We start from the raw sequence: 48433 nt of genomic DNA, 5'->3' as shown, positions 1-48433 counted from the left end.
CCCGGTATGCTCATGCAACGGCACTCGCGCGCCGGGATCATAGCGAAGTACCGCAATGGCCGGGCTGCTCTCGAACAGTGAGCTGATCGCAATTCCCTCACGGAACGGGGCAAAGGAAAGTTGGGTCCAGCCACCTGATAGCAGATCTTTCAAAATAGTCGGTTCAAGCATTCAGCGCCTCTAGGATCTTATCTGTCGAGGCCGCCCAACCGATAATGCCGCCTTGGGCCGTGATCATCTCAATCGTTGCAGCCTTGAAAGACGGAAAGTAGCTTTCGGTTGCGTCAGTCGCCAACAGGCAGTCATAGCCTCGATCATTGGCTTCGCGCATTGTGGTTTGCACGCAGACCTCTGTCGTGACGCCTGCAAAAATAAGTTGCTGGAGGTCACGCTCTTGTAAGAGCTCTTCGAAATTCGTGCGGCAAAACGCACCTTTGCCGGGCTTGTCCAACACGGCTTCACCGGGCAATGGCTTCAATTCTGGGACAATGTCCGCACCCGCCTCGCCCGCGACTAAAAGCCGGCCCATCGGACCGGGATCGCCAATACGAAGGTCGAGCGTACCGCGGTTGCGCTTCGCATCAGGTAGATCCGATAGATCAGGCTTATGGCATTCTCGAGTATGGATCACCGGCAAACCCGCGTGGCGAAACCCAGTCAACAGTCGGGCAACCGTGGGAACAATCGCGCCAAGGCGCGAGACGTCGTTGCCGAGGCTGGCTCCGAACCCGCCGGGCTCCACGAAATCCCGCTGCATGTCGATTATTATCAAGCCGAGACTGTTACGCTCAAAAAGAAACGCAAAGGGATCCGCAGGTATCGCCCGCACTCAGACCAAACCTGCAATCAGCGTCTTACTATCAGCCACTGCGCCGAAAACGCCGCCCTGCATGGTGACCATCTTAATCGCCGCATCATGGTTGCCCATGTCGGTCGCCCCGCAGCAATCCTCAAGTACGATGCATTCGAACCCGCGATCATTGGCCTCGCGCATTGTCGTCGAAACACAAACATCTGTTGTGATCCCGCAGATTACGAGGTTTTCAATGCCACGCATGCGCAAAACCATTTCTAGGTCCGTGGCGTAGAAACTGCCCTTGCCCGGTTTGTCGATGATGGTTTCGCCATCTTCTGGGTAAAGTTCTTCAATGATGTCCCAACCCGGCTCGCCGCGCACAAGAATTTTACCACAAGGTCCGGGATCGCCAATGCCCGCACCAATTTGTTGCGACCGCCAGCGTTTGTTGGCAGGCAAATCGCTGAGATCAGGTCTGTGACCCTCACGCGTGTGCAAGATTTGATAGCCCTTCTCACGCATCGCGCTCAGCACAGCTTTGATCGGCTCAATGGGCGCGCGGGTCAGGGTCAAATCATAACCCATTGTATCGACGTAACCGCCTTCGCCGCAAAAGTCGGTCTGCATATCAATAATGATCAGCGCCGTGTTTTCCGGGCGCAGATCACCGTTGAAGGGCCATTTGTAAGGGTGACTGTTGATGGTTTTCATGCACAATAAATACTCAGCCGTGACCATCCTGACTTCTGCCCATTTTTCGCCAGAGCGGTGCAAAAAATTCACCGCTGTCCTCTACCCCCATCAGAACTTAAAGCGCCGTCATCAATTGCCGCATAAATCTTGCCGAGGCGACGGGCAGAGTCCGGCCCCGCAATTGCCCAAGAAAGAGGTTCCCTGGCTCCACATCCCGTTTCGCCAGGGGCCGCGTGATAAGGCCCGGCTCATTGGTCATGTCGAGCCCAATAGGGAATTGAAAGCTGATAATATCTTCCCATGCACCATAGTGGCGCATAAAATCGAAGCTCTCAGATTCGATCGACGGTTTTACCTCCACCCCGCTTAATCGCCGTGCCGCTGTTTCCAGTAGTATCCGAACAGCAAACTTTTCCGACGGGGCAGCATGGGGAAATCGCAACGCGTCGCGCAATCGGATCTCAGCATGATCTGCCAGCGGATGGCCCGCTTGCATCACCACATGAATCGGTTGTGTGATCGCGTGGAGTATTTCAAAATCCACCATCGTAAGCGGTTCGAATACCATGGCGATATCGCTTGCAAACTCGGACAGCTCTCGCTCTGCTGCAACACGGTCGCGTGCATTGACCGTGAACGTCACACCGGGATGATCTCGTCTGTAGCTGGCAATCTCGCTCGGCAAGAAAAACGGCAAAAGCGCTTGCGAGCAGGCAATGGATACATGTCCGCGCCGCACCCCTGACAGATCAGAAACTTGGGATTTCAGCCGCGCAAAGTCAGACCGTTGCGAACGGATATGATGGAGCAACAACTCGCCCGCCGGGTTCAACCGGACACCGCGCGGCAGACGTTCGAAAATTTCAAACCCAAATTCATCCTCAAACCGATTGATCCGGCGGTTCAGAGCGGAGGCGGTTATGTTCATATCTTCAGACGCCTTACGGATCGATCCGGCATGCATCACACCTTCGATAAATTCATAGTCCTTTAGGTGTCGCATAGACCCTCGCTTTAGCGGTGCATTTTTTGCACCGCTTTTATGAATTCTTAGCATTTGTTTTATCAACGCTGTCCATCGATCCTGACTTCACACAAACGGGGAATCGATATGACTAAGATTTTGATGGGGAATTGGGCATGAGCGCTGAAATTTCGCTCACCTTATCATCTTTGGTACAGGCCTATGGGTCCGGAATATCGCCTAAACAGATCGTGGAACAGGTCTATGCACGCATTGATGCCGTTGCCGATCCGGGCATTTTCCTGTGTCTGTTCCCCAAAGAGCAGCTTTTGGAAGAGGCAGAACACCTCGGAAATCATGACCCAAGCCGTCCACTTTGGGGTGTGCCCTTTGTGATCAAAGACAACATTGACGTGGCTGGGAAGCCGACAACCGCAGCCTGTCCGGACTTTGCCTATACACCCGATGAAACGGCCTTTGTCGTAAAACGCTTGCAAGAAGCGGGAGCGCTGCTGATCGGAAAAGCCAACCTCGATCAATTTGCAACCGGCCTTGTCGGCGTTCGCACCCCATACGGCGCGCCCAAGAACGCTATAGATGCTCAGATTGTGCCCGGCGGTTCGTCTGGCGGCTCTGGCGTGTCCGTGGCGCATGGAATTGCCAGCTTTTCGCTCGGCACGGATACGGCAGGCTCTGGCCGGGTGCCTGCAGCGCTCAACAACATCGTCGGGTTAAAGCCCACGCTGGGTGCGCTTTCGGCAACAGGGGTTGTGCCTGCCTGCCGCACCTTGGATACCATTTCGGTTTTTGCGTTGACCGTATCAGACGCCTACGCCGCCTATAGCGTGGCTGCTGTCTATGACCCTGCGGACGCTTATGCCCGAGACATTGCGACCCCTTCTATCGTCGCGCCACCTAAGGCGCTCAAAATTGGCATCCCAAGTCAGGACAGCATCCGGTTTGAGGGCGACACGGTACAAGCGGCCTCATTTGCCGATACAGTCGCGCGGCTGAAAGACAGCGGCGCTGAGATCGCTGAGATCGACTTCGTGCCTCTCTATGAAATTGCGCAAATGCTCTATTTTGGGACTTGGGTCGCTGAGCGTTATGTCGCCACAGAAAGCCTCATGGCAAGCAATCCGGACGCATTGTTCCCTGTAACCCGCAAGATCATCGGCTCAGCGGTAGGTAAGACCGCGGCGGACTCCTTCAAGGATTTCTATAAGCTGAAAGACCTGATCGCCAGCGTAAGACCTGCGATCGATGCCTGTGATCTGCTCTGCGTGCCAAGCATTCCAACATTCGCGACCATCGCAGATCTTGAGATAGACCCGATGGGGCCCAACAACATGCTAGGGACCTATACGAACTTTGTGAACCTGATGGATATGTGCGGCATCGCCGTGCCAACACCTGAACGCTCCGACGGGCGGCCCGGCAGCGTGACTATTCTGGCGCAGGCTGGTGCAGATGCAAAGGCCGCTGCCCTTGCTACCAAGATCGAAGCGTGGGGAAGTCGGGCGCTTGGCGCAACGGACTGGTCATTGGATGCAGTGCCTCTGCCAGACGACCCATCTGAGGACGCGATCCGCATCGCGGTCTGTGGCGCGCATATGTCGGGTCTACCGCTGAACCATACACTGACCGAACGCGGCGCTGCGTTCGTTCGCACTGATAGCTCCGCGCCGGATTATACCTTTTATGCCTTGCCGGGTGCTGGCGTCGCGCGTCCGGGGATGGTGCGCACGGAACCTGGCCAAGGGGCCGCCATTGCATTGGAAATATGGGACATGCCGCTGCCCGCCTTTGGCAGCTTCATGAAGACCATCCCGGCACCTTTGGGTATTGGCACCCTCACACTTTCGGACGGTAGCACGGCACAAGGTTTTCTGTGCGAAGCCATTGCCGCGACAGAGGCTGAAAATATCACCGATCTGGCGGACTGGAGAAAATATCTGGCCACTCAGACCTGACACAACGACGCGGAAAACCGCGCGCAATATGACATGGAGACTTCAATGACAAATACGACAAGACGACGTTTCTTACAAACTGCGGCGGTCACCGCGGGGGCTCTGCCGTTCCTAAGGGCTTTACCTGCAAACGCGCAAAGCAGCGATGTGCTGGTTGCCGTCAACGGACAAACGATCAACAGCCTTGATCTGCACCGCACCGGCACGAACCGCCCTAGCTATCAGGTGGCCATCAACTGCTATGACCGGCTTGTGTCCTTTGGCACAAAGCCCTCGATGGGCGGCGGGCTGGAATTCGACTACTCCAAGGTCGAGCCAGAATTGGCCGAAAGCTGGACAGTCTCGGAAGACGGTCTCGTTCTGACTTTCACCCTGCGCGATGCGACATTCCAAGACGGAAGCCCGGTGACGGCGGCAGATGTGAAGTGGTCCTTTGACCGCGCGGTGTCCTTGGGCGGTTTCCCTGCCGTACAAATGAAGGCCGGTGGTTTTACCGCGCCAGAGCAATTCGCAGCCATTGACGACAAGACGTTCCAGATCACGCTGACTACGCCTTCAAAGCTTGCCATCCCAGACCTCGCGGTGCCGATCCCGTTTGTCATCAACTCCAAAGTCGCCATTGCGAACGCCACGGAAGATGACCCATGGGCGACGGAATATCTGCACCTCAACACCATAGGGTCGGGCGCGTTTAAAGTCGCGCGTTGGGTGCCAGGCGAACAACTCATATACGAGCGCAATGATGACTGGGCCAGCGGTCCGGTGTCAGCCTACAAACGGGTGGTCATCCGTGAAGTGCCATCTGCCGCCACCCGCCGCGCGGTGATTGAGCGCGGCGACGCGCAGGTGTCATTCAACATCCCCAGCAAAGACGCGCTGGAGTTGTCGGACATGATGGAGGTGAACTCGACCCCGATCGCCAACTGCATCAACTGCGTCGGTCTCAATACTAAATTTGAGCCGTTTCAAGACAGTGACGTGCGCAAAGCCGTGGCCTACGCCATTCCTTACGAGGCGATTTTCCAAACCGCAGCCTATGGACGCGGCGCGCCGCTTTGGGGCGAAGAAACCGAACGCTCTGACATCGCTTGGCCGCGCAAAACCGGCTACATGGAGGATCTTGAAAAGGCGAAAGAACACCTTGCTAAGTCGGGCTTTGCGGATGGGTTCGAAGTGCCATTCTCCATCAGCCTTAACCAGCTCGATTGGATGGAGCCAACAGCACTTTTGATCCAGGAAAACCTCGGCAAGATCGGGATCACCGTTACCATCGACAAAATCCCCGGCGCAGATTGGCGCACGGCCTCACTGGTTGAGAAGCGGCTCGCCTTTCACCTTGAAGGCTTTGGCGGCTGGCTTGATACGCCCGATTACTACTTCTTCTGGGCCTATAAAGACGGGCATCTGTTCAACTCTTCCAACTACCGTAATGAAGAGATCGAGACGCTCGTCGACACCACCTTGCCGATGGAAGTTAGCGATCCGTCCTATGAGCCGAATGTGAAGCGGATGCTGGAAATTGCTCTGGACGAATTGCCCCGTATTCCGCTCTGGCAACCAGCGCTGAACGTGGCGATGAACGGTGCGACGGATTACGAATTTTGGTTCCACCGTCAGCTTGACGTGCGCCCGATTAAGCCCGCGTGATGTCGCCGCGTACCAGAATGATCGGTGCGCGACTTCTTCAGGCCATCCCGGTTGTTATCGGGGTGGTCGTCATTACTTTTGTGCTGACACGTGCTTTGCCCGGTGATCCTGCGGTGTACTTTGCAGGGGATGCCGCGGATGAGGCCTCGATCCAACAGGTGCGCGAAACGCTCGGGTTGGACAAACCGTTGCCACAGCAGTTCGTCCGCTACGTCGGCGATCTGGTAGTCGGCGATTGGGGCAATAGCCTGTCCACGGGTCAGCCCGTTCTGGCCGATATCTCACGCCGTTTGCCTGCCTCGCTTGAGCTGACGTTGATTGCCTTGATCTTGTCCTGTGCGATCGCGATCCCCTTGGGCGTTTTGGCTGCAACAAAACCGGGCTCTTGGCGCGACCACGTGTGCCGAGTGTTTGTGACAGCGGGCGTCTCCTTGCCCACGTTTTTCACGGGCATTTTGCTAATCTACATTTTTTACTACCTGCTCGATATCGCACCGTCACCGCTGGGGCGTTTAGACTTCATGTTCATAGAACCGGACCGGATCACAGGATTTTACCTGATCGACAGCGCCCTTGCAGGCGACTGGGACACCTTTGGCGCAGCGGCCAAACAACTGATTTTGCCCGCCTGCACCATGGCGATCTTCACACTCGCGCCAATCGCGCGCATGACCCGCGCCGCGATGCTGCAAGCTTTGTCCTCAGACTTCATCCGCACTGCACGCGCAGCGGGGCTTGGGCGGCGCAAAATTTTGATGGGCTACGCGTTACGCAATGCACTGCTGCCGGTGGTGACCACGCTTGGCATGGTGTTTTCATTTGCGCTCGGCGCAAATGTGTTGGTCGAAAAAGTCTTCGCGTGGCCCGGAATCGGATCTTACGCGGTCGACGCGCTGGTGGCATCTGACTACGCCGCTGTCCAAGGTTTCGTTTTGGCCATGGCGTTGCTCTTCGTTGCGTTGAACCTGATCATTGATCTGACCTACGCGATAATCGACCCTCGCATCGGATTTGACGGCGCATGAGTTTATCATCTCCTCAGTCTTTTGCCGGGCATGTCGGATATGTCCTGAGGCAAAACCCGGTAACACTGATCGCCTTCTCACTGCTGGCCGGTTTGATCTTTTGCGCAGTGCTCGGCCCCTTGCTTACGCCTTACGACCCGCTCGCCTCAAGCGACGCGATCCTTCAACCACCAAGTGGCGCGCATTGGTTTGGGACCGATCATTTGGGCCGCGATGTGTTCAGTCGGGTGATCGTAGCGACCAGATTAGACATGACAATTTCCATCGGAGCCGTGGCCCTGTCCTTTGTGGCAGGATCGATTTTAGGTTGCGTCGCGGGCTACTGGGGCGGCTGGTTCGATGCCATCATCAGCCGGGGGCTCGACATGATCATGGCCTTCCCGCTCTTCGTTCTAGCGATGGGGATCGTAGCCGCCTTGGGCAACACGGTGGAAAACGTGATCTATGCAACGGCCGTGATCAACACGCCGTTTTATGCGCGCGTGGTCCGAGCCGAGGTCAACATCCGCCGCTATGCGGGATTTGTGCAGGCCGCAAAACTGGCTGGAAACTCTGACCTCAGGGTCGTGGCCATGCACATCTTTCCAAACGCGCTGCCGCCGATGATGGTGCAGGTCTCTCTCAACATGGGCTGGGCAGTGCTAAACGCGGCGGGCCTCAGCTTTATTGGACTTGGGGTGCGCCCGCCGACGCCGGAATGGGGGATTATGGTCGCTGAGGGGGCAAATTACATCATCTCGGGCGAGTGGTGGTTGGCGCTTTTTCCCGGACTCTGGCTGATGCTTGCGGTATTCACATTCAACCTTCTGGGCGACGGGCTACGCGACATCGTTGATCCAAAACAGAGACGCTAGATGCTTCAGATCCGTGACCTCCGTGTAAAGTTTGAGACCCGTAATGGCCCTGTTGATGCGGTGCGGGGGATCAACCTTGATCTGGCGCGGGGCGAGACGTTGGGGATCGTTGGCGAAAGCGGCTCAGGCAAATCGGTGACCGCCTTCAGCGTATTGCGTATTCTGGATGAAGGCGGGCAGATCATCGCAGGTGATTTGGTCTATGGCGGGATCAATCTGACAGCGGCTGACGAAACCGCAATGAACGATATTCGTGGCCGCGAAATCTCGATGGTTTTCCAAAACCCACGCGCGGCCCTGAACCCGATCCGCAAGATCGGGCAGCAAATCGAAGATGTGCTGCGCCAACATAGCCTTGCCACACGCCAAGACGCGCGCAGCAAAGCGATCAAAGCTCTCGAAGAAGTGCAGATCAAAGACGCCGCCGCGCGCTATCACGCCTATCCATTCGAGCTGTCTGGCGGCATGTGCCAACGGATCGTGATCGCCCTAGCCTTGGCCTGCCAGCCACAACTTTTGATCGCGGATGAGCCGACAACCGGCCTTGATGTCACGACGCAAAAGACCGTGATGGATCTGATCCAAAACCTCGCAAAAGATCGCGGAATGAGCGTGCTTTTGATCACCCATGATCTCGGTCTTGCCGGCCAATATTGCAACCGGCTTTTGGTGATGAAAGACGGTGAGGTGGTTGAGACCGGCGCACCTGCGAAGCTGACAAAAGAGGCAACCCATGCCTACACCAAAAAGCTCGTCGCCGCGACACCAAACAAAGGCAAAGCCCTACATGATCTGATCCTTGGCGGCGCGGCTGTGCCGGTTCCAGATCAGGGCGAGGTCTTGTTGTCCGTGCGCAACGTCACCAAAACCTACGCTGGCAAGTCCGGCCCTGTCGAGGCTCTGCGCGGCATCAGTTTCGATGTCCGCAAAGGCGGCTGCCTCGGGCTTGTTGGCGAAAGTGGGTCTGGCAAATCGACCCTGTCATCAATCATCGCACGACTTCAAGACGCAACCTCTGGCGAGATCAAGTTTGAGGGGCGCAGTTTGAATGACACCCCCGCTGCACGCTTTGCCAGCGACCCGCGCAGGTCTGAAATACAGATGGTGTTCCAAGACGCCACCGACAGTTTGAACCCGCGGCATACCGCTGCCCAGTCGATCATGGAACCGATGCGTCATCTTACAAAAATCACCGCAAGCGATCGGAACGCTCGAGTGCACGAACTGGCCGCGCAAGTCGGTCTGCCAGCCGCACTTCTAAGCCGCTTGCCCCACCAGCTATCCGGCGGCCAAAAGGCCCGTGTCGGGATCGCGCGCGCCCTTGCCGTCAACCCAAATCTGTTGATCTTGGATGAACCGACAGCCGCGCTGGATGTCTCCATTCAAGCGCTGGTTTTGAATCTGCTGGCAGACCTGCGGCATCGGTTGAACCTGACGTATGTCTTTGTGAGCCACGACCTCGCTGTTGTTCAGATGTTATGTGACACAGCCCTTGTTATGCGCTCGGGTGAATGCGTGGAATACGGCCCGACAGACGCCGTTCTGTCGGGCCCGAAAAGCCCCTACACCCAAGAATTGATTGCCGCGATGCCGCAACCAAGACCCTAACGCTCAGGCCGTTTCCCAATGTACGACACGCTTACTCAAATAGACGAAAAAGCTGTCCAAGGCCGCGCCAAGTAGGCCAAGTTGGATCAAGCCGACAAACATGCGATCCACCTGAAAATACTGACGTGCCTCTTCTAAGCGGTACCCGATTCCCGCCGAAGACCCGGTCAGTTCCGCCGCAACAAGGCTGAGGAACGCAAGCGCTGCCCCAAAACGCAGACCCGCAAAGATATGTGGAGCCGCGGCAGGCACCACCACCTCAAAAAACTCGCGCCACCAAGGGGCCCCAAGCGAGCGGGACGCCCGAATATACGTTTCCGGCACGTGCTCCATCCCATGATGCGTTGCAAGCCAGACCGCCAGAAACACCGTGTAAGCGATGACGAAATACTTGGATTCTTCGCCAATGCCGAACCAAACAATTGCAATGGGGACCAGGGCAATCGCGGGGATTGGACGTAGAATATTAAAGAACGGGTAAACCGCAAGTCGTATAATCGCAACGCGCGCTGTCAGGATACCAGCCAGTACTCCAAGGGTCGCCCCCAACGAGAACCCAACAGCCGCCCGTGATACTGAGGTCTTGAGATCTTTCATCATCACGCCGTCGTTGAACAGTTTAACCGCGGCTTTGGCAACATCCCAAGGTCCGGGAAACAAGTTGCGATTTGTAAGCCCGAGGCTGTGCGCAAGCTGCCAAATGACGATCACAAAGAGAATCGATAAAAGTGGTTTCAAGTGGGAGAGCTGTTTCGCAAGCATGTCGATACTCCAAGCGCTGACTTCTTAATCATAACTAGCGACATCCAACAGTTGATCATCGTCTGTCAGTTAGTTGTCGTTTGTGCGGCTGGGCCGCTCGACGTGCTTATATTTCAGGCACAATCTTTGAATTTTGCCGACGTGTAAGGCATGAGAGACGCTGGATCAGCTGGCTTTGCAACCGATGCAAAAAACGCACCGCACCGAAAAATATTCAGCACTATGATGCAGCGCTGCGAAGTGGAACGGTTTGGTTAACGTTTTGTAAGGCTCGCAAATTAATGAACCAGATCGCCACCACGCAACATCAGACTGATTTGTCGGCACACCCCGGCAAAGGCTGGGTTCGCATCTCTGGACTGTCGGTGGTTTTTGGCGAAGGTGCGACGCAGACAATAGCGCTTACTGCTACGGATTTGGAACTTCAGGCAGGTACGTTCACGGCGCTAATCGGTCCCTCGGGCTGCGGCAAGTCTACGCTTTTGAATGCGGTCGCAGGCTTTACCGCCCCGACAGAAGGGTCCGTCCAAGTGGATGGCCGCAACGTAAATGGCGCGCATCCAAGTGTTGGCGTGATCTTTCAAAACTTTGCTTTGTTCCCGTGGTTTACGGCGCGGGGGAATGTTGAATTTGCGCTCAAGCGGTTTGGTTTGTCCAAAAATGAGCGGCGTGAACGCGCTATGGAAGCCCTTGGCGAGGTTGGACTTTCTGACCATGCGACCAAGTTTCCTGGTCAATTGTCCGGCGGAATGAAACAGCGTGTCGCAATTGCGCGCACTCTTGCGGCCGATCCAGACGTCTTGTTGATGGATGAACCCTTTGGTGCTCTGGACGCGCAAACGCGCCTGCGCATGCATGAGCTTTTGACCGGCATCTGGATGCGCCGGCGCAAGACAGTTCTGTTTGTCACCCACGACGTGGATGAAGCCCTGCGTCTTGCGGATGTTGTCTATGTGATGGCCTCCGCCCCCGGACGGATCATTGAAAAAGTGTCTGTTGATCTCGAGCGACCCCGACCGGTCGATCGGATGAGCGAAGGATTTTTAACGCTGCGCAGCACGCTGTTGGGGCTGCTGCGTCATGAAGACTGAAACCCAAAATAGGAGAGTACCGATGTTTATGAAATTCCTTGGCGCAGCGACTGCGTTAACCTTCTCGGCCACCAGCATGTTTGCCGGTGACATTACAATCGGCTTTGCCCCAAACTTGCAGACGCTGCCAATAGTTGTCGCCCAATCAGAAGGCTACTTCACCGAAGAAGACATCACACTTGAGGCGGTCAAATTCACCTCCGGGCGGCGCGCGCTGGAAGCCTTAATCGGTGGTCAGCTTGATGTGGCCTTCATGGCCGAATACCCAGTGTCCATCGCGGCCTTGCGCGACCAACCTTTCGGCACATTCACAACTCTATCGCGCTACATGGCCAACCGCATGATCTCCAAGGCCTCCATCGGGTTTGAAGACCCTAGCAGTCTTGAGGGCAAAAAGATCGGCACGACGATGGGCTCAAACACGCAGTTCTTCACCGAAGCCCTACTGACAAAATTTGGTGTGAACGCCGAAGTGATCAACGTCTCGCCGCCCGATATTGTGCCGGCTCTTGTCCGTGGCGATATCGATGCCGGGATCATGTTCCCCGATTTCTACCCAGCCGCCGAAAAGGCGCTTGGCGATGACTACCGCGAGTTCCGCAGTGATGCTTACATCGCATGGTTCGTCTTGTCAGCGACGCCGGAGATGCTGAACGACCGGCCCGACGAGCTAGCCGCCTTTGTCCGCGCCTTGGTGAAAGCCGAAGAGTTCATCGAAACCAATCCCGAAGGCGCGATGGCCGCCCTTGAGACCGCAACCGAAGGCTTGCTGTCCATGGACGTCATCAAAGCGAAGTTCGCCGAAGCGGAATATGAGATCGGTTTGGACAACGGACTTTTGGACATCCTTGAGACCCAAGCCAATTGGGTCGTTGAACAAGGCATGGTCGAAGCCACACCTTCACGTGATCTGATCAAAGGCTTTCTGGCCACAGGACCGGTTGAAGCAGTCGATGCGGCGCGGATCACTTTAGAGTAACTTGAAAAGGCGGGCGGCCCGGATCTGGGTCGCCCGAAATAACTTATGGATTTTGAGAACCTGCTTTCCGCCTCTGCGACGCTCGCGCCAGAGGTTTTGCTCACACCAGATGGCGTCAAACGGAACTGGGCTATTCGTTTTGACGGCAAAAAGATCACTGGCATTGGCCCGACTGCTGACTTTCCAGACGCAACGCCGTTGCCCGGTCGCGCCATTATTCCCGGCATGGTGGATGCCCACACGCATGTTGGCCAGATTTTTGGCAAAGCTTTAATCGGGGGCGAACCAGCACAAATTTGGAAGCGTATCTGGCACCCGATGGAGCGGGACATGGACGAGGAGCAATCGTATCTCTCTGCCAAATGGGCGTTTTGGGAGGCGATGCGTGGCGGCTTCACCAAGGTCGTGAATTACGGGCTGAACAGCATCGAAAAAAACGAAGGCGTGCATCGCGCAGCGCTTGAAACAGGGATCAGGCTCGTTTCTGCCTGTGGCCTCGATGAGTTTTCGGGTGATGTCGGCACCGGCCATGGCAATTATGAGTGGTCGCAAATCGAAGACGTGATTTTGGCTCATATCGATCACTGTGTCCCACATGATATGATTGCACCTTCGGTCTGTTGCAGCTCCTTTATGGGCAACACGCCAGAGACTTTGAGCAAGCTATCAGCGCTTTGTGCAGACAAGGGCATTCTGCTTCAGATCCATTCGAATGAGCACTTCCCCGAGGTGCATGAAAGCATTCTACGCCACAACATGCGCCCTACTGAATTACTTCACAAACACGATGTCCTCGGACCCCACGTGATCTTGCATCACACGACCATCGTCTCCGAGCCAGAGATCGAAATGATCGTCGAGACCGACACCGCGACTAGTTACAACCCATTGGCCAGCGTCTGGAAAGGGAATGCCGTCGCTCCTGCTTTGCGCATGGCACAAAGAGGTGTCCGTTTCGGGATCGGTTCGGATACGACCTCGGCAGACGGCTTCAAAAACTTGATGGCCGCAGAGGCCTGCCAGCGGATCGAGCACGCTTTGCCCGTAGCAGATTTCTCATGTGGCGCCGCCTGGACGTGGGTTGATGCTGCAACCACCCAAGGCGCACGCGCAACAGGTGGCACCGGCGATCACGGACCCCTACAAAAAGACATGGCGGCAGATTTCTTGATCCTCGACATGATGCACCCGGAATGCCTGCCCAGTCATGATTTTGAGTGGGAGTTGGTGCGCTATTACAACCGCGACCAAGTCGATGCGGTCGTCGTAAACGGCAAAGTAACCATGGCAAACGGCAAACCCGTTGGCTGGGATGTCGACGAGCTTCGCACAGTCGGGCTTGAGGCCGCTAAAACGATCACCAGTGCACCTGACATCAAGCGGTGCCATGGTTCCTCTGATCTTTACCGGCCCAAAGCGTAAGCCATGCCCCGCGCCCGCATTCACCGGATACCGACATCTAGCCCCGATGACACATCGGGTTTGCGCGCACTTATCAATGCAGGTGACTTGGACCCTAGTAAACTGATCGCGATCATCGGCAAAACTGAAGGGAACGGCTGCGTTAACGACTTCACGCGCGCCTTTGCCGTATCAGCCCTTACGCAGGCGCTTGGCGAAGATTCCACGGGCGTGAGCATGGTGATGTCTGGCGGGACAGAAGGCGGGCTGTCCCCGCATATCGTGACTTTCGAGGTATTAGCGGACACAGGCCCCGGCCCTGCAATGGCAATTGGAACGGGGCTGTCTCGCGACTTAGAGGCGCATGAACTTGGAACCTTTGCGCAGATCGACTGCGTGGCCGAAACAGTCACCGCAGCGGTGAAATCCGCTGACCTAACCGGTGCAGCAGATGTCCATTTTGTACAAGTCAAATGCCCGCTCCTGACCGCAGACCGCATTGCCGCTTCGCGCGCTCCGGTTGCCACACCGGATACGCTGAAATCCATGGGGCTTTCGCGCGGTGCCTCTGCGCTTGGTGTCGCTTTGGCACTCGGCGAAATCGATCTGGCGACCGCCAAGGCCGCAAAGATCGGATCGGACCCCGATATCTGGTCTGGCCGCGCCAGCACGTCAGCGGGCATTGAATTAATGGGACACGAGATTGTCGTCTTGGGGATGAGTGACAGCTGGACCGGCCCTTTGAGGGTGGATCACGCGGTGATGACCGATGCCATTGATATCGCGTCCGTCGCTCAAGCGCTCGCGCGTCTGGGCGTCGGAGAGACGACAAGGCTCCGCGTCGTGTTTGCCAAAGCCGAAGCTTCCAGCAGTGGCCTCATTCGCGGCCAACGTCACACGATGTTAGATGACAGCGACATCGCCTCGACCCGTCACGCCCGTGCCTTCGTTGGGGGTGTTTTGGCGGGCCTTACCGGAAGTAGCGATTTGTACGTATCCGGAGGGGCAGAACACCAAGGGCCTGACGGTGGCGGGCCTACCGCCTTGATCGCTGAGCAAATTTGAGAGGCATTGCCTTGGGTTACGTCAACAGGCCTTCCAACATTTAGTCCCTTTCAAGAACCAAACTCTATTAGCGTCGAATGGAGCTTTTGTTGGAAAAACGGGATGTTTTGAGCCAAATAACGAATGGCTAAAAACATGGAGATTGCCCGTCAAATTTTTCCTTCAACGATCAAGTCAAAGGCAACTTGATCCTTCGCCTTTGTAGTTCTGCTGCGCGATGTATGAAGGACCTATTTTCCAGCAGCGGCGCAACAGCGAGATATACGTAGCAGTAGCGATATTCGCGCTGTGTGCGCGCGCAGCAAGTTTTCGAGACTTCTGGTATGGGCTTAATGCTGACATTCGCTGCTAACGCTCGGTTAGGATTAAATTGCAGCGGAATGTGATGCCTTTAAGTTCGAATTGAACGCATCAATGTCATGCGCGATGATACGGATCAGAGCATACGCTTTGGGCATGAGTTTTATCATGTTATCTTGCCGTACTAACACATCGGGAAAACGCTCCAATAGCCCTGCAATAAACGTCTCAATCTGAGTTTGTTGATCGGGATATGTTTCGAAAAGATACGTCAGATTGAGCTGAAAATTACACATCAGGCTTTCGATCATATCCCCGACTAGGTAGTCCTGCTGTGCGAGTGCAAATCCCCTGTTACCCGCGAGTCCCGACCCATTGATACGCTCTTGATAGGCTGACGTCGCCACGGCGTTCTGAATATACCCCTGGTGAAAGCGCGAAATGGCCGAGGCACCCAAGCCGATCAGTGTCGAACTTGTATCATCTGTGTAGCCTTGGAAGTTTCGGCGCAGGGTGCCCCTCGCATTTGCAAAGGCAAGGCTATCGTTGGGCAAGGCAAAATGATCGATCCCTACAGCTTGGTAACCGGCGGCCAAACAGGCGGTCTTGACTTGTTTTGAAAACGCGAGGCGTTCAATGGTGTTCGGAAGGTCGTGCTCTTTTATCATCACCTGCCGTTTGGACATCCACGGCACATGCGCATAGCCATAGATTGCGAGCCGATCGGGCCTAAGGGCTAAAACGTGGTTGATAGTGTCATTGAATGTGTCTTCCGTTTGGTGCGGCAAGCCGTACAAGAGATCAAAGTTCAGGCTAGGAACACCAGCATCTCGCAGCCAATCCGCGACCTCTTTCGTTTGAGCAAATGACTGTTCCCGCCCAATTGCTTTTTGAACGACTGGCTCAAAATCCTGAACGCCAATGCTGGCGCGGTTCAAACCGAAATCTGCGAGGGTTTGCAGTAGTTTAGGTGCAGCGTCAGTGGGATCAATCTCGACTGAAAATTCAAAGTCATTGCTAGGATGAAATTCATCGAATACAGCCCCCAAAAGCTGTGCCATCAAATCGGGTGTTAGGATCGTGGGAGTGCCCCCACCAAGATGAAGACGCGCCATGCGGATCGTATCGGGTAGACCTTTGCGCACGGTTTCGATCTCATTGATCAGCGTGGAAATATAGGCCTCTACTGGATTGAGTGTCTTGGTCCCTTGGGTTCGACATGCGCAGAACCAACACAATCGTTTGCAAAACGGAATGTGGATATAGATCGACACATCGCTGCCTTCTGGCACGGTCGCTAACCAGTGGTGTTGGTTCTGGCCGCCTATCCCGTTTTGAAAGTGATTGGCAGGTGGGTAACTTGTGTAGCGCGGAACCTTTGCGTCAAAAAGTCCGTAGCGTTTGAGTAGGTCTAGATTTTCCATAGTGACATGCATTACTCTGAATTTGATAAACCACCTTGATCCAGATCAATTTTATGCAAATGCCTTCAACGACCGCAGCTGTGCGCTGCGTCGAGTGTCCGATCCGCCACCGCGCTGTTTGCGCTCGGTGTGATGATGATGAGCTGACTCTGTTGGAAAGCATGAAGTCTTACAAAACTTATGAAGCTGGCCAACCTATCTTGTGGCGAGGTGATGAATTGGTTTTTGTGGCCTCGCTGGTCGAAGGTGTCGCGTCTTTGTCCAAAACGCTTGAGGATGGTCGCACACAGATGGTGGGGTTGCTGCTGCCGTCAGACTTCATCGGCAGGCCCGGGCGCACACAGATCGAATTTGACGTGACCGCGACTACGGATGTGACGCTTTGCTGTTTTGCAAGAAAGCCATTTGAAAAGCTGGTCGATGAGACACCTCATGTTGCTCATCGTTTGATGGAGCTGGCCCTGGATGAGCTGGACGCGGCCCGCGATTGGATGCTGCTGCTCGGCCGAAAAACCGCACGCGAAAAGATTGCTACGTTTATCCAGATGTTTGTGCATCGCACTCATATCGAAGAGGCGGGCGATGGGCCGAGCTCCATCGAATTGCCGATGACACGCGATCAAATCGCGAATTATTTAGGTCTCACGCTAGAGACCGTTAGCCGACAATTTAGCGGACTCAAGAAAGATGGCGTGATCACGTTCAACGACCGGAAAACGCTGACAGTCGTCGACATGGCAGGCTTGCATGACGCGACAGGCGATGACGATGATGGCGGATTAATCGTCTAAAGTTTTTTGCGTGCCTTGATCCAGATCAAGGAAAGCGCCCTTCGTCGATTCCATACCACCTTTGCGAACAAGGGCACCTTTTGGCTGCTCGACCGATTGCGAGGGACAAAATGGATTACATCAAACTTATCATTCTTGGGCTTATCACGCTCGTTGCGGCGATAGGGACAAATTGGGCGCATGACTTAGCATATCAGGTTCATGCGATGATGATCATGGTCATCGCAGGTGCCCTGTTTGTTTGGGTTTTGCGAAATACGGATGAAGAAAAGCCGATCGTTGACACAGGACGCTATGCTGACTGGGTGATCCGAGCAGGCGTTATTGCCACAGCATTTTGGGGCATGGCCGGTTTTCTCGTTGGTACATTCATCGCGTTCCAGCTTGCCTTTCCTGCGCTCAATTTCGATTGGGGGCAGCCATTTACCAACTTTGGTCGCCTACGCCCGCTGCACACAAGCGCGGTCATTTTTGCGTTTGGCGGCAATGCGCTGATTGCGACATCCTTTTACGTCGTGCAACGCACCAGCGGTGTCCGACTTTGGGGCGGTAAAGCGCATTGGTTCGTGTTTTGGGGCTATCAATTGTTCATCGTATTGGCGGCAACTGGGTATCTGCTTGGTGCGACCCAGTCCAAAGAATACGCAGAGCCGGAATGGTATGTCGACATCTGGCTGACCATCGTTTGGCTGACATATCTTGCTGTATATCTTGGCACGATCTTTGTGCGCAAAGAACGTCATATCTATGTGGCAAACTGGTTCTTCCTCGCTTTTATTATTACTGTCGCAATGCTGCATGTGGTCAATAACCTATCCATTCCGGTGAGCTTCTGGGGTAGTAAATCCGTCCAGATCTTTAGTGGTGTGCAAGATGCCATGACCCAATGGTGGTACGGTCATAATGCTGTAGGCTTTTTCCTGACAGCGGGCTTCCTCGGTATGATGTATTACTTTGTGCCCAAGCAGGCCAATCGGCCGGTGTTCAGCTACAAGCTATCCATCATCCACTTCTGGGCGCTGATTTTCCTCTATATCTGGGCTGGACCGCACCACCTGCACTATACGGCTCTTCCTGATTGGGCTTCCACGCTTGGAATGGTGTTCTCGATCATCCTTTGGATGCCGAGCTGGGGTGGGATGATCAACGGATTGATGACCCTGCAAGGCGCTTGGGACAAGCTGCGTACAGACCCCATTTTGCGCATGTTCGTTCTGTCGCTCGGGTTTTACGGCATGTCCACATTCGAGGGACCGATGATGTCGATCCGCGCCGTGAATTCGTTGTCGCACTATACGGACTGGACCATCGGGCACGTGCATTCCGGTGCGCTCGGTTGGAATGGAATGATCACCTTTGCCTGTCTTTATTTCCTCACGCCAAAGCTGTGGGGGCGTAAAGAGATGTATTCGATGTCGGCGATCAATTGGCACTTCTGGCTCGCGACATTGGGTATCGTGCTCTATGCGGCATCCATGTGGGTCACAGGCATTATGGAAGGCCTGATGTGGCGCGAGGTCGATGACCAAGGGTTCCTTGTCAACAGTTTCGCCGACACGGTTTCTGCAAAATTCCCGATGTATGTGGTGCGCGGTTTGGGTGGGGTTCTGTTCCTCGCAGGAGGCCTGATCATGTGCTGGAACATGTGGATGACAATCCGAGGGGCTGCGCCAGCGCGCGCCATCCTTCCCAACGCGACCCCCGCTGAATAAGGAATTAAATCATGGGAATTCTGGATAAACACGCCATCCTAGAACGCAGCCCAACTTTATTGTTGGTCGGCTCACTATTGGTTGTCACAGTCGGGGGCATTGTTGAAATTGCACCGTTGTTCTGGTTGGAAAACACCATCGAAGAAGTCGAGGGCATGCGCCCTTATAGCCCGCTCGAACTCACAGGGCGCGACATCTATGTCCGCGAGGGGTGCTATGTCTGTCATAGCCAAATGATCCGCCCGATGCGCGATGAGGTCGAACGCTATGGGCATTATTCGTTGGCAGCGGAATCGATGTACGATCATCCGTTCCAGTGGGGCTCTAAACGAACGGGGCCAGATGTGGCCCGCGTTGGCGGGCGTTACTCTGATGAATGGCACGTGGCGCATTTGATGGACCCGCAATCGGTTGTTCCCGAAAGCATCATGCCGAAATACGCGTTCTTGGCCGAGACCACCATTGAGGGCGAACATATCGAGGACTTGATGCGCACGCATCGCATGGTTGGTGTTCCCTATACCGATGAACAAATCGCCAACGCGCGGGCAGATTTTCGCGTGCAGGTCGATCCTGATGAAGACTGGGACGCCCTGCTCGAACGCTATCCCGGTGCCGTTGTTTCCAACTTTGATGGACAGCCGGAGTTGACCGAAATGGATGCCCTGATCGGCTATCTCCAAATGCTTGGAACTTTGGTCGATTTTTCAACCTTCACACCAGATGCAAGCCGATAGGAGCCTTCAATGGACACGTATTCTTTTCTGCGCGAACTCGCAGACAGTTGGGTTCTTTTAGCGATGTTCGGGTTTTTTGCGGGTTCCGCGATCTGGGCGTTTTGGCCCGGTTTGAGCAGCGCACGCAAGGACGCGAGCATGATCCCGTTCCGCAACGACACACCCCAAAAGCCCTGCGTTGAACCATGCAGCGATTGTAAATGCGGTGAGCAATGGAAGGGCAAGTTCGATGTCTGATAAACAAGTCGATGATGAAACCGGCATTGAAACTACTGGCCATGAATGGGACGGTATTCGCGAGTTGAACAACCCCTTGCCGCGTTGGTGGTTGTGGACCTTCTACATGACGATTGTCTGGGGAATTGGATATACAATTGCCTATCCAGCTTGGCCGATGATTTCAGGTGCAACGCAAGGCGTGCTTGGCTTTTCCACGCGCGCAGAGGTGGCAAAAGACATCGCCCAACATGAAGCAAAAAACGAGGATCTTGTTGTTGCTTTGAATGCGGTTGATCTTACGGCTTTGCCTGCGACGGATGATTTACATCGTTATGCGGTCGCGCGCGGTAGCTCGGTGTTTCGGGCGCAATGCAGTCAATGTCATGGTAAGGGCGCTGCAGGGGCCGAAGGGTTTCCCAATCTGTTGGACAACGATTGGCTTTGGGGGGGCAATCAGGATGAAATCGCTTATTCAATCCGTCATGGCATCCGCAATGACACAGACGATGATGCACGGTTTTCGCAAATGCCTGCCTATGGAGAGATTCTTGAACCAGAAGACATAAAGGCAGTTGTCGAATATGTTGTCGGGCTCAGCTCTGATGCGTTTGACGCCCAACTTGCTGAAAAAGGGGCGGTTGTGTTTGCGGACAATTGCACGGCTTGTCATGGCGACAACGCCCGTGGCGATCGCGAACAAGGTGCGCCTAATCTAGCCGATGCAATTTGGCTTTATGGCGGGGATCGCGCAGCGCTGACCCATACTGTGACCAACGCACGTTTCGGGGTGATGCCAGCATGGGGTCAACGCCTGAGCGAAGAAGACGTTCGTGCTGTTACTGTCTACGTTCACAGCTTGGGAGGTGGCGAGTAAACAGGTTGCGCGGCACGTACTGTGCTGCGCCCACCCGAGGCGGCCCTGTTCGCAAAACAAAACTGCCTCGGGTTCGGTTTGACTTAGATCAAAGCGCGACGTGCACGAAGCATTTTACAAAGACCCCGCGAACAGGAGTACTTTGATGTCTAACACCCAATTATATGCCCCGCGCGAGCCGATTTTCCCGCGCCGTGTCTCTGGCACGTTCCGCCGCCTGAAGTGGTGGATCATGTTTGTGACGTTGGGCATTTATTACCTGACGCCGTGGATCAGATGGGACCGCGGCCCAAACTTACCGGACCAAGCGGTGTTGGTGGATATGGCGCACCGCCGTTTCTACTTTTTCTGGATCGAGATTTGGCCGCACGAATTTTATTTCGTGGCTGGGCTGTTGATCATGGCGGGGCTCGGTCTGTTCCTGTTTACCTCTGCATTGGGTCGCGTTTGGTGCGGCTACACGTGCCCGCAAACGGTTTGGACAGACCTTTTCATTTTGGTGGAACGCTGGATTGAAGGCGACCGTAACGCGCGGCTTCGCTTGCATCGCGGCGAATGGAGCCTTCGCAAATGGCGTTTGCGCCTGACCAAATGGGCGGTTTGGTTGCTGATTAGCGTCGCGACAGGCGGGGCATGGGTGTTCTATTTCACCGACGCGCCAGCGCTCGCGCGTGACTTAGTCCAGTTCACAGCACATCCCGTTGCCTATGGAACAATCTCTGTGTTGACCGCGACGACATTTGTCTTTGGTGGGTTCCTTCGGGAACAAGTGTGCAATTACATGTGCCCTTGGCCACGCATCCAAGCTGCGATGATGGATACCGACACGATCACTGTCGCCTACAGAGACTGGCGCGGTGAGCCACGAGGGAAGAAGCGAGACGCAAACGCAGGTGACTGCATTGATTGCATGGCGTGCGTAAATGTCTGCCCTGCTGGGATCGACATCCGCGACGGTCAGCAGATGGAATGCATCACCTGTGCGCTTTGTATCGATGCATGTGACGATGTCATGGCCAAGATCGGTAAACCACGCGGGTTGATCGATTATATGGCGCTGTCCGATGAACCTGCTGAACGCGCAGGGAAGCCCACAACCTCGGTTTGGCGGCATATTCTTCGCCCACGTACAATTCTATATACGACGATTTGGGCGGCAATGGGCATGGGGCTGGTCTACGCCTTGTTTATCCGGTCCGACATTGAACTGACGGTCGCTGCGGTGCGTAATCCGACCTACGTCGTTCAATCCGATGGTGCGATACGCAATATCTATGACGTGCGTTTGCGTAACAAACAGGGTGAGGATGCCGAGTTTCACCTGAATCTGACCAGCGAAGATATCCTGAGAATTGACCTGCAAGGGCAGAGCGGATTGCCCAAGGTCACCGTGCCTGCTGACACAACGATCCTTCAACGGATTTATGTCACGGCACGTCCACAAGACCCCGCCGCCAGTCGCGCAGTGACAGACCTGAGGTTCTGGGTCGAAAATTTGGCAACGGGCGAGCGCACAAGCCAAGCCACAACATTTAATGGAAGGGAAAGCCAATGACCGAAGTAAAGGGATGGCATGTTTTCAGTGCTTTTGCGCTGGCCTTTGGGGTGATCATCAGTGTGAATTTGACCCTCGCCTACAATGCAGTGCGCACGTTTCCGGGATTGGAAGTCAAGAATTCCTACGTGGCGAGCCAATCCTTTGATGTGGATCGCAATGCACAACTCGCTTTGGGTTGGAAGGTTGCCGCCCATCTTGAAGGCGATGAGCTCGTGCTCGCGATTGTGCAGGACGGTCAAGCCATCAATCCTGAAATCGAGGATGCAATTTTTGGGCGGGCTACAATGGTCAAAGCAGACCAAATTCCCGAGTTCACGTTTGACGGCACTGTCTATCGCGCTCCTGTTGTTGCAGATGCTGGAAACTGGAACTTGCGTCTGCGCATGCGCGCGGACGACGGTACTCTGTTTCAGCAGCGTGTGATCGTGCGAGCCGGGTTATGACCGTCGCGTGCGCCGCATGTGTGGCAGTTCCAATGGCGGACAACGTCGCTATTGGGCCTGCATTGCAATTCTCGTTGCCAACCGTTCATTGCGCTGCGTGTATCGGCAAGATTGAACGCGGTTTAGCGCAACTTAACGGCGTCACGAACGTGCGTGTGAACCTATCGCTCAAACGTGTTTCGATTTCGGGAACAGTTGATCCCGACGCTGCGCTGTCGGCGTTAAAAACACTGGGTTTCGAAGCCTACGCGCTGGACTTGCAAGCCTTGGAGACGGCCCAAGATTCTGCTGGTCGCGCATTGCTGGTCCGATTGGCCGTCGCGGGATTCGCGATGATGAATGTTATGCTTTTGTCGGTCGCTGTGTGGTCCGGCGCTGAAGCTGCAACGCGCGACTTGTTCCACCTGATCTCTGCCATGATTGCCTTGCCCACGGTTGCCTATGCAGGGCAGCCGTTTTTTAACAACGCCTTGTCTGCTTTGAAGGTTGGGCGGTTGAATATGGACGTTCCCATCTCGCTGGCGATCCTTCTGGCTGCTGGTATGTCTCTATTCGAAACTCTTAACAGCGGTGCGCATGCCTATTTTGACGCGGCTTTATCGCTTACCTTTTTCCTTTTGATCGGGCGCTATTTGGATCATCGTACGCGCACAGCAGCGCGTTCTGCGGCCAAAGAATTGAGCGCTTTAGAGGTCCACACTGCGCAAGTTCTGAAAGGGGACAGCGCGGTTTCCATGCCTACACTCGAAATACGCAAAGGGGACACTCTCCTTGTTCCTACGGGCGTGCGCGTTCCGATTGATGGCGTCTTAAACAGCGGCAAAGCTTTGCTAGATCGGTCTCTACTCACCGGTGAAAGTGATGCAGTCACTGTTCTGGGGGGCGCGGAATTGCAAGCTGGCGAGGTTAATCTGGGGCGGGCGATTACGATCACGACTATCGTTGACGGAACAGATACCAGTCTGCGCCAGATGGCGGCACTGGTTGAAACCGCTGAGAACGGGCGAAATCGCTACACCAGCCTTGCGGACCGAGCCGCGCAAATCTACGCGCCTGCGGTTCACGTGTTGGCGCTGGTGGCATTTGTTGGATGGGTAGGCGTGAATGGCGATATTCGTCACGCGCTCAACATCGCGATTGCTGTTTTAATCATTACCTGTCCCTGCGCATTGGGTTTGGCTGTCCCTGCCGTGAGCACAAGCGCGATCAGTCGCCTTTATTCCAAGGGGTTTTTGGTGAAACACGCGACCGCGCTAGAGCGTTTGGCTGAAGTCGATCATATCGTCTTCGATAAAACGGGCACGCTGACCCTGCCCGCGCATGTGGACGTGTCTGATCTTTCGGCTGATGAGCAATCTGTTGTGACAGCTTTGGCCCAAGCCTCTCAGCACGCTTGGTCGCGGGCGGTCTTGAGCGAATTGCCTAACACTGCCTCTGCAAGCCTGAGCCTGATCAAAGAAGAAATCGGGGAAGGCATCCAGGCGCACTGGCAAGGCCAGACCGTCGCCTTGGGGCGCGGTGAATGGCTTGGCGCTTCGTTCACAGGTCTTGGTTTGCGGATTGGTGAGAGCCCAGCGAAGCAACTGCATACGCAAGAGCGTTTGCGAGATGGGATCGCAGAGGCCTTGGATCAAATGAAGCTGCCATGCGAAATGATAACAGGGGATCGTTTGGCCCCCGCTGAAGTGATCGCCGATCAACTCGATATCGGATTTATGGCTAATGCGCGTCCAGAAGACAAACTTGATCGGTTGGCAGCGCTTAGAGGTGCTGGGCAAACTGTTTTAATGGTTGGGGATGGGTTGAATGATACGGCAGCGCTGGCGTCTGCCCACGCTTCAGTTGCGCCATCTACTGCGCTAGACGCGTCCCGTAACGCAGCTGACGTCGTGGTTCTGAAAGAAGATTTCGCTGATCTACCTTCGCTCCTGCGCATCGCGCGTATGACGCGGCGCTTGTCGCAACAGAACTTTGCAATCGCAGCCATTTATAATTTCATCGCGGTGCCTATCGCGCTCGCTGGGTTTGCGACGCCGCTCGCAGCGGCACTCGCGATGAGCGCATCTTCTGTCACGGTTTTACTCAGCGCCCAACGCATAAGGTTTGTGGCATGAATGTTCTGGTGATCCTCATCCCTGTCTCCTTAACGCTCGGCGCTTGCGGACTTGTGGCGTTTCTTTGGACGATTAGGTCCAATCAATATGATGACGCGCAAGGCAATGCTGAGCGTATTTTGATTGATAATGATTAGCTTCGCACTGGCGCGGACAAACTAGGCGCCCGAAGTGCGACATGAGTTAATCAACCTCAGCGATTGATTTTTGCCAATTGCGGTTCCCTCTCTTTTGCCTTATGTATCCGAAGGGATACAATACGAAAGGCGACGCAATGGACGCAGATCTTTCTCAAGGCGAAGTGGCTTTCTTCAAACTGATGAACGCGATCGAAAAGGGTATCTATCAACCCGGTGATCGCCTGCGCGAAATCGAAATAGCAGACCGTCTTGCTCTGTCACGCACACCCATTCGCGAAGCTTTGCGCCGTCTTGAGGCGGAGAACATCGTTGAACACCGCCCCCGAGTTGGCGCCATTATCCGCAGACTTGGGCAACCCGAAGTGGTTGAGCTTTATGAAATGCGTTTGGTTCTGGAGCGCACGGCGGCAGAGATGGCGGCGAAACATGCGGCAGAGGCCGAGGTGGATGCGCTGGGTGATCTCAACGATGAAATAGCGCGCAATGGTACCAACCCAGCACTTGCAGCCGCAACAAATCAGAAGTTTCATAGGGCGATCTATTTGGCAGGTCGCAATCGATTTCTGTTGGATGCTGCACGCGCGATGAACAACGCGTTGCTGTTGCTCGGGCCGACGACCTTAGCAGATGCTGACCGCATTTCGACGGTCGTTGCGCAGCATGCTCAAATTACGGAAGCTATCAGCGCAGGAGACATCGAAGGTGCTGGCGCAGCTGCAGAAGCGCATTTGCAGACCTCGCTCAGATATCGATTGCAGGTGATGCGTTCATGATGCGTATCGTCTCGACCCATCTCGTCGCCGGTTTTGGCGTCTTGGTCTTCCATTTTCTTACGCTTCCTTTGCCATGGTTGTTGGGACCAATATTTGCCTGTCTCTGTGCCGCCCTTTTTGGGATGCCAATGAAGAGCGTGCCGTTTCTAAATAACGCGATGCGATCCATCCTTGGGGTCGCCGTTGGGGCGACGTTTACAACTGCTCTGGTGATTAGCATGGCGGGGTATTGGACGACGCTATTGCTCGTGCCGATCATGGTGTTTGTGATCGGATTGGTTGGCGTTCCTTATTTCCATCGCCTGTGGGGATTTGATTTCGCCACCAGTTATTATTCGGCGATGCCCGGGGGCTTGCAGGATATGTTGTTGTTCGGGGAAGAAGCGGGCGGAGACGTGCGGGCTTTGTCATTGATCCAAGCAACGCGGGTCATGGTCATTGTCGTGGCTCTTCCATTCATTTTGCAAGGGTATTGGGACGTTGATCTGACAAACCCACCGGGCGTTCCGGCGACCTCGTTACCACCTTCACAACTGGCTCTGATGGTAGTCGTCGGTTTGGCAGGATGGCAGATTGCGAAAGCTGTTGGGCTGTTCGGGGCGTCTATCCTTGGGCCAATGATCCTTGCGGGGGTCATGGCGTTGATGGGGGTTTTGCAGCACCGCCCCCCAGCTGAAGCAATCTGGGCAGCGCAGTTCTTTATCGGCATGACTGTCGGCACCAAATATGCAGGTGTCACTGGGGCAGAGGTGCGCCGCGATGTTACTGTTGCCTTGGGATTCTGCGTGATCCTATTGGCACTGTCTGCGGCTTTCGTCGAAGGAATTCATCTCTTTGCGCTTGCCCCGCCGATGGAAACGCTTTTGGCGTTCGCACCCGGAGGGCAGGCTGAAATGACTGTTCTTGCGTTGATCGCAGGGGCGGACATGGCGTTTGTGATCTCGCACCATGTCTTGCGGATCGTGACGGTTATTATCGGCGCGCCAATTGCGGCACGCCTGTTTAACTCGTGACCTCTGGGTTGATCACATGGATCGGCTCGCCCGCCGCATAGGCGTTGATCTGATCAAAGATATCGTTGAATTGCAGGTCAAATTCATCCTCGGTGACAAAGCCGATATGCGGCGTCGGCAGGACATTTGGATGCGTCAAAAGCGGGTTGGCGGTGTCGTTCAATGGTTCGTTGTCAAAGACATCAACTGCCGCATGAATGCGACCTTTGGCAATCTCGGTTTCAAGAACGCCGGGCGCGATTAACCCTGATCGTGATGTGTTCACCAAGAGGCTACGCGGGGCCATCGCAGCAAGATCATCAGCGGTGATAAGACCGCGCGTTTCGGGCTTCAGACGAAGGTGCAGACTCACGACATCTGACGTTGCAAAGAACGCTTTGCGATTATCGGCAACCGTTTCGCCATCCGCAGTTGCCCGCGCACGGCCCTCTTCAGAGGCCCACCATTGCACCCGCATACCAATCGCTTTGGCATATTGCGCAACGGCCTTGGCGATCCGCCCGTACCCATAAAGCCCCAATGTGCGTCCACGCAGCGTTCGGCCGACGCCCATTTGCCAATGACCCGCTCGGATCGAAGCCACCTGCTGCGGAATTTGACGGTAGCTTGCAAGGATCAGCGCAAGCGTCATTTCAGCGGCTGCATAATTCGCGCCGCCGCCCTGCATATTGGAACACAGCATGACGTTGTTTGCGGTACAAGCAGGCACGTCTACATGAGGATAAACACTGCGTTGGCTAATCAGTTTGAGGTTCGGCGTTTGCGTTAGAAGCTCGGCACTAACTTTCGTTCGTTCGCGAAAAAGAACCAAGGCATCTGCGTCTTGGATGCGGGCGGCCAGTTTTGTCGGGTCGGGCTCATGATCCGTCCAAACCGTGACATCGTGGCCCGATAGTTTCTCAAAGCAGGGAAGGCCCCGCAATGTGTCGAACCAATCGTCAAGAATGTGAACCTTCATGTCTGCCTCCAAACTGTTGTTGGTATCATAACGTCGCCCTTTGCAAGCAATCGCGCGGTGCGCACCAGTCCCGCTGAATGGATTTCAATCCCGTCCGCAGTCAATTCATAGTTAACAAGTACGTCGATTTGGCCAGAGGCATGTTCAAGGGTCACGGTTGCGGGGCGCTCGTTTGACCGCGCCGCCATCCCGTCGGCGACAGTGTTCGGTGTCAGTACACAAGCAGCGAGACATTGCGCCCCTGTGACGGCCATTGTCGGATGGGCTTTCCAAGGCATGAAATAGCGAGTCGCGATTGTTCCGCCATCTTTGGCAGGGGCAAGTAGACCGAATTTCGGTGTAACGGACGTAGCAACATTTTTAATGCCCATCGCTTCGCCTGCCTTGATGCGCACGGCTTCCATCTGCGCGAAGAAGGCGGTGTTTTCATTCAACTCTTCCGCCGTTTCATAGCCCGTGAGGTCAAATGCATCTGCGCGTGCGATAACCATTGGCATGGCAACGTCCATACATGTGACGTCGATCCCGTCGAAACGATCTATCAAATTGCCTGTCGGAAGAAAGGCCCCTGTTGCTCCCCCAATCGTGTCCATGAACTGCAACCCAATTGGCGCGGCTTGTCCAGGTACGCCGTCAATAGACGCTTCGCCCACGTAGGACACTGCAACATTAGGCGTTTGAACCTGTGCAACCACTCTGGCACCAGTATTCACAGCGCGGATTTTCACCGTTGTTTCGGCCCCGTCTGGTGGGATCAATCCCATCTCAATCGCCGCAGGCCCAACACCAGAGAGTATATTCCCGCAGGTTGGTTTGAAATCGACGCTTTGATCTTCAACGCTGACCTGCGCGAAAAAGTAATCGATGTCGGCCCAATCATCATCAGATTGTGACAGCATCGCGACCTTTGTGGTGACCGCGTTTCCCCCACCGATACCATCAATATTGAGCGCATGACCTGAGCCGACCATGGCAATCAGGACTTGCGCCAATGTGTCGTGGTCTTCGGGCAGGTCTGCACGGTTCAAATAGGGCCCCCGAGACGTGCCGCCCCGCATGAGCAAAAATGGGATAGCCGTCTGCGTCATGTGAGTGGCCATGGTAGATCGAACACGTCTTGCAAAAAGCCGGGTGGAAAGTCCCGATTGAGGGTCCATGCCATAGCGCAGATAAACGCGATGCCAGCGGCTGCATAAGCTGCTGCATACCCCCAAGATTTACCCGCGCGCATGCGAATGAACAGAAGCAAGAAGCCTGCGAGCGCAAGGATGAAGCCAACTAAAGCTGTCGCGGCTAGAAGGCCAGCAAACCAAGCCAGTGTCGGCCAGAGGCCATACATGTTTTCACTGGCTTCTTCGGCTTCCCGATCCGCAAAGATTGGCGCAGTTTCAGCCGCGCGCATCATTTGTATCAGCAACAAGACACACCCAATGAGGCCCACAGTTGCGACAAAAACAGGAAATACACGATCCATGCGGGCAAAATCGGGAATGATCGACGCGTTCCAATAAGTCAGCGCGATGTAGGTTGTGATGGTCAAAAGGAAGATCACAGGCGCGCGCTTGTTTCCTGCGGCGACTGTGCCTTCCGCTTGGATATTTTTCGCCTGTCGCAAGCCGATAACGACGGACAGCAGCGTGATGATGATCAACACGATCACGATGGGGCTGAAGACATATTCGATGCCTTCTTCAAACCCACGACGGAAACGGGATGCGCCAATTTGATAGGCTTGGTTTGTGTAACGCTCAGCCGGTGCGGACAGTACGAAACCGATCAGAAAGGCAGGGCGCGACCAATCAAAACGACGCATCAGAATGCCGAGCAGGCCGATGCCAAACAGCGCGACCAGATCCCAGATTTCCTGACGTGATTGGAATGCCGCGAAAGCGATAATCATGAACAAGAAAGGCGCGAGAAGCGCAAAACGGATTTCGGTGAGTTTCGCGATGCCACCCGATGCAGCGATGCACAGCAGCGTGCCGACTACGTTGGCAAGCGCAAGCAGCCAGACAATCGCATAGGTAAAATCGAGGTTGTTCTTTAGCATAGAGGGACCGACTTCGATCGAACCCGTTCCAAGCAGTGCGACAGCCGAAATAAAGATGGCCATTGATCCTGAACCGGGGATGCCGAACAAGAGCGTTGGGACCAAACCGCCGCCTTCTTTTGCGTTGTTTGAGCTCTCCGGTCCAATCACGCCGCGCACGTCGCCAGAGCCAAAGCCTGTCTTATCTTTGGCGGTTTGGACTGTGTGCCCATAGGCGATCCAATCCACGACAGAGCCGCCGAGGCCGGGGATGACGCCGACCACCACGCCAATCAACGAACACCGCATGGACAGCCACTTGTTTGCCCACCAATCTTTCACGCCTTCGGCCCAACCACCGCCCAACGGCGCGCGGTCAGAGATTGCTTTGTCGCGGCGCAACAGTGCGATGATTTCGGGGATCGCGAAGATGCCCAAACCAACGATGACCAGTTTTAGACCATCGGCTAGATAGGGTAGATCATATGTCGACATGCGCAGCGCACCGGAACTCGCGCCTTCCCCAATGGTACCAACAAGAATGCCAAGACAGGCGGCAACGAGGCCTTTGAGTGCTACGCGACCTGCGAGAATGCCGACCATCGACAAGCCGAAGATCGTGATCATCAATAGTTCGGGCGTCTGAAACAAAAGCACGATGGGACGCGCTGCAAGGATGAAAACCGTCAAGAATGCAGCGCCGACAAGGCCGCCAAATAGCGAGGAGGCGAAGGCGGCCGATAACGCACGCGCGGCCAGCCCTTTCTTGGCCATCGGGAAACCATCTAGCACTGTTGCTTGGCTCGCTGATGATCCGGGGATGCCCATGAGGACGGAAGCAAATGTATCCGAGGTCGGCACAACAGCGACCATACCGATCATCAGGGCCAATCCGGTAACGGGTTCCATTCCGAACATAAACGGAAGCAGGAGAGACAGGCCAGCAATCCCGCCCAATCCGGGGAACACACCGATACAGAGACCCATCACGACGCCCAGCACCAGATAACCGATCACATGTGGCTGCAGGATCATTGCGAACGCGTCATTTAACGCAGGCAAAGCTGTGGCAAAGATCTCCATGCGGGACCCCGTTCAATTGTCTAAAGAATTAGGAAGACCCCATCCACGACTTGCGCAGATGGGGCTCGGATTTAGGGATTACTGAAGAACGACGCCGTAACGGTCGCTCAGCCAGTTGATCACAAAATCTTTTGCAGCTTGAGGGACATCAGTGGCACTCGCCATTGCTGTCTGTGCGGCCGCACCCGTCATTTGCGGGTAAACACCCAGACGTTTCGCTGAGATTTCAGCAAAGTCAGGACGCTCTTGAATGGCTGCGAAAGCCTTGGTGAAGGTCGCAATTGCGTCGTCTGGTGCGCCTGCTGGTAGGAACACCATTTTCTGCGCCGGGAATCCTGCGATGAAGAAGGCTTTCCATGCATCCCACTGCTCGCCAGAGGTTTCACAACCGTCTGTTGCTTCGCACACTTCTTTGAATGTCGGCATGTCAGGGAAGGTTGGGTCACGTACGATATTGCCATCGCGGTCGAGTGAACCGAATGAGAACCAAGGCACAGCCGTGCCCGCTTCAACCAGCGGCGTTACGCCAGACAAGAAAGACGAGGATGTTTGATAATCAATGTTGGCTTCGCCACGTTCAAACATCAGACGACCATCGCCGCGGCCTTCGATGCCGAAGACTGGCTCAACCTGTAGGCCAAGCATTTCCCAAGCCAAAAGCGGAACAAGATCGAGGCGTGTTGCACCTTGTGAGCCATAGATGAAATCTTCGCCTGCGATACCAGCGGCGCTGCCGCCATCACCCAACTGGCCTGCAAGATCGGTCGGCAGGTAAGCAACGCCACCTGTGCCAGATGCCAACACCACGTTCCAATCGCTATATTCATAACGTACGCGCGGATCGCTCAGCAGATATGGAAATTGCGTAGAGCCTGAAGAGCCAAAGATGGTTGTGCCATCTTCATATGTCATTTCCTGAAATGCGTTCGCGCCTTTTGTTGAACCAGCACCCGGGTTGAAGGTTACAACAACAGTTGGATTGCCCGGTAGCGCCTCGGACAGCAGGGGCGCATAGAAGTTTGCCCATTTCGCAGAGCCACCAGTTTCAGAGAATGGGATGATCCATTCGACAGTCTTTCCAGACAGGTCGATACCGTGACTATCAGCGGCAGCTTGCATGCCCACCAAAGCGGTCGAGAGCGCGAGCGCGCTCAGCGTTTTCTTAAGCATTTGTTTTCCTCCCAGAAGGACCTGCGCGGCCCCAAAATTAGAATCAGAAGCGCAAATAAGTCTCCTTGATGATCCCATCTTGCGGTGACATCCTTGCATGAACCTTGCATCTGGCAATTAACTTTCGAGGGAGGAGTTGGTCGTGCGTATCGTCGTCGTCGAAGATAATGTGTCGGTTGCGAAGGGTATTCGCTATTACCTGCAGGACGAAGGCCACGCTGTAGATGTGCTGCACGACGGGGGCGCCGCCCAGAGTTTTTTGAAAGACGACGATGGGGACATCGTGGTCATCGATATCAACCTACCCGAAGTTGATGGGCTGACCGTACTACGCCAGATGCGCGCCCGCGGGGATGCGCGGCCTGTGCTTTTACTGACCGCAAGGTCGGAAACCACGGACAAGGTAAAAGGCCTAGACGCGGGTGCGGATGACTACCTCAGCAAGCCGTTTGAAATGGACGAATTTGGCGCCCGCATTCGCGCCCTGTCACGGCGGGTTGGCGACAAACCTGTGAAGGTCACAAAGATAGGTGATCTAGAATTTGATCAGACCGCGCGTATGGTCAAAAGCGCTGATGGCACGCTCGATATTCCAAGGCGAGAGATTGCATTGTTCGAACGTCTTTTGATGGCCGAAGGGCGGATTGTGTCTAAACAGCTTCTTTTAGACAGTCTTTATGGCACTGGTGCGGATGTCGATGAACCCGTTGTTGAGGTTTATGTTTCGCGTTTGCGAAAACGCCTGCAGCCGTTTCGTGTGCAAATTATCGTCAAACGTGGTTTGGGGTATTTGATGCAGGCTACGCCATGAAAACGAGCCTGTCATTGCGGGGAAGGCTGACCTTGGTCATTCTGACACCGCTGATGGTTATTGCTATCGCTTTCGGTGCATGGGCTTATTTCGATGCGCAGGCTAATGCTGCCGAACGGTTTGATCGCTCGTTGCTTTCAACAGCGCTTGCGATCTCTCGGGACACGGCTGTGACGGGCGGCGATCTCCCTAGTGAAGAAACGCGCGACCTTTTGCGCGATACGTCAGGTGGCACCGTGTTTTACCATGTCTATGCGCCTGATGGAGTATTCGTGACGGGCTATGCCACGCCCCCTGTGCCGCCGGGTTCGGTTCCGATTGATGCAACTCAAACCTATTACGACGCGACATACCAAGGCGCGCCTATTCGCGCGCTAAGGTTTGTCCAAAACACATCGATCGATGGCTTGGCTGGTCCTTTTACATTTTCAGTTTGGCAACGTACCTCCGTTCGAGATGGGTACGTTCGCACCCGAACGGGGCCGGTTTTCCTTATTATCGCGTCCATGATCGGGGCGCTCGCGTTGATCGTATGGTTCGGTGTCGGTCGCGGTTTGGCGCCGCTCCTTGATTTAGAAGACGCAATCGCGCGGCGCTCTGTTACTGACTTGTCACCAATTAAGCGGAGCATCCCCGAAGAGGTCACAGGCATTGTCGGGCGTTTCAACGCTCTTGTCGGCGAGCTTTCGAAAACGCTTGAGGCGAAAAATGCGTTTATTTCTGATGCAGCACATCAGTTGCGCAATCCGATTGCTGGTGTGCAAAGCCTTGCGGAATCTGTGAATAACGCAAAAACGCTGGAAGACGCAAATGCGAGGTCAGAGGATTTGCTGATCGCTGCGCGCGAAGCGGGGCAATTGGCTAATAGCTTGCTAACACTTGATCGTGCGCAATCCACGTTGTCCCACAATACCAAACAGGTGTTTGAGCCGTTAGACATATTACGGATCATCAGCGAAAAATTCGAAGGCGAAGCAGAGAAGGCGGGTGTCCAGTTCCAATCAAACCTCGGTGCAGAAGGGATGGAGTTGGTTGGTGATCCGGTTATGTTTGAGCAAGCGATCCTAAATCTTTTGAACAATGCGCTCATTCATGGCGGCTCAAAACTGACCCAAATTCAGCTTTCAACACGTATGGAGGAAGAAAGCTTGAATGTGAGTATCAGCGATGACGGAAAAGGCATCGCCGAGAAAAATTTTGAACGCGCGCTTGGACGGTTCAGCCAAATTGGCCCAAGCGCGGGGTCAGGTCTTGGGCTGCCGATTGCCGCAGCGATCGTGTCATCCTTTGACGGTCAGATTGATATCGCGAACTCGGATTCTATCTTCTCGGTCAGCCTGCAGTTCCCGAAGCGCTCTTCGGCCTATTTGCAATAACGGGCCTTGAGCCTAAGCTTCTGCCCGATTTTTCCAGATTTCCCAGCCGATCGTAGCCCGCGCACCGACTTCGACCAGAGGGCGGGGCGGTAGTTGAACGGGACTGCCAAGGGCTTCAAGATCAAGGATCAACGGGTTTTCAACACCGCATGCCTTGTCCGCAATCAGCATGCCACTGATTGTTCCTTTGGTGACGCCGATGCCATTTTGGCAAGCTGCAATCCAGACATTGGGGGCAGGGTTGTCGAACATCGGTGCGCCGTTACGCGACATGCAGATATAACCGACCCATGAATTTTCGAACGTCACATCCCGCAAGCTGGGAAAGCGGTTCGCCAGTAGCGCCTTGTGGGTACGCGCAATCGCTTCAGTTTTGCGTGAAGCTACGTTCTGTCCCATCGCCACTTTGATGTCCTGCCGGATCAGGATGCGGCGGTCATTTGTGTAGCGCATAGTAATGCCACCAAATCCGTTGGCTGGGGTCAGCCCCCAAGGTTTTTCTACACCGAATTCCGATTGTTCGTCAGGTGATAAAGGACGTGTGAGGCTGGCGCTGAGAGCGAGGTGTACGAAGCGGTTCTTGCCGTAGCCGAATTGTTCGCTGAACCCGTTTGCCGCCAAGATCATACGCTGCGCGGAAACGGAGCCTCCTTGCGTCGATGCGTGAATCCCATTTGAATAATCAATTGCGATTATGGGTGAGTTTTCGAAGATCGATACGTTCGCGGGTAAAGTGTCGGCCAATCCACGTGTCAACGCGGCTGGGTTCATAAGAACGCAGCCGGGTGTATAAATCGCGCGGTGAAAATGTGTTGTGCCCAGCTTAGCGGCAAGAACGTCACTTTCGACCCACTCAAACGGTTCCCCTAATGCGGTCAACTCGTTTGCATAGGGTTCGAGCATTGCTTTGGAGCCCTCAGCTGTGACGGCTGCGTGATATTTCCCATCTCTGGACCAATCACATGCAATGCCCAGTTCACGTACATTCGTTTCCAGCGCTGCTGTCGCCGCTCGGGCAAGGCGCATGTAGCGATGCGACCCTTCCAGCTGATCAAGGTTTGAAGACGTCGTGTGCGGCAGATCAATTACGAAACCAGAGTTTCGGCCTGAAGCGTTTTCACCGCATATGCCAGCTTCGAGCAGGACGATGCTGTCGTTGGGACAGTTCTGCGCCAGCTGTCGCGCGGCGGCCAAGCCCGCATAGCCGCCACCGATGACGATCCAATCTGCCTTAATGTTTTGGGCAAGGCTGGCGTGGGGTGTGCGATGAGGTAGGATCGTACTCCATGCGTTTGTCTGATCATTGCGGGGCGTACGAGAAATGTTGAGTGTCATCCGTTAACGCCTTCCGCCCAATCAGCGGGCTGAATAGCGTAGAAAATTAACGCATCTTCGGCCTGATAGGTGACTTTGGTGCCGGCGGGGAGCCAGATGGTATAATAGCGATTGGCACTCAATGGGCCGGTGTCTGTTTGGACTGTAACCTGTCCTTCCAACACCAAAATGATTTCATCATATTGCACGGTCCAGTCGAAAGATGCGTTCTTCAACCGGCCGAATCCCGCCCCAAGTTTGCTGCCATCGTCGGTGCCGCACAGATGCGCGGCTTGGGCTTGTTCGCCATATTCAAAGCGCGGCTGGAAATCGGACTTGTCCCACTCCATTACGCGTGGCTGTGCTTTGATCATTTCCGGTCTCCCGCGGTTGAATTTCGGATAACGTACAATATTGATTGTTTCCAAACAACCCTGTATGGATTCGATATGAAGACCGTAGAAATCCGCACAGAATCCCCCTCAAAGCCTCAACTTGGCAGAGCTGATTGGCTCCGTGCTGCCATTGTGTGTTTCATGAATGAGGGAATCGATGCCGTCCAAATTACACGACTTGCGACTTCTATTGGTGCCAGTCGAGGCAGCTTCTATTGGCATTTCAAATCGCGCCAGGAATTGCTCGACGGGCTTTTGAACGAATGGTCCGCAGTCAACAGTCAACGGATCAAAGAGGTGCTCGATGAAGCAACCAGTTTGGACGTCGGCGTCTTGTCATTCTTCGCGATTTGGAATGATGCAGCCGTGTTCAACGCACCTCTGGAGCAAGCAGTCCGCGATTGGGCCCGCTTGGATGACAAGGTGCTCGCAGCGGTGCGTGCTGAGGATGCCAACCGTGTCGCTGTCATAACGCAGCTATTCCATCGGTTCGACTATGATCCGCAGGAAGCAGAGGTGCGTGCGCGGGTGCTGTACTTTGCTCAGGTGGGGTATGTCGCAATGAACCCCAATGAGGCCGAAGCGGAGCGCATGTCGAGGCTCGAAAATTATTTTCTCACATTTACGGGTAGGGTGCTCAGCGCAGATGTTGCGACTTCGTTTCGCCATGACCTGAGTGCGTTTACCTAAAACATTTTGAACAGGGGTTGATATGCAAAACGAAAACAAGCGCCGTAGGATGGGTGGACGCCGACGCGCGCAATCAGATGCAGTCAATCCAGTCCGCGAAACGAACTACATAAACCTGCGGCATCCGTTTCAGCCACAAGCGGTTTTTTCTGATGATGAAGTGGCAAACATTCACGACACAGCTTTGCGGGTGATCGAAGAGCTGGGCATCAAAGTCTTGTTACCCGAGGCCCGAGAAATATTCGAAAAAGCTGGTGCGCGCGTCAAAGACGACATGGTGTTTATTGGCCGCGATATTGTAACGGCTGCTTTGCAAACAGCTCCTGCGTCTATTTCTCTACGCGCGATCAACCCTGCGCGAGAACAGAAATATGAGAACGGGGCGATGCTGTTCATGGCAGGTGCAGGGTGCCCCAATGTGACTGACCTAAAACGAGGTCGCAGGCCGGGTGATCTGGAGGCCTATGTCGAGACGCTCAAGCTCGCCCAGACATATGATGTCATCCATATGTTGGGACCGAGTGTCGAGCCGCAGGACGTTCCGATACAGTTTCGTCATTATGAGATGATGCGGGCGCAATTGATCAACTGTGACAAGCCTCTGTTTATTTATTCCCGTGGATCCGAACAAGTCCGTGATAGTTTTGAAATGATCCGCCTCGCGTTTAACCTGTCTGAAGACGATTTTACCGATGGCGTTTGGGGCACGACCGTTATCAATTCAAATTCACCGCGGATGTTGGATAATCCAATGGCGCAAGGGCTGATTGATTTCGCCCGAGCGGGTCAGATGTCGATCATTACGCCTTTCTGTTTGGCTGGCGCGATGGCTCCGATCACGATTGCTGGTGCGCTCGCTTTGCAGCATTCAGAAGCGCTTGCTGGCATCACATTGGCGCAATTGAGTCGCACAGGAGCACCAATCAGCTACGGCGGGTTCAGCTCGAATGTAGATATGAAATCCGGCTCGCCGGCGTTTGGAACACCAGAACATGTCAAAATGCAGATCGGTGCAGGTCAATTGGCCCGCTACATTGGCTTGCCTTGGCGTTCTGGGACAGGCGCAGCGTCGAATGCTGCGGATATGCAAGCTGCGAATGAGACCAATATGGCGCTGTGGGGCGGGGCGATGGCCAATGCGACATTAACTGTCCATGCAGCGGGTTGGTTAGAGGGTGGATTGAGCTTCGGCTATGAGAAGTTCATAAACGACATCGAAGCCCTCCAATCATTGGCCGAGATGTGCACAAAGCCCGTCGGAAACGATGCAGAAATCGGGTTCGATGCTATTGCCGAAATCGATCCAGGCGGGCATTTCTTTGCTACGCAGCACACGATGGATCGGTATCAATCGGCATTTTATGCGCCGCTTGTTTCGGACCTGACGAACTTTGGCGCTTGGACTGAAGCTGGCGCTAAGACGGCAACTGAACGTGCTACGGATATCTGGACCAAGAACCTAGAAGAATTTCGTACCCCTGCGCATGGTGATACCGCTGCAGATAATATCGGGGCGTTCATTGAGCGACGCAAAGAAGAAGGCGGCGCTTTCCCACAAGAATAGCCTCATGCGACAAATCGGTCAGCTGGTCGTATCGCTCAGACCTCCGAAGTAATGATACCTAGGTGGACTGCCTGATGATGAGCGAAGTCTCAATGAGATGAGGCTCGGGTACAGTTTGATGTTCCACCCACTCAAAGACTGCATCGGCTGTTCGAATACCCATTTCAACTGCAGGTAAATGGATTGTGGTGATGGAAGGAAAGGCGCTGGCCGACGACGGCAGATCATCAATACCCATCAATGACATATCTTGCGGCACTCGGATGCCACGTCGTTGAAGCTCAAACAATGCACCTAGTGCGAGGACATCAGAAAGACAGAGTATCGCGGTTGTTTCCGGCGCTGTGCTGAGCAACTCGTTGACTGCGTTCTCAGCACCTTTCAATGTTAAATCGGTTTCAAAATTGTGAAGTTTAGCCTTTTCATGCAGACCGGACAAACGTGCTCGCATCCTGTCATGGTGCTCGGTTGGTCCATGAAGAACCGCAATTTGCAGATGATCTTTTTCGATCAAAAAGTCTTCTGCCATGCGAGCCGCAGCAGCATTGTCATATCCGATTGTCGGGTAGTGATAATTTGGATCAAAGAATGAAGTCACAACAGTTGGCATGCGGGTCCGCACAATCAGTTGTTCGAATGCATCGCTATGAGTAACCCCAGAAACAATGAGGGCTTCGGCGCCGATATTCACGAGCCTCTGCGCCTTTTCCGCTTCTAGGTCAGGATCACCATCGGTTGTTGCGATCACAAGTGACAAACCATGTTCACCCAGCTTGGATTCAAGAGCGCCTAAAAATCTTGCGAAAATCGCATTGTCTAAGGTTGGCACCAAGGCGCCGACAACGTGTGAGCGACCCGAATTAATAGACCGCGCCGCGGCACTTGGGACAAAGTGCAAATGATCGATTGCCGCTTGCACCGCTTGGCGAGTCGTTTTCGAAACGCGGTCAGGTGTATTCAGCACACGAGAGACAGTTGCAACGGAAACACCCGATGCTTTTGCAACGTCGCGCAGGTTGGCTTTTTTCTTATTTTCCAACACCATTTTGTGCATCTCTCCAAGCTTACGCTAACTTTCTAGCCTTTTTTCTTGACATATGTAACTAGTTTCAACAACCATGTAACCAGTTACATCACCAAGGCGACTCCAGAAATGTATGGATATCAACTTATTCAAGCTTGTGACAGCATTGGGCTGAACTCGCCTCAAAGATCCTTTCCGGGGTTCGCGAAACGAACCAGCGCCAATGTCCATACGATTGCCCCCCGCGATGTGCAGCGCATTGATATGAAGGTCGGCGACCTGATCAGCTTTTTGGATGTTTTTGACGGCGATTGTCTTCATGTATTTGCCTTTGACACAAAAGGCAGAGATGCGTTGTCCGACCTTGGGCTAACGGCAAATCAAACGCTCAATAGCAAGCAAATCGATGCTCAGGCTCTAATGGGCTGGGTGTCCGCAAATGGGGGTGACGCAGACGCGGCGATTCCGGTTTCTGTCTTGAGTGATTTTGACGAACAAGTCGTTCTCAAGACGCAGGCGGCACTTACCCTTTGGGTTGCGCGCCCTGTTGACGCAGAAACATTTGTAGCGGGTAGCAATTGTGGATTGATCACGGTTACGCACCAACCTGCAAATCCGCCAAAGATTAACTTACCACCCGAACTGGGCGATGTGCGTGATGAGTTCACCGTGTCGCGCGGCACGGGGATGGCTTACGAGGTCAAAAAGGGTGAGTATTTTCAGATCATCGACGTGGAAGGACAGCAATGTTCTGATTTTGTGGCCTTTCGCACGAGAGGTTTGGATCGCGGTGAAGAACGGATGATCGATGGCACAGCATCGCGGTCAATGTCGCGGCGCGCTTTTCCAACGCCGGGTTTGTTCGATAAGTATTTTGATCAAGACGTACGCCCGCTTATGAACGTGATACAAGATACATGCGGGCGACATGATACGTTCGGTTTGGCATGTACTGCGCGCGTTTATGAAGAACGCGGGTTTCCCGGGCATGTGAATTGTTCCGATAATATTTCGAACGCGCTTTCGCCTTATGGCGTGAAAGCGAGGCCGGGATGGCCCGCGATAAATTTCTTCTGGAACACGTGGGTCGATCATCATGCCCATCACTACATGACCGAAGAAAGCCACTCTCGGCCAAACGATTATGTCGTGATGCGTGCAATGGACGATCTTGTTTGTGCATCAACCGCATGTCCTGACGAAATTGATCCGGTGAACGGTTGGAATCCCACCGACATTCATGTGCGCATTTACAGGCCTGATACACCAATCCGCCGCGCCGTTGCGTACCGACAGAAGGAAGATTCAACCATGGCGATCAGCCAAGAGTCCGCATTTCATGAGCGGCTAGCGCCTTTGACCAACCATTTTGCGCCAGCACGGGACCTTTGGGCCCCTGTGAATTTCCCATCGACGGGAACGTTGGGAGAATACTGGGCGTGCCGCAACGCTGTCACCGTTCAGGACATGAGCGGATTGCGTAAGTACGATATTGTCGGGCCTGATGCGGAAAAATTGTTGCAACTCGCGACGACACGCAATGTTGCAAAGCTGGCTCAGTGGCGTGGGTCTTACACACTGATGTGTGACGAAACTGGCGCTGTCATCGATGACGGTACATTGTTTCGCCTCGGCGAGCATCTGTTCCGGTGGTGCTGCGGCACGGAAGAAAGCGGGCGTGTTTTGACGTCCCTTGCTACGGAGCACAATTTGCATGTGCGCGTGCATGCATTGCAAAATTCGATGCCCAATCTCGCGATCCAAGGTCCAAAATCCAGAGATTTGCTCAAGAAGATTGTTTTCACTCAGCCTCATGTTCCTGCCTTGGAACATCTCAAGTGGTTTGGTGTCACGGTCGCACGTCTGGGCGATCGGGATGGCGCACCATTCATGTTGGCGCGCTCCGGGTATACCGGCGAGCTGGGGTATGAAATTTTCTGCGCCAAAGCTGATGCACTGGTGATTTGGGACGCAGTCATGGACGCGGGCGAAGAATATGGCGTCACGCCCATGGGAAATGAAGCGCTTGAGACCATTCGCATCGAAGCAGGTCTTGCAGCCGCAGGCTCTGAATTTGCGCCCGGTGTTGATGCCTTTGAGGCGGGCCTTGGTTTTGCCGTTGATATGAACAAACCGTCATTCACCGGCAAATCGGCGCTTGAACGCAACGCAAAGGCCCCGCGCCAAGTTCTCAAGGGTCTCTTGTTAAAGGGTGATGATGTTCCAGCGCATGGCGCGCCAGTTTGGGCTGGAGAACGGCAAATCGGTGTCGTGACGTCCGCTACGCGGTCTCCCACGCTCGAACATGCAATCGCGATCGCGCGGATATCCGTCGAATTTGCAGACAACGAGACACAGCTAGAAATCGGCCAGCTCGATGGACGCATGAAGCGCCTAGGAGCAAGTGTCGCAGACATTCCATTCATAGATCCGCAACGAAAGCGGGCGCGTGCATAACTCAACCAACTAGGAGTCAAAAAATGAAAATTCTCAAAAGTCTGACAGTTACATTGGCCATGTCTCTTGCCGGGACCACGGCAATGGCACAAGAAAAAGTCATGATCGGCGATCCCACTTGGCCGGGCGCTACGATCATGGCCAACATTATCAAGAACGTGATTGAAACGCGCCTTGGTTCTGAAGCAGGCATTGCGACAGGTACCAATGCGGTGATCTTCGCGTCGATGGATGGTGGCCGTGGCGACATCGATGTGCATCCAGATGTTTGGTTGCCCAATCAATCATCGTTCACAAAGGAATACGTTGACGCAAACAAAACCGTTAGCCTGTCTTCTGGTAGCTACGAAGGTCGTTCCGGTATCTGCGTTCCCAACTACATGGTCGAAGAACACAACATCAAATCGATCTTTGATCTCGCAACGCCAAACGCTCAAGAGTTGTTTGATACAGATGGCGATGGCATGGGTGAAGTGTGGGTCGGATCACCAGGTGCTGCCTCCAAAAACACGTTTTTGGTTCGCGTCCGCGACTATGGCATTGAGTCATTCCTAGAGCCGACCATCGAAGATGAAGCGATCTATTTCGCGCGTCTCAAAGATCTCATTGCCGAGAAAAAGGGCGCTGCATTCTATTGCTACACGCCACACTACGTTCATGCGCTCTATGATCTCACCATTCTTGAAGAACCAGAGCACAATCCGGACACATACGTCATGGTACAGCCAAATGAGGATGCGGACTGGTATGCGAAATCCAACGTAGACAGCGGTGAGATCGTCAAGACTGTGACAGTTGCCTACTCTAACACGCTCAACGAACGTAACCCAGCTGTGGCGTCTTTCTTGTCAAAGATTGACATGGATGCAGGCGAGCTGGGCCTGCTGACTTTCAAAGTTGTCGCTGAAGGCGGCGAAATGGAAGAAGTGGTTTCAACTTGGGTCGAAGAAAACACTGAAACAGTCGACGGCTGGTTGGGCCTGAACTGATCAATCCGATGCAATAGCAACATGTTCGGCGGCATTCGTCGCCGAACGATCTAAACAGGCAGGGGCGGAATGACACAAGAAATAGCAATCGATGCACGCGGTGTCTGGAAGGTTTTCGGAGCGCGGGCAGAAGAGGCCCTAAAGGCGATTCACGCTGAGGGGCTTGGCAAGCCTGAGGTATTAGAACGCTTTAATTGTGTCGTTGGTGTCGCCGATGCGAGTTTCCAGATCAAGCGCGGAGAGCTGTTCTGCGTGATGGGTTTGTCGGGTTCGGGGAAGTCAACATTGGTGCGCCATGTGAACCGTTTGCTGGAACCAACAGCTGGGGAAATTCTGATCGGTGGCGACGATGTCATGGGTTTGAATGCCGAAGGCCTGCGCGACTTGCGCAATCGCCGCGTTGCAATGGTGTTCCAGAACTTTGGGTTGATGCCGCATCGCTCAGTACGCGACAACGTCGCGATGCCGCTTGAAATTCGCGGCACTGGTAAGGCTCGTCGCTGGGAAGAAGCTGACCGCGTTCTTGAGTTAGTGGAATTGAAGGGCTGGGAAGACAAATATGCGCACGAACTTTCGGGTGGCATGCAGCAAAGGGTCGGATTGGCCCGCGCCATTGCTTCTGATCCCGAAATTCTGTTGATGGACGAACCGTTCTCGGCACTCGACCCGCTTATTCGCAAGCAGTTGCAAGATCAGTTCATGGAACTTAGCCGATCATTGAACAAAACAACAATGTTCATCACCCATGATTTGGACGAAGCCATTCGAATTGGTCATCGAATTGCGATCATGAAAGATGGGCGGATTGTACAGATCGGAACGCCAGAAGAAATTGTTCTAAATCCTGTCGATGACTATGTCGCGGATTTCGTCGCGGGGATTTCGAAATTGCATATGGTCTTTGCAGACTCCGTTATGACTTCGGTTGCAGAACATGAGGCAATTCGCGGTCCCCTTCCAAAGGATGCAAAAACGGCCCATCCGAAGATGGACTTGGACGGCTTGATGACGCTGTGCGCCGAAGGCGACGGGATCGTCAAAGTAGTCGACGATGGGAAAACCGTGGGTGTCATTACCCGTACGGATCTTATCCGCGCAATCCAGAAAAATCAGGTCTAAGGAACGCAATATGTCAGATATTAAGCCTGAAACAGCCGAACGTATCGGCAATTTGGTTGAAGAGTTCGTCGGCCAAAGTGCGGGGTACTACCGGAAAACATTCGCCTACATGCTGCAAGCTTCTGGCTACCGTTTTACCTTCAATATTGCCGCGGCTGTATTCGGTCCGATCTGGTTTGGGGCACGGGGGCTATGGTCCTGGTTCTTGGGATTCATGCTGCTCGAAACATTCGCGTTTATCCAGATCGGCACGGGTTTGTTCGGCGATCTTGGCCGAGAGGCACGTCTTCGTGCTGCTAAAATTGGCGAAACTCTGGACCTTCGTCGCCAACAGATCGAGGCCGCCGAAAAATCTGGTGCGTCCTCTCTGGAATCTTTGAAACGCGCGACGGCCTCTCTGGAAGAAGCGTTCATTAAAGCACAAGACACCGCCGCGCAGGCAGATGCCGGTGGTCTCACCTATATCATGTTTGGTCTCGCGCTCTTGATCGTGTTCAAGCTTATCACAGGGGCCATAGCGAACTGGACATTGGAAGCTCAGTTTGCGCGCTGGCGCTCTGATAGCTCCGTTGCCAGCGGCTGGTTGGCTTCCCGTTGTTTGGTTGCTGCTAGCATCTTTATTGGGATTGTTGTCGCGTCCACCATCCGGTTCGCGCAGCCCGATGCCTTCTCAATATTAAGCGCCTTCCCAACCAATCGCGATTGGCGGCTGAACGTAGGTGACGGGGTGCAGGTAGGCTTTGATTGGACCAAAACCCACGGACGCGGCTTTTTTGACAGCATCACTTTCGGAATGCGAACGCTTCTGGATTGGATCGAAGTCGTGCTTGTGCAAACACCTTGGCCAGTAGTGGGTTTGGTGATCGTGCTTCTGGCGTACCTCAGCGCGGGCCCTCGTGTTGCGATTTTCACATGTGCCGCGCTTGCCTATCTTGGTTTGCTCGACTTTTGGGAAAAAGCCATGACGACAATTGCGTTGCTTGGCGCGGCTGCCCTGATTTCGATCACGCTTGGTATCCCACTGGGCATTTTCTGTGCACGCCGTCCGAAGGTCTTTGCAATCGTACGCCCTATTCTAGATTTCATGCAATCGATGCCAAGCTTTGTCTACTTGATCCCGGTGGTGGCCTTCATCGGCGCAGGTAAGCCGGCAGGTGTTGTGGCAACGATGATCTTTGGTAGCCCGCCTGTTATTCGCTTCACGGTTCTGGGTTTGCAGCAGGTGCCCGATACGGTCCGCGAAGCTGCGCTCGCCTTTGGTGCCACGCCGCGATACTTGCTGTGGCGTGTAGATTTGCCGTTGGCCTCAAAAACGATCATGGCAGGGGTGAACCAGACGATCCTGATGTCCCTTGCCATGGTGGTCGTAGCGTCTCTTATCGGCGCCAAGGGACTTGGTGAGGACGTTCTCGAAGCACTGCAATACGCGGCCGCTGGTCAGGGTATTCTGGCTGGTCTCGCTATTCTGTTCTGTGCCTTGATTCTGGATCGGATTGTTGCTGGCAAAAACTGACTAAGTGCTCAAGGAACTGATCTAGTGGTTTGATCTGCGATACGTTCACTATCGCAAGCCAAAGATTGTTGATGGCGAGGATAATTTCGAAGCTGGGTTGGTCAAAGTAACTTGCAAACATAAAGACCAAGACCAGCAAAACGGTATTAATATCTGCTCCTGTGCGTCCTGTCATCAGGCGTTGGATCAACTCGTTGGCCCAGTCAAGGTAACGGCTCAAATTATTCCAATCATCGCAGTAGGGTGCTGCATTCTATAGCACGTCAAAAATAATTCGTCCTGATGTCTTGTCAGGGATCCGTTTTGTGTTTCTTCCTTAAAGAAACGGGTGAAGGCTTTGTGCAGATGCCTGGATCAGAGAAGCCTGTCGGGTCGATAAGGACGTTTAGGAAATGTTTCTTCCAGTTGATAACGCTCAACACGAAAGTGATCTGCCAAAAAACTGCACGTTTGCACCAAACGATTGGCACATCTTGGCAGGCTTTTGGCATCCGGTCGCGTTTGTCCATGACATCAAGGATGTCCCTGTGCCTGCACGGCTCTTGGATGTCGATCTCGTCATCTGGCGCACGCAAGACGGCATATCTGTTGCACGCGATCTGTGCCCCCATCGTGGCACGCGGTTAAGTGCGGGCCGGATCGACGATGGTCAGCTGATTTGCCCCATGCATGGGCTGCACTTTGATGGTGCGGGACACTGCACAAAAATCCCATCCAACCCCGACCAAGACGCACGCGTGTCACCGCGCCTTCGCCTTCAATCATTACTGGTCCAAGAACGCTATGGGATCGTCTGGACCTGTCTAGTACAGACCCCGACCTGGCCGTTGCCAGACTGGCCGGGGATCGGGGACGACACCCTTAAAAAGGTATTCGTACCCTCAGGCACATGGGCTGCCGCCGCCAGCCGTCATGTGGAAAACTTCAATGACGTTGCGCATTTTCCATGGGTCCATGTGAACACGTTCGGCGGCGACGAAAACGATCGTGTTCCGCCGTATGATGTGCATGCCACCGACCATGGGCTGACGTTTGATCTGGGCTATGAGGAAGGATTCAATCGTTTTCCTGACGATGTCCCCGGCGACACCCGCCATGTCGTTTATAGTTATGAGTTAACGTTTCCGTTTTCGACGATTATCATAATCCGCCCCAATGACAGTTGGTACGTTCAGTATTTTGCGGACACCGTTTGTCCCGTCTCCGCCCATGAAACGCGGATTTTTCAGGTGGCGACGGATACGACAGGTGCACCGGATGAGGACTTCCTGATCAAGGAAAGTTTGATGATCAACGATGAGGACAAGCACTTGGTGGAAAACCAGCACCCCGAGGATTTGCCGCTTGGGATCATGGATGAGGTGCATATTCCAGCGGACCGTATGTCGGTGGCTTACCGGCGCGCTCTGGTGGAGAAATTTGGCCTCGGCGCGCGGTTGAGCAGTTAGGATAAGGGCATGGGTGAAACTGAAGACCTGAAACATTTGCGCCGCGCCATTGCTCTGGCGGATGAAGCTGTGACAGAGGGGAATCACCCTTTTGGAGCGGTGTTGGTCTCGGCTCAGGGCGAGGTATTGTTAGAGGGCAAAAATAGTCATCTGGTTGATCGCGGACCCGGACACGCAGAGACCAATCTAGCCCGCGAGGCTGCTCGTACGTTGGATATAGAAACCTTACGCGGGGCCACTTTGTACACCTCGGTCGAGCCCTGTTCGATGTGTTCAGGCACCATATATTGGGCAGAAATCGGTTGTGTTGTGTTCGGCATGACAGAGCATCGGTTGGCCGAACTCACTGGCGATGATCCTGAAAACCCAACGCAGAACTTAGATTGTCGCACAATCTTTGCATCTGGCCGTCGTGTCGTGGATGTGAGGGGGCCTTTTGCCAGCCTTGAGGACCAGATTGAGGCGCAGCACACAGGGTTTTGGGGCAAGGATAGATCGTCGTGATGGCAGTGGAAATTCAGTTGGGCGGGGTGTTTGACCTAGAAAGTTTTGCCGATTGGATATGCCATCGCGCGCGATTGTTGGATTTGGTCGGAGCGGTGACCGCACAAGGCAATACGGAAATTCGGATACTGGTACAGGGTCCGCAGCCCTTGCTTGATGCGATGGAGATGGCCTGCAGTCTCGGCCCGATGAATGCAAATGTGCAGAGAATCGAAGTTGAACCTAGAGCGGTCAGTCACCGGCTGAATGACTTTCAGGTTCTCTAACCATTCGTGGCGAGCGCCCTTTATTTGATCATTTGTCTATTTTTAAAGCAAAACGCTTGGAGGCAATCCGGTTTCTCGCGCCGCATCGCTTTTCTTAGCCTCAAAAATCGGCAGCATCAAACCAAAGGGGACTGGGGTGAAGATGCGAACGAAACCAGTGGGATTATTGCGCGACCTCGGCCCAAAGCGGGTGATGCGGGCGCAAGTGGGCGGTCAGGACCTAGTGATCTGGCGCGCAAGCAATGGCGATATTTCAGCTTGGGACAATCGATGTCCCCATCGCGGTATGGCGCTAAGCCATGGGTTCGTGCGCGGAAACGATCTCGCATGTCTCTATCATGGCTGGCACTATGGCAGTAAGGGCGTGTGCCGCTACATACCCGCCCATCCAGAATTGGAACCACCGGCGACGATCAAGACAACGGTGTTTTCAGTGGTCGTTGCGGATGGGGTGATTTGGGTGAGTACCGAGGGCGCCGCGCAGCCAGCGTCGGTTCCGATAGCCAGCCAGCCTTTGCGCAGTTTCCATGTTGAAACCACGTCAGAGGGCCTCATGCACGGGTGCAGCACAGTCGCTTTTGCAGGGGCTGTGCCTGAGCAAATCAAACACGGACATTATCAATTGGGCCCGCGGCAGGTTGTACTGCTGGAAAACCCACTGGAGGCGGGCCAGATTCAAATCACAGCGCTTGTTGATGCAGATGCGCAACCAGAAGATTGTGTAGCTCTATCGCGTTGGTGCGACGCCGTGCGGCGCACGGTCCAGA

General features: G+C 54.3%; 44 protein-coding genes. 32 read left to right on the top strand and 12 right to left on the bottom strand.

The genetic code is table 11. The features are described from left to right. Positions 1-163 precede the first annotated feature (163 nt). From ABJQ89_RS20990 to ABJQ89_RS20980, 3 genes are all read right to left on the bottom strand, one after another. Positions 164-772, bottom strand: a complete 609-nt coding sequence (locus ABJQ89_RS20990; protein WP_348498101.1) for an isochorismatase family cysteine hydrolase — start codon at positions 770-772, stop codon at positions 164-166. Positions 773-829: 57 nt separating this feature from the next. Then, the gene (locus ABJQ89_RS20985) at positions 830-1507 is read right to left on the bottom strand and encodes an isochorismatase family cysteine hydrolase (RefSeq protein ID WP_348498102.1); all 678 of its coding nucleotides are present in this window, start codon (positions 1505-1507) and stop codon (positions 830-832) included. Positions 1508-1604: 97 nt separating this feature from the next. Further along, complete coding sequence (locus ABJQ89_RS20980; RefSeq protein ID WP_348498100.1) at positions 1605-2492, bottom strand: LysR family transcriptional regulator; 888 nt, start codon at positions 2490-2492, stop codon at positions 1605-1607. Between the two features lie 137 nt (positions 2493-2629). On the opposite strand from ABJQ89_RS20980, the gene atzF reads away from it, so the two are divergent. The 5 genes from atzF to ABJQ89_RS20955 are packed head-to-tail and all read left to right on the top strand — an operon-like array spanning position 2630 to position 9560. After that, complete coding sequence (gene atzF / locus ABJQ89_RS20975) at positions 2630-4426, top strand: allophanate hydrolase (RefSeq protein ID WP_348498099.1); 1797 nt, start codon at positions 2630-2632, stop codon at positions 4424-4426. Between the two features lie 45 nt (positions 4427-4471). Continuing rightward, positions 4472-6073, top strand: coding sequence for an ABC transporter substrate-binding protein (locus ABJQ89_RS20970; protein WP_348498098.1), 1602 nt, complete (start codon positions 4472-4474; stop codon positions 6071-6073). Next, positions 6073-7098: an ABC transporter permease gene (locus tag ABJQ89_RS20965; RefSeq protein ID WP_348498097.1), complete on the top strand. Its 1026-nt coding sequence runs from the start codon at positions 6073-6075 to the stop codon at positions 7096-7098. The genes ABJQ89_RS20970 and ABJQ89_RS20965 overlap by 1 nt, the downstream gene beginning before the upstream one ends. After that, positions 7095-7952, top strand: a complete 858-nt coding sequence (locus tag ABJQ89_RS20960; protein WP_348498096.1) for an ABC transporter permease — start codon at positions 7095-7097, stop codon at positions 7950-7952. Before ABJQ89_RS20965 ends, ABJQ89_RS20960 begins: the two co-directional genes overlap by 4 nt. Next, on the top strand, positions 7953-9560 hold the full coding sequence (locus tag ABJQ89_RS20955; RefSeq protein WP_348498095.1) for an ABC transporter ATP-binding protein: 1608 nt from the start codon (positions 7953-7955) through the stop codon (positions 9558-9560). Between the two features lie 3 nt (positions 9561-9563). On the opposite strand, the gene ABJQ89_RS20950 is transcribed toward ABJQ89_RS20955, so the two are convergent. Then, complete coding sequence (locus ABJQ89_RS20950) at positions 9564-10322, bottom strand: ABC transporter permease (RefSeq protein WP_348498094.1); 759 nt, start codon at positions 10320-10322, stop codon at positions 9564-9566. 281 nt (positions 10323-10603) lie between these two features. On the opposite strand from ABJQ89_RS20950, the gene ABJQ89_RS20945 reads away from it, so the two are divergent. The 4 genes from ABJQ89_RS20945 to ABJQ89_RS20930 are packed head-to-tail and all read left to right on the top strand — an operon-like array spanning position 10604 to position 14858. Further along, positions 10604-11413, top strand: coding sequence for an ABC transporter ATP-binding protein (locus ABJQ89_RS20945; RefSeq protein ID WP_348498093.1), 810 nt, complete (start codon positions 10604-10606; stop codon positions 11411-11413). A gap of 22 nt (positions 11414-11435) precedes the next feature. Next, positions 11436-12392 (top strand): ABC transporter substrate-binding protein, encoded by a 957-nt coding sequence (locus tag ABJQ89_RS20940; protein ID WP_348498092.1) that lies wholly within the window; start codon positions 11436-11438, stop codon positions 12390-12392. Between the two features lie 45 nt (positions 12393-12437). Further along, the gene (locus ABJQ89_RS20935; protein ID WP_348498091.1) at positions 12438-13814 is read left to right on the top strand and encodes an amidohydrolase family protein; all 1377 of its coding nucleotides are present in this window, start codon (positions 12438-12440) and stop codon (positions 13812-13814) included. 3 nt (positions 13815-13817) lie between these two features. Next, positions 13818-14858, top strand: a complete 1041-nt coding sequence (locus ABJQ89_RS20930) for a ring-opening amidohydrolase (RefSeq protein WP_348498090.1) — start codon at positions 13818-13820, stop codon at positions 14856-14858. A 365-nt stretch (positions 14859-15223) separates the two neighbouring features. Here ABJQ89_RS20930 and hemN read toward each other — a convergent pair whose 3' ends face one another. Next, positions 15224-16582, bottom strand: coding sequence for an oxygen-independent coproporphyrinogen III oxidase (gene hemN / locus ABJQ89_RS20925; protein WP_348498089.1), 1359 nt, complete (start codon positions 16580-16582; stop codon positions 15224-15226). Between the two features lie 53 nt (positions 16583-16635). On the opposite strand from hemN, the gene ABJQ89_RS20920 reads away from it, so the two are divergent. The 11 genes from ABJQ89_RS20920 (at position 16636) to ABJQ89_RS20870 (ending at position 26956) form a co-directional block, all read left to right on the top strand. Next, positions 16636-17373 carry a Crp/Fnr family transcriptional regulator gene (locus ABJQ89_RS20920; protein ID WP_348498088.1) on the top strand — a complete coding sequence of 246 codons (738 nt, stop codon included), beginning with the start codon at positions 16636-16638 and terminating at the stop codon, positions 17371-17373. A 110-nt stretch (positions 17374-17483) separates the two neighbouring features. After that, positions 17484-19085 carry a cytochrome-c oxidase, cbb3-type subunit I gene (ccoN, locus tag ABJQ89_RS20915; protein ID WP_348498087.1) on the top strand — a complete coding sequence of 534 codons (1602 nt, stop codon included), beginning with the start codon at positions 17484-17486 and terminating at the stop codon, positions 19083-19085. An 11-nt stretch (positions 19086-19096) separates the two neighbouring features. Continuing rightward, a complete protein-coding gene (gene ccoO / locus ABJQ89_RS20910; RefSeq protein WP_348498086.1) occupies positions 19097-19822 on the top strand; it encodes a cytochrome-c oxidase, cbb3-type subunit II in 726 nt (241 codons plus the stop codon). A gap of 9 nt (positions 19823-19831) precedes the next feature. Next, positions 19832-20059 carry a cbb3-type cytochrome c oxidase subunit 3 gene (locus ABJQ89_RS20905; RefSeq protein WP_348498085.1) on the top strand — a complete coding sequence of 76 codons (228 nt, stop codon included), beginning with the start codon at positions 19832-19834 and terminating at the stop codon, positions 20057-20059. Beyond that, positions 20052-20915: a cytochrome-c oxidase, cbb3-type subunit III gene (ccoP, locus tag ABJQ89_RS20900; RefSeq protein WP_348498084.1), complete on the top strand. Its 864-nt coding sequence runs from the start codon at positions 20052-20054 to the stop codon at positions 20913-20915. Before ABJQ89_RS20905 ends, ccoP begins: the two co-directional genes overlap by 8 nt. Before the next feature lie 145 nt (positions 20916-21060). After that, on the top strand, positions 21061-22470 hold the full coding sequence (gene ccoG / locus ABJQ89_RS20895) for a cytochrome c oxidase accessory protein CcoG (RefSeq protein WP_348498083.1): 1410 nt from the start codon (positions 21061-21063) through the stop codon (positions 22468-22470). Then, complete coding sequence (locus tag ABJQ89_RS20890) at positions 22467-22916, top strand: FixH family protein (protein WP_348498082.1); 450 nt, start codon at positions 22467-22469, stop codon at positions 22914-22916. The genes ccoG and ABJQ89_RS20890 overlap by 4 nt, the downstream gene beginning before the upstream one ends. Further along, the gene (locus ABJQ89_RS20885) at positions 22913-25030 is read left to right on the top strand and encodes a heavy metal translocating P-type ATPase (protein WP_348498081.1); all 2118 of its coding nucleotides are present in this window, start codon (positions 22913-22915) and stop codon (positions 25028-25030) included. Before ABJQ89_RS20890 ends, ABJQ89_RS20885 begins: the two co-directional genes overlap by 4 nt. Then, entirely contained in the window at positions 25027-25167 is a 141-nt protein-coding gene (gene ccoS, locus ABJQ89_RS20880; protein ID WP_348498080.1) for a cbb3-type cytochrome oxidase assembly protein CcoS, read from the top strand. The genes ABJQ89_RS20885 and ccoS overlap by 4 nt, the downstream gene beginning before the upstream one ends. A gap of 137 nt (positions 25168-25304) precedes the next feature. Further along, a complete protein-coding gene (locus ABJQ89_RS20875; RefSeq protein ID WP_348498079.1) occupies positions 25305-25943 on the top strand; it encodes a GntR family transcriptional regulator in 639 nt (212 codons plus the stop codon). After that, entirely contained in the window at positions 25940-26956 is a 1017-nt protein-coding gene (locus ABJQ89_RS20870) for an AbrB family transcriptional regulator (protein ID WP_348498078.1), read from the top strand. Before ABJQ89_RS20875 ends, ABJQ89_RS20870 begins: the two co-directional genes overlap by 4 nt. On the opposite strand, the gene ABJQ89_RS20865 is transcribed toward ABJQ89_RS20870, so the two are convergent. From ABJQ89_RS20865 to ABJQ89_RS20850, 4 genes are all read right to left on the bottom strand, one after another. Beyond that, complete coding sequence (locus tag ABJQ89_RS20865; protein ID WP_348498077.1) at positions 26946-27914, bottom strand: D-2-hydroxyacid dehydrogenase family protein; 969 nt, start codon at positions 27912-27914, stop codon at positions 26946-26948. The two genes, ABJQ89_RS20870 and ABJQ89_RS20865, sit on opposite strands and share 11 nt — an antisense overlap. Then, a complete protein-coding gene (locus tag ABJQ89_RS20860) occupies positions 27911-29002 on the bottom strand; it encodes a 4-oxalomesaconate tautomerase (RefSeq protein WP_348498076.1) in 1092 nt (363 codons plus the stop codon). The genes ABJQ89_RS20865 and ABJQ89_RS20860 overlap by 4 nt, the downstream gene beginning before the upstream one ends. After that, positions 28999-31026, bottom strand: coding sequence for a tripartite tricarboxylate transporter permease (locus ABJQ89_RS20855; RefSeq protein WP_348498075.1), 2028 nt, complete (start codon positions 31024-31026; stop codon positions 28999-29001). The genes ABJQ89_RS20860 and ABJQ89_RS20855 overlap by 4 nt, the downstream gene beginning before the upstream one ends. A gap of 78 nt (positions 31027-31104) precedes the next feature. After that, positions 31105-32196, bottom strand: a complete 1092-nt coding sequence (locus ABJQ89_RS20850; RefSeq protein WP_348498074.1) for a tricarboxylate transporter — start codon at positions 32194-32196, stop codon at positions 31105-31107. A gap of 142 nt (positions 32197-32338) precedes the next feature. On the opposite strand from ABJQ89_RS20850, the gene ABJQ89_RS20845 reads away from it, so the two are divergent. After that, on the top strand, positions 32339-33007 hold the full coding sequence (locus tag ABJQ89_RS20845) for a response regulator transcription factor (protein ID WP_348498073.1): 669 nt from the start codon (positions 32339-32341) through the stop codon (positions 33005-33007). Beyond that, positions 33004-34383 carry a sensor histidine kinase gene (locus ABJQ89_RS20840; protein WP_348498072.1) on the top strand — a complete coding sequence of 460 codons (1380 nt, stop codon included), beginning with the start codon at positions 33004-33006 and terminating at the stop codon, positions 34381-34383. The genes ABJQ89_RS20845 and ABJQ89_RS20840 overlap by 4 nt, the downstream gene beginning before the upstream one ends. Before the next feature lie 12 nt (positions 34384-34395). On the opposite strand, the gene ABJQ89_RS20835 is transcribed toward ABJQ89_RS20840, so the two are convergent. Then, complete coding sequence (locus tag ABJQ89_RS20835) at positions 34396-35718, bottom strand: FAD-binding oxidoreductase (RefSeq protein ID WP_348498071.1); 1323 nt, start codon at positions 35716-35718, stop codon at positions 34396-34398. After that, positions 35715-36071: an ethanolamine utilization protein EutQ gene (locus ABJQ89_RS20830; protein ID WP_348498070.1), complete on the bottom strand. Its 357-nt coding sequence runs from the start codon at positions 36069-36071 to the stop codon at positions 35715-35717. Before ABJQ89_RS20830 ends, ABJQ89_RS20835 begins: the two co-directional genes overlap by 4 nt. A gap of 75 nt (positions 36072-36146) precedes the next feature. Here ABJQ89_RS20830 and ABJQ89_RS20825 point away from each other — a divergent pair, with 75 nt between their 5' ends. Both ABJQ89_RS20825 and ABJQ89_RS20820 read left to right on the top strand, forming a co-directional pair. After that, a complete protein-coding gene (locus tag ABJQ89_RS20825) occupies positions 36147-36782 on the top strand; it encodes a TetR/AcrR family transcriptional regulator (protein ID WP_348498069.1) in 636 nt (211 codons plus the stop codon). A 22-nt stretch (positions 36783-36804) separates the two neighbouring features. Beyond that, complete coding sequence (locus ABJQ89_RS20820) at positions 36805-38346, top strand: trimethylamine methyltransferase family protein (RefSeq protein ID WP_348498068.1); 1542 nt, start codon at positions 36805-36807, stop codon at positions 38344-38346. Between the two features lie 58 nt (positions 38347-38404). Here ABJQ89_RS20820 and ABJQ89_RS20815 read toward each other — a convergent pair whose 3' ends face one another. Continuing rightward, entirely contained in the window at positions 38405-39391 is a 987-nt protein-coding gene (locus tag ABJQ89_RS20815; RefSeq protein ID WP_348498067.1) for a LacI family DNA-binding transcriptional regulator, read from the bottom strand. A 108-nt stretch (positions 39392-39499) separates the two neighbouring features. Between ABJQ89_RS20815 and ABJQ89_RS20810 the strand changes: the two genes are divergently transcribed. The 8 genes from ABJQ89_RS20810 to ABJQ89_RS20775 all read left to right on the top strand — a co-directional run. Then, a complete protein-coding gene (locus tag ABJQ89_RS20810) occupies positions 39500-41827 on the top strand; it encodes a DUF1989 domain-containing protein (protein ID WP_348498066.1) in 2328 nt (775 codons plus the stop codon). A gap of 23 nt (positions 41828-41850) precedes the next feature. Next, on the top strand, positions 41851-42816 hold the full coding sequence (locus tag ABJQ89_RS20805) for a glycine betaine ABC transporter substrate-binding protein (protein WP_348498065.1): 966 nt from the start codon (positions 41851-41853) through the stop codon (positions 42814-42816). 69 nt (positions 42817-42885) lie between these two features. Then, a complete protein-coding gene (locus ABJQ89_RS20800; protein ID WP_348498064.1) occupies positions 42886-43935 on the top strand; it encodes a betaine/proline/choline family ABC transporter ATP-binding protein in 1050 nt (349 codons plus the stop codon). Between the two features lie 10 nt (positions 43936-43945). Further along, entirely contained in the window at positions 43946-45448 is a 1503-nt protein-coding gene (locus ABJQ89_RS20795; protein ID WP_348498063.1) for an ABC transporter permease subunit, read from the top strand. 392 nt (positions 45449-45840) lie between these two features. Further along, positions 45841-46896 (top strand): aromatic ring-hydroxylating dioxygenase subunit alpha, encoded by a 1056-nt coding sequence (locus ABJQ89_RS20790; protein WP_348498062.1) that lies wholly within the window; start codon positions 45841-45843, stop codon positions 46894-46896. Between the two features lie 9 nt (positions 46897-46905). Then, positions 46906-47400 (top strand): nucleoside deaminase, encoded by a 495-nt coding sequence (locus ABJQ89_RS20785; protein ID WP_348498061.1) that lies wholly within the window; start codon positions 46906-46908, stop codon positions 47398-47400. Further along, the gene (locus ABJQ89_RS20780) at positions 47400-47666 is read left to right on the top strand and encodes an acylphosphatase (RefSeq protein WP_348498060.1); all 267 of its coding nucleotides are present in this window, start codon (positions 47400-47402) and stop codon (positions 47664-47666) included. The genes ABJQ89_RS20785 and ABJQ89_RS20780 overlap by 1 nt, the downstream gene beginning before the upstream one ends. Before the next feature lie 142 nt (positions 47667-47808). Beyond that, positions 47809-48433 (top strand): Rieske 2Fe-2S domain-containing protein (locus ABJQ89_RS20775; protein WP_348498059.1); only part of this gene is annotated, 625 nt, incomplete at its 3' end.

This window comes from Planktotalea sp. (assembly GCF_039984035.1).
Taxonomy (GTDB): domain Bacteria; phylum Pseudomonadota; class Alphaproteobacteria; order Rhodobacterales; family Rhodobacteraceae; genus Planktotalea.
The sequence above is the reverse complement of the archived record's forward strand: the minus strand, read 5'-3'. Positions and strand labels throughout refer to the sequence as shown.

Bases quoted from the DNA above. Each gene is read 5' to 3' on its own strand.
- ABJQ89_RS20940 (WP_348498092.1), top strand. From the start codon at position 11,436: ATGTTTATGAAATTCCTTGGCGCAGCGACTGCGTTAACCTTCTCGGCC.
- ABJQ89_RS20785 (WP_348498061.1), top strand. From the start codon at position 46,906: ATGGGTGAAACTGAAGACCTGAAACATTTGCGCCGCGCCATTGCTCTG.
- ccoN (WP_348498087.1), top strand. From the start codon at position 17,484: ATGGATTACATCAAACTTATCATTCTTGGGCTTATCACGCTCGTTGCG.
- ABJQ89_RS20795 (WP_348498063.1), top strand. From the start codon at position 43,946: ATGTCAGATATTAAGCCTGAAACAGCCGAACGTATCGGCAATTTGGTT.
- ABJQ89_RS20800 (WP_348498064.1), top strand. From the start codon at position 42,886: ATGACACAAGAAATAGCAATCGATGCACGCGGTGTCTGGAAGGTTTTC.
- ABJQ89_RS20815 (WP_348498067.1), bottom strand. From the start codon at position 39,391: ATGGTGTTGGAAAATAAGAAAAAAGCCAACCTGCGCGACGTTGCAAAA.
- ABJQ89_RS20805 (WP_348498065.1), top strand. From the start codon at position 41,851: ATGAAAATTCTCAAAAGTCTGACAGTTACATTGGCCATGTCTCTTGCC.
- ABJQ89_RS20790 (WP_348498062.1), top strand. From the start codon at position 45,841: ATGTTTCTTCCAGTTGATAACGCTCAACACGAAAGTGATCTGCCAAAA.
- ABJQ89_RS20830 (WP_348498070.1), bottom strand. From the start codon at position 36,071: ATGATCAAAGCACAGCCACGCGTAATGGAGTGGGACAAGTCCGATTTC.
- ABJQ89_RS20985 (WP_348498102.1), bottom strand. From the start codon at position 1,507: ATGAAAACCATCAACAGTCACCCTTACAAATGGCCCTTCAACGGTGAT.
- ABJQ89_RS20935 (WP_348498091.1), top strand. From the start codon at position 12,438: ATGGATTTTGAGAACCTGCTTTCCGCCTCTGCGACGCTCGCGCCAGAG.
- ccoP (WP_348498084.1), top strand. From the start codon at position 20,052: ATGTCTGATAAACAAGTCGATGATGAAACCGGCATTGAAACTACTGGC.
- ABJQ89_RS20890 (WP_348498082.1), top strand. From the start codon at position 22,467: ATGACCGAAGTAAAGGGATGGCATGTTTTCAGTGCTTTTGCGCTGGCC.
- ABJQ89_RS20950 (WP_348498094.1), bottom strand. From the start codon at position 10,322: ATGCTTGCGAAACAGCTCTCCCACTTGAAACCACTTTTATCGATTCTC.
- ABJQ89_RS20955 (WP_348498095.1), top strand. From the start codon at position 7,953: ATGCTTCAGATCCGTGACCTCCGTGTAAAGTTTGAGACCCGTAATGGC.
- ABJQ89_RS20780 (WP_348498060.1), top strand. From the start codon at position 47,400: ATGGCAGTGGAAATTCAGTTGGGCGGGGTGTTTGACCTAGAAAGTTTT.
- ABJQ89_RS20970 (WP_348498098.1), top strand. From the start codon at position 4,472: ATGACAAATACGACAAGACGACGTTTCTTACAAACTGCGGCGGTCACC.
- ABJQ89_RS20965 (WP_348498097.1), top strand. From the start codon at position 6,073: ATGTCGCCGCGTACCAGAATGATCGGTGCGCGACTTCTTCAGGCCATC.
- ABJQ89_RS20870 (WP_348498078.1), top strand. From the start codon at position 25,940: ATGATGCGTATCGTCTCGACCCATCTCGTCGCCGGTTTTGGCGTCTTG.
- ABJQ89_RS20945 (WP_348498093.1), top strand. From the start codon at position 10,604: ATGAACCAGATCGCCACCACGCAACATCAGACTGATTTGTCGGCACAC.
- ABJQ89_RS20980 (WP_348498100.1), bottom strand. From the start codon at position 2,492: ATGCGACACCTAAAGGACTATGAATTTATCGAAGGTGTGATGCATGCC.
- ABJQ89_RS20960 (WP_348498096.1), top strand. From the start codon at position 7,095: ATGAGTTTATCATCTCCTCAGTCTTTTGCCGGGCATGTCGGATATGTC.
- ABJQ89_RS20860 (WP_348498076.1), bottom strand. From the start codon at position 29,002: ATGACGCAGACGGCTATCCCATTTTTGCTCATGCGGGGCGGCACGTCT.
- ABJQ89_RS20930 (WP_348498090.1), top strand. From the start codon at position 13,818: ATGCCCCGCGCCCGCATTCACCGGATACCGACATCTAGCCCCGATGAC.
- ccoG (WP_348498083.1), top strand. From the start codon at position 21,061: ATGTCTAACACCCAATTATATGCCCCGCGCGAGCCGATTTTCCCGCGC.
- ABJQ89_RS20855 (WP_348498075.1), bottom strand. From the start codon at position 31,026: ATGGAGATCTTTGCCACAGCTTTGCCTGCGTTAAATGACGCGTTCGCA.
- ccoS (WP_348498080.1), top strand. From the start codon at position 25,027: ATGAATGTTCTGGTGATCCTCATCCCTGTCTCCTTAACGCTCGGCGCT.
- ABJQ89_RS20905 (WP_348498085.1), top strand. From the start codon at position 19,832: ATGGACACGTATTCTTTTCTGCGCGAACTCGCAGACAGTTGGGTTCTT.
- ABJQ89_RS20810 (WP_348498066.1), top strand. From the start codon at position 39,500: ATGTATGGATATCAACTTATTCAAGCTTGTGACAGCATTGGGCTGAAC.
- ABJQ89_RS20920 (WP_348498088.1), top strand. From the start codon at position 16,636: ATGCAAATGCCTTCAACGACCGCAGCTGTGCGCTGCGTCGAGTGTCCG.
- ABJQ89_RS20875 (WP_348498079.1), top strand. From the start codon at position 25,305: ATGGACGCAGATCTTTCTCAAGGCGAAGTGGCTTTCTTCAAACTGATG.
- atzF (WP_348498099.1), top strand. From the start codon at position 2,630: ATGAGCGCTGAAATTTCGCTCACCTTATCATCTTTGGTACAGGCCTAT.
- ABJQ89_RS20850 (WP_348498074.1), bottom strand. From the start codon at position 32,196: ATGCTTAAGAAAACGCTGAGCGCGCTCGCGCTCTCGACCGCTTTGGTG.
- ABJQ89_RS20835 (WP_348498071.1), bottom strand. From the start codon at position 35,718: ATGACACTCAACATTTCTCGTACGCCCCGCAATGATCAGACAAACGCA.
- ABJQ89_RS20840 (WP_348498072.1), top strand. From the start codon at position 33,004: ATGAAAACGAGCCTGTCATTGCGGGGAAGGCTGACCTTGGTCATTCTG.
- ABJQ89_RS20825 (WP_348498069.1), top strand. From the start codon at position 36,147: ATGAAGACCGTAGAAATCCGCACAGAATCCCCCTCAAAGCCTCAACTT.
- hemN (WP_348498089.1), bottom strand. From the start codon at position 16,582: ATGGAAAATCTAGACCTACTCAAACGCTACGGACTTTTTGACGCAAAG.
- ABJQ89_RS20885 (WP_348498081.1), top strand. From the start codon at position 22,913: ATGACCGTCGCGTGCGCCGCATGTGTGGCAGTTCCAATGGCGGACAAC.
- ccoO (WP_348498086.1), top strand. From the start codon at position 19,097: ATGGGAATTCTGGATAAACACGCCATCCTAGAACGCAGCCCAACTTTA.
- ABJQ89_RS20865 (WP_348498077.1), bottom strand. From the start codon at position 27,914: ATGAAGGTTCACATTCTTGACGATTGGTTCGACACATTGCGGGGCCTT.
- ABJQ89_RS20820 (WP_348498068.1), top strand. From the start codon at position 36,805: ATGCAAAACGAAAACAAGCGCCGTAGGATGGGTGGACGCCGACGCGCG.